Source organism: Actinomadura sp. NPDC000600 (assembly GCF_040492135.1).
In the GTDB taxonomy this organism is placed as follows: Bacteria; Actinomycetota; Actinomycetes; order Streptosporangiales; family Streptosporangiaceae; genus Spirillospora.
Genome location: NZ_JBEUPD010000006.1, coordinates 163485 through 218728 on the forward strand (window position 1 = coordinate 163485; position 55244 = coordinate 218728).

The following is a 55244-nucleotide window of genomic DNA, read 5'->3' on the forward strand; positions in this document are numbered from 1 at the left end:
CCGCGGTCGTAGGCGGCGCGGTAGGCGCGCTCGCCCAGCGTCTCGCGGAGGCGGCCCGCCACCCGCACCACGTCCGGGTTGAACGCGTCCGGCGCACCGCGCAGGACGGACGCGGCGCCGAGCGTCTCCGCCGCACGCTCCGGAGAGTCGCCCGCCGCGAGCCGGGCGACCGCGTACCCGGCCACGGCGGCGACCGGCATGTCGGGCGCGTCGGCGGCCAGGGCAAGCGCCTCGCGCAGGTGGCGGCGCGCCGCGTCCGGATCGTCCCGGCCGATCGCCAGGTGCGCCTTGCCCCCCTCCAGCAGCGACCGGAACTGGAAGTGGGGCGGCAGCCGGTCGAGCTCGCGCGCGGCGGCGGCGTACTGCTCGCGGGCCTCGTCCACCGCGCCGGCGTGGCGAGCGAGGTCGCCGAGCGCGAGCCGGGCGGACACCAGGTGGCGCGCGGGGGTCCCGGCCCCCGGGGCGGTCATCGCGGTCAGCTCGTCCCGGGCCCGCACGGCGTCGCCCGACCGGGCGCGGGCCACCGCGAGCATCACCCGCTGCATGCCGGCCGCGACGTCCTGCCCCAGCTCGCGCAGCAGCCCGATCGACTCCTCCAGCGCTTCGACCGCCTCGTCGAAGTGCCCGGCGACGGTGTCGACCTCGGCCGCGAAGACGAGCGCGAGGGCCAGGCCGCCCCGCTCCCCGGACTCACGGAACCCGGCCTGGGCGGCGGCGAGGTCGCGCCGGGCCTCCCCCATCTCGCCCCGGTTGCCGTTGAGCATCGCCCGCGTCAGGCGCAGCGCGGCCCCCGTCCACGGATCACCGCCGGGGAGACCGCGGTCGATCGCCGCCAGGCCGGCGGTGGTGTCGCCGGTCAGCAGTGCGGTGGCGGGCTCGATGAGCGCGGCCAGCGGATGGTCCGCGTTCTGCGGCCGCTCGCCGATCAGCGGGTCGTCGCGGGCGGCGCCGCCGGACAGGACGGTGTTGAACACGTAGCCGCCCAGCGCGGCGGCCTCTCCCGGGGCGGTCCCGCGCCGCGGCACGCTCAGCGCCTGCCGCAGCCTTCGGGCCGCCTCGGCGTGGTCACCCTGGAGCATCCAGAAGGAGGCCAGCGCGGCGCCCATCCGGACGGCGGTGTCCGCGTCGCCGGTGTCCACGGCGTGCTGGAGCGCGGCGTGGAGGTTGTCGCGCTCGGCCGCCAGCAGCGAGATCCATTCGAGCTGCCCGGGGCGGCGCAGCCCCGGTTCCGCCCGCTCGGCCAGCTCCAGGAAGCACCGGGCGTGCGCGGCCCGGACCGGTGCGGCCTCGGCGGCGAGGCGCTCCCGCCCGTACTCGCGGATCGTCTCCAGCATGCGGAACCGCTGCCCGGGACCGTCCACCACCTGGAGCAGCGAGCGGTCGTGGAGGTCTTCGAGCGCCTCCAGCGCGTCGGGACGGCCCGTCACCCGGGCCGCGCTCTCCGCCGTGATCGTCCCGGGGAACACCGACAGCCGCTCGGCGAAGCGGCGCTCCCGCTCGTCCAGCAGGTCCCAGCTCCAGGCGACGACGGCGCGCAGCGTCCGGTGCCGGGGCAGGGACGTCCTGCTCCCGCCGGCCAGCAGCCGGAACCGGTCGTCCAGCCGGGCCGCGAGCCGCTCGGGCGGCAGGGACCGCAGCCGGGCGGCCGCCAGCTCGATGGCCAGCGGCAGTCCGTCGAGGCGGCGGCAGATCTCGCCGACCACGGCGGCGTTGGACCCGTCCACCGCGAACCCGGGCCGGACGGCCGCCGCACGCTCGGCGAACAGCCGCACCGACGCCGACTCCAACCCGTCCTCGCCCGGCTCCGGCACGTCCAGCGGCGGCACCGGGCACAGCGCCTCGCCGTCCACGCCGAGGCGCTCGCGGCTCGTCGCGAGGACGCGCAGCCCGGGGCAGTCGCCGAGCAGGTCGTCCACCAGCCGGGCCGCCGCCTCCACCACGTGCTCGCAGTTGTCCAGGACGATCAGCGTGTCGTCGGCGGAGAGCGCCTCCACCAGCCGGCCCCCGCCGTCCCGCAGGCCGAGCGCCCCGGCGACCGCGCGCGGCACCTCGTCCGGATCGCCCGCGGCGGCCAGCTCCACCGCCCAGACGCCGCCCGGGAACCGCTCGGCCAGTTCCGCGCCGACCCTGGCCGCGAGGCGCGTCTTGCCCGCGCCGCCGGGGCCGACGAGGGTCACGAGGCGGCCCTCCCACAGGCGCCGCGCGATCCACGCGCGCTCGTCCTCCCGCCCGACGAAGCTGGTCGGCGGGACCCGCAGGTTGCCGCGCGTCCGCTCCCTCGGGGCCGTCCGCAGCACGGTGAGGTAGGCGTCCCGCAGCTCCCGGCCCGGGTCGGTGCCGAGCTCCTCGGCCAGGACGCCCCTGAACCGCTCGAACACCGCCAGGGCCTCGGCGGAGCGGCCCGCCCGGTGCAGGGCCTCGACCAGCAGCGCGCGGGGGCGCTCCCGCAGCGGATGCCGCGCCGCGAGCTCCTCCAGCTCCGCGGCCAGCCGCGCCGGGTCGGCTCCGGCGGCCAGCTCGGCGGCCAGCCGGTCCTCGGTCGCCGACACCCGCAGCGCCTCCAGCCGGACGGCCGCCGCGTCGGCGAACGGAGTCCCGGCCGCGTCGGCCAGAGCGTCACCGCGCCACAGGCCGAGGGCTTCGCGCAGGCGCGCGGCGGCGCGCTCGGCATCCCCCTCCCGCAGCGCCTTCGCGCCCTCCCGGGCGAGCCGCTCGAACTCGGGCGCGTCGACGGCCTCGGCGTCCAGGAGGTAGCCGCCGGGGACCGAGCGCAGCCGGCCTGCGGGCAGCCGGCGGCGGAGCCGCGAGACGAGGGCCTGCAACGCGTGCACGCGGTCCGATGGGCCGCCGTCCGGCCACAGCGCCCGGACGAGCGACTCGGCCGTCACGGTGCGCCCCGGTTCCAGCGCCAGCCGGACCAGCAGCGCGCGCGACCGCGCCCCACCGACGGCGACGTCCTGCCCCCGGTCGGTGACCGTCAGCGGCCCGAGGATCCCCACCTGCACGCCTCAACTCTGCCACCACGAGGCTCCGGCCCGCGCCTACCGGAGCATGGCGCCCGGCTACGGGGCCTCGACCGCAGAGATCACGTACCGCATGACCTCGGCACCGCGGATCTGCGCCGCCTGCTCGGGCTCAGGGCCCGCTCCCCGGAAGCGCTCCACGTCCTCGCCGGACTCCCAGCGCTCGTACACGTTGATCCGGTCCGGTTCCAGCATGTCGGCCGACAGCGCGTAGTCGAGGCAGCCGGGTGCCGTCCGGGCCATTTCGACGGCTTGACGACAGCGGGCGAGATAGGCGTCGCGGGCGCCGGCGTCCACGTAGAGCCTCCCCGAAATGATGATCATGTGAGGGTCCTCGCATCCCTGTCGCTTTCCGGTCACCGGTGCAGACCGCGCCGGCGCGGGAAAGTCGTCGCCGGGAGGACGGGCGAAAGCGACGAGCCACCGGCCCGAAGGACCGGTGGCTCGCTCTCAGGGTGACGCGGACCGTTCAGCAGTACTTCGAGGAACCCGTCCGACCCCACGAGCACTTGTCCGCCACCCGGCCATTGGGATACAGCAGGTACGCGGTGTCACCGGTGTTGTTCCACACGTACCACTTCCGGCCCCAGTAGCGGTGCGTCGCGGTATTGGAGCCCTTGCCGGTGTGGATGTAGACCGACTTGCGGCCCTTCAGGGTGAAGGAACCGAAGGTGTACGTGTAACCGGTCTTGTCGCGGACCTTGACCCCCTTCATGCTCTTCGACGACCTGGACGTGTTGAACAGCTGCACCCACTCGCCGTTCAGCGACTTGTTGGACCCCCGGTCGCTCCCGGGCGAGTCGTAGTACACCCGGTAGATCTGCACCGCGCCGGCGGCCTCCGCCGGCGGCGCCATCAGCACCCCGCTCGCCACCGCTGCGGCGGCGGCCCCCGTGACGAGAAGCTTCCTCACCCCTGGACATCCTTCCGATCGACGAAGCCCTAGATGTATCGGTATTCACCGTTCAGTGGGGACTTCTGACCACGTCCGGGCCGACCGCCAACCGGAGGCTTCGACCGCGCGTCCCACTATCGCGTTTTCCCAGGTGGTCCGGGGAAACACGGGGTCGGAGCACGGGGGTTCTCAGGCCTCCTCGGGATCGCGCCCGACCGCGTGCCGCCCGCCGTCCACGGGAAGCACGGCCCCGTTGACGAAGCTCGCCTCGTCCGAGAGCAGATAGGCGACGGCGGCGGCCACCTCGTCCGGCCGCCCCACCCGCCCGACCGGATGGAGAAGGCGCATCTCGTCCTCGATGCGCGCGGCCTCCGCGGGCTCCTGCCGCCGAAGGAACCCCTCGTACCGCTCGGTGGTGATCGACCCGAGCGCGACGACGTTCGTCCGGACGCCGTGGGGCCCGTAGTCGACGGCCAGCGCGCGGCTGAGCCCCTCGACGGCCGCCTTCGCCGTGGCGTAGGGCAGCGATCCGCGCACCGGACGCTGCGCCTGGTGCGACGAGACGTTGACGATGACGCCGCCCGTCCCCGCCTGCATGAAGCGCCGGACGGCGGTCACGGACCCCACCACCGCCGGGTCGAAGTTCAGCGCCACGAGCCCGAGCAGCTCCTTCGGGGACGGGTCGGCGACGTCCCGGAAGACGGCCGCGTTGTTGACCCACCCGGCGAGCGTCCCCGCCTCCTGCGCCGCGTCGGCGGCCCGCTCCGCGACCCGTTCGTCCGCCGCGCTCCCCACGACCGCGGTCACGTCCGCCCGGTCCCGCGCCCATTCGAGCGCCGCCGCGTCCAGCTCGATGACGACGACATGCCCGCCGTCCGCCGCGAGGCGCTCCACTATCGCTCGGCCGACCCCGCGCCCGCCCCCGGTCACCACATACGCCCGACTCACAGCACTCCCTCCCGTGGACCACGCCCATGATCACTCTCCCGTCGGCGGGTCCGCCATCGCGGACGGCCGCGCCGGGGCCCGATCCCGGCGGCGCCGGCCCGGCCTCCCCGGACGTTTCCGCTGATGCGCCGGACACCCCGCACTCTCCGCGATAGGTTCGCTACGTTCCGGATTGGATCGCAACAAACCGGGAGGGCCCATGCAGGCGCGAGACTCACTGGACCCGTCACGCTCGATGTGGCATTTCATCGCGGTGCACCTGCGCCGCTACCGCGAGGCGCACGGCATGTCGGGGCAGGCTCTCGGCGACGTCCTCGACTGCGACCGCTCGACCGTCTCCCGGTACGAGTCCGCGACGCTCCGGCTCAAGCCGGCCCACGCCGAGGCCGTCGACCGCCTCTGGAAGACGGACGGGATGTTCGCGCACCTGGTCGGCTTCGCCGGGACGGCCGACGAGGGCGACCGGCTCTCGTCGCTCACCGAGTTCGAACAGCGCGCGTCGCGGATCCGCATGTGGGAGGCGTCCGTGATCCCCGGGCTCTTCCAGACACCGGACTACGCACGAGCCACGCTGACGACCGGAACCGCGCACGACCTCGACACGGTCGTGGAGCAGCGGATGTCGCGCAAGGCGGCCGTACTCGACAGGGAGAACCCGCCGCGCGTGGCCGCCCTCCTGCACTGGTCGGCCTTGGAACAGGTGGTCGGTTCAACGGAGGTCATGCGGAACCAGCTCGCCCATCTGCTGGAACTGAGCGAGCACCCCCACATCAGCATCCGCGTCGTGGAGAACCAGGGAACCGGCCATCCGGGGATCGACGGCCCTTTCCGGATCCTCACGGTCGACGGCAGCGACCTCGCGTACACCGAAGCGGCCGGGCGAGGACGGTTCCTGATGGACCCGTCCGACGTCCAGGAGATGGCGGTCAGATACGACCTGATAAGCGACATAGCAACGCCGGTGGGCCCGTCCCGAGCCATTCTGAATGCCGCGCTGGAGAGGCACCGGCCGCCCGGCCCGGCGTCGGCCTCGTGACGACTCCGCGCCGGTCGCGACTCGGCGCTAGCCGAGTCGCGACTCGCAGATCTCGACGATCCGCTCGCAGGCTTCGGTGATGTCGATGATCGGGAGTGTGCCGGCCGCTCCGGAGGGGGCGCGCCAGCGGAACGCCGCCGGCTCGCACCGGACGGTCAGGCCGCGGCCGTCGGTGAGGACGGTCATGCCCTCGCCGTCCTCCTGTTCGAGGTGGTCGAGCCCGCGCTGGACGAGCAGGGTGCGCAGGTCCTTGGCGGCGTAGGGGCCGCCGACCCGCCAGGCGCGGCGGCGGCGGAGGGTGCGCGGGAGCGGCAGCGCGAACCAGGTCGCCTTGCCGCGGACCGCCGGCGTCCCCAGCCGCGACCGGGTCGGATGGTGCCCCCACCGGCCCTTCGTGAGGATGTCGACGACCTTCAGCCCGCGGCCGTGGTCGGGCCGGCCCGGGCCGCCGTCGCACGGCCGCCAGCCCCGGAGCGTGTCGAAGGCCTTGACGACCAGTTCGTCCCGGCCGTGGCCGTTGTCGCGCTGGTAGACCCAGAGCTCGGCGCCCGCGGGGGCGTCGTGGGGCATGCCGTGCTGCAGGGCGTTCGTGGCGAGTTCGCTGACCATGAGCTTGATGTCGTCGACGTCCTGGACGGACAGACCGAGCGCCGGGAGGAGTGCCGTGACGTGGGAGCGCGCGACGTGGGCGATGGAGTCGTCCGCGGGCAGGGGCAGGGCCGCGCAGCCGCCGTCCTCCAGCCTCCAGGGGATCCCGCACATCGTCGCGGACTTCGTCATGGCACCCACCTCGGGGTTCGCGGGGAGATTCGTGATTCCGACAATCGCGACATGAGCCTCAAGACTTAGCGAGTCGCTATGTGTGAATCACAGATACACTTTTGCACATCTTCCGCCGCAAGACCCCGCGGCGCGGCAAGAAAGTTGCGGGCACGAGTGAGACGTTCACCGATGTGCCCGAATGCCCCCATACCGCTCCCCATCGCCGCGTCCCATGCGTGTACCGGCGGGTACCGGGACGATTGGCCCCTTCCGCTGTAGCGTGGGCGGCGCCTGAGAGAGGGCCGCACACATGAAGGATCCCCCAGGGGTGCAGCCCTGGGGGATCCTGTGTGCGGCCCGGCTCAGCGGTCGTACCGGCCCGCCCGCACGTCCGCGAGGAACGCGGCGAGAACGGACCGGGAGACGACGTGCGCCCCGGCCTCGGGGGTCCTGCTGTCGCGCAGCGCCGCGGCCGTGTCGAGGTCGGCGACCTCGACACAGCCCCCGTTGCTGCTGGCGCTGGCGGTCGCCTTGACCCACCGTGCCTGAGAGAGGTCCATGTCGGTGCTACTCCAGGGTTGAGATCACTTTCCTCAGGTGCTCCGCGGTGTCGGCGGGAGCGAGCGCCGCCTGGCGGATCTGGTCGAAGAGCCGGTCATAGGCCTCCACGTCGTCGGGGGTGTCGATCTCCTGGACGTCCGCGTCGTTCTCCAGGAAGACCATGGGCGGCTCGCCGCCGGGGAACCGGAAGATGTTGACCAGCGTGGACATGCCCGGGTGCATCCCGTCGGCGAGGCGCAGCAGCCTCACTTCCACGTTCGGGCGCTGGGACATGCCGAGCAGGTGCGCGAACTGCGCGCGCCGGTCGCCCGGGTCGCCCCACTCGTACAGCAGGGACGCCTCGGTGATGACCGCGACCAGTTCCGGGGCCGTCCCGTCGTCCCGGTCGAGGATCTGCTGCCGGCGCAGCCGGGCCCGCATCGCGCGCTCGCGCCACTCCGGCGTCCTCGTGCCGGACGACAGCAGCGCCTGCATGTACGGGAGGGTCTGGAGGAGGCCCGGCAGCACCAGCGGCATGACCACCCGGATGCTCGACGCGTCGCTCTCGAAACCCGGGAACTCGTTGTCGAACACGTCCGGGTAGTCACGCCACCAGGCCCGCCGCCGCGCACGGCCGGCCAGCTCCTCCAGTTCGCCGAGGTCACTGCCCTCGTAGATGCGCGCCAGGTCGCGGATGTCGCTGAGCTCGGGCCGCACCCAGTTGTTGGCCTCGAACCGCCCGACCTTCCCCCGGCCCCAGTTCAGCCGGTCGCAGACCTGGTTGGCCGTGTATCCGGCCTCAACGCGCAGCTCCTTCAGGCGGCGCGCCAGCCCCCGCTTGGCGATGGTGGCCCCGTAGGCATCGCTCACCGGCGCCACCTCCCTCGACCTGCCACCGGCATCAGCATACGCCTCCGAATTTGTGATTCACAGATTTGGCCGGTTCAGGAAGCCCGGGTTCAGGAGGCCCGGGTTCAGGAGGCCCGGGTTCAGGAGGCCCGGGTTCAGGAAGCCGCGTGGTCGAACTCCCCGTTCCGCACCCCGTCGAGGAAGCAGGCCCACTCGTGCTCGTCGAACACCGAGACGAGCTCGCCGGACGTGCGCAGGAGCGTCCACTCGCCGGCGAAGGCGACCTCGATGCCGCCCTCGTCGGTCTGCGAGCGCCGCCATTCCAGGGCGTCGGGATCGATGCCCAGTTCCTCGACGGACGGCTTCCTCACCCGTTCCTCCTGGCCACGGCGCAGTACGCCCACCGCGAGCCGTCACTGTCGGCCGCCTCGGGGTCCTCAGCGCCCCACTCACCGATGTAGCAGACCTTCGCCGCCGCCCCCTCCCACGGCGGGACGATCTCCAGACCGGTGAAGAAGCGCTCGACCTCCGCGCGCGACCGCAGATGGACGCTCGCGGTGGACTTGGCGTACACGTCCCTGATCGTGCCGACCGCGCGGTCGGCCTGCCGGTCGCCGGTGCCGGCGGACAGCACCAGGTAGCTGCCGGGCGCCAGCCGCTCCATGTACCGCTGGACGATCCCCCACGGGTCGTCCCCGTCCGGGATGAAGTGGACCAGCGCCACGGCCAGCAGCGCGACCGGCTGCGACAGGTCGATCATCTTGCCCGTGACCTCGTGCCCGAGCACGCCTTCGGGGTCGCGGAAGTCGGCGGTGATGAACGCCGTCCCGGTGGACCCCGCCAGCAGCTTCTCGGCGTGCGCCCGGACCATCGGGTCGTTGTCGGCGTACAGCACGCACGCGTCGGGCGCGACCGCCTGCGCCGCGTCGTGCGTGTTGTTCATGGTCGGCAGGCCCGCGCCGACGTCGATGAACTGCCGGATCCCGTGCTGGGCCAGCCACCGCACCGAGCGCTGCAGGAAGCCGCGGTTCGCCCAGGCCGCGTCCCCCGCCTCCGGCATGTTCGCCAGCACCTTCTCGGCCGCCGCCCGGTCGACCTCGAAATTGTCGGTGCCGCCGAGGTAGAAGTCGTACATCCGGGCCGGGCTCGGGACGGTGGTGTCCACTCCGGGCGGAGCCTGCTCGGTCTCGCTCAACCTCGGCCTCCTATGCCGCAACTTGTGATGCACGAATTATGAAGCAAGGGTCGGCCCTTCCGTGCTGCTTCGCAAGGGTTGTCCGGCTTTGCCGTGGCCACTTCCGCAGGGTTCGCACGCCCTTTGGGGGGCATGACCGGCGCAAAGGGGGAAAAGCATGAAAACCGCACCGGATCTCGCGCTCCGCCAACTCACGATGCAGTTCATCGGCAACGCGACGACGCTGCTGCGCTGCGGGCCGTTCACCCTGCTGACCGACCCCAACTTCCTGCACCGCGGGCAGCGCGCCTATCTCGGCTTCGGGCTGACCACCCGGCGGCTCACCGAGCCCGCACTGCGACCCGCCGACCTCCCGCGCCTGGACGCCGTCGTCCTGTCCCACCTGCACGGCGACCACTGGGACCGGATCGCCCGCGCGAAACTCGACCGGGGCCTGCCCATCGTCACCACGCCGCACGCGGCCCGGCGCCTCCAGGGGTGGCACCGCTTCCGCCACGCGGTCGGCCTGCGCACCTGGGAGTCGCACACCCTCGTGAAGGGCGGCGCGCTGCTACGCATCACGTCCATGCCTGGCAGGCACGCCCCCGGCCCCTTCCGGAGGATGTTGCCTCCGGTCATGGGGAGCCTCCTCGAATTCGGCCCCGCGACCGGCGACGTGCAGTTCCGTCTCTACATCACCGGCGACACCCTGATGTTCGACGGCATCCACCAGATCGCCCGCCGCAACTCCGACATCGACCTCGCCGTCCTCCACCTGGGCGGCACCACGCTGCCCGGCGGGCTCGTGGTCACCATGGACGGCGCCCAGGGCGCGGACCTCGTCGAGACGCTCCGTCCGGCGACCGCGGTGCCCGTCCACTACAACGACTACAGCGTGTTCAAGTCGCCCCTGGACGACTTCAGGCGCGAGCTGGACCGCCGCGGCCTGTCCGACCGGGCCGCGTACGTCGCGCCGGGGGAGACCCACACCTTCCGGCACTCCTGACGCCCGGTACATTCGCTCTGAGCTGGGTAGATGCACAGGTGAACCTACGGTTGGACAGGACATGTTCGAGATCGAGGACATACGGCAATGGCGCGGCCGGAGCGTGATCGACGCGTCCGGAAGCAAGATCGGGCCGCTGGAGGCCGTCTACGTCGACACGCTCACCGACCAGCCCTCGTTCGCCACGGTGAAGATCGGCGTGCCGACCCGGCAGCGGCTGGTGTTCGTGCCGCTGGACGGCTCCACGGTGGGCCCCGACCACCTCCGTGTCGCGCACGACAAGAAGCGGGTCAAGGGCGCTCCGGCGATCGACACCAACGGCGAGCTCTTCGCCGACGCCGAACCCGAGGTCTTCGCCTACTACAGCCTTCCCTACCGCGCGGCCCCGGACGAGCGGCGCCTCGCCCGGCGCTGACCCGTCCTGGCGCTAGCGTCCGTCGAGCAGGGGACGGCGAGGGTCCCAGGACGTCCCGTCGCGGTCGTCGCGGCGGCGACGGGCGATGCCCGACAGCGCCTCCAGCACCACGCGGTTGGCCAGGGCCGAAGTGATGTCGGCGTGGTCGTAGGGCGGGGACACCTCCACGACGTCGACGCCGACGACCGGTAGCTCGTAGGTGACGCGCCGGACCGCGTCCAGGAGCTGGCGCGCGGTCAGCCCGCCGGGCTCGGGCGTGCCGGTGCCGGGGGCGTGGCCCGGGTCGCACACGTCGATGTCGACCGACAGGAAGACCCCGTCGCACTCGTCGGTGGCGATCTCGAACGCCTCGGTCATGCACTCGTCCAGCCCGCGGGCGACGATCTCGCTCATCTCGTAGGAGCGCATGCCCTGCGCGGCCATCCACGCCAGCGTCTCCGGGCCGGGCCAGTACCCGCGCAGGCCCAGCTGCAGGAACCGGTCGCCGCGCACCGCCCCGGACTCGATCAGCCGCCGCATCGGCTGCCCGTGCCCGATCAGCGAGCCGAAGGCCACGTCGCCGGTGTCGGCGTGCGCGTCGAAGTGGACCATCGAGACCCGTCCGGCGCCCAGGTGGTCGGCCACCCCGGCGGCGTCGGGCCACGCGATCGTATGGTCACCGCCGAGGACGAGCGGGATCGTCCCGGTACGGGCGATGGCGTACACCGCCGCCTGCAGCGACCGGACGGAGCGCTCGGCGTCCCCGGAGTACATCTCGACGTCGCCGGCGTCGTAGACCGTCAGGTCGCCGCGCAGGCCGTCCACCCGCAGGGCCAGGGACGGCCGCGAGCCGTACTGGGGCAGGTAGCAGGTCTGCCGGATGTACTGCGGACCGAACCGGGTCCCCGGCCGGTGGGACGTGCCGCCGTCGAACGGCGCTCCGAGGATGACCACGTCGGCGTCCTCGTACGTGGACGGGTCGGACCAGGTGCAGCGCGGCACCCCCAGGAACGTGATGTCGGGACCGAACTGCGGTCCGTACCTCTCGGCCATCTGCCACCTCCTCCCTCTCCCTTCCCGCGCCGGACGCGTCCGATGTGCGGACGGCCCCGTCCCGGACGGATCTCGGGACGGGGCCGCCGCTCGGCGGGGGTTCAGCCGCCGATGCCGGAGTCCTCCGCGGCGGCGATGATCGTCGCCGCGTCCTCGGGCAGCAGGTGGCCCGCGCCCACCGACGCCTGCGCGGCCGTCCGGACCTTGCCCACGTAGCCCGCGTGCGTCGGGTAGAGCAGGCTGAGCACCGGCTCCGGCGTCCACGGAAGGGACGGATCGGACGGGTCGCCCGAGTCATGCCGGTCCCAGGGGTCGCTGCTGCCGTTCCACGCGTCCCGAGCGCCGTACAGCACGCAGAAGACGCCGCTGCCACTGGTGTCGCGCATCCCGGTGAGCGTCCGGGTCGGCACCGCGACGTCCGGCAGCCGGATGCCGCCGGTCGCGAGCCCGGTGCGCGGGTCGCGCAGGACCGTGTCGAGCGGCGCCCCGGCCGGCGGCCGCGCCCCGCCGCGCGCCCACGCGGCCAGATGGCGCAGCGCCGCGTTCATCGAGTAGTGCCCCGGCCCGTCGTTGTAGGGGGCGGACCCGGCCGCGCAGTCGGGCTGCGGCGCTGCCGATCCCGCGGACTTCTTCACCGTCGGCCCGCCCAGGTCGTAGGCCCACTGGTCGCCGTGCGAGGTGCCGGCCAGCTCCCAGTGCACGACCCGGTCGGTGTCCGGCTGGCGCGCGGCCGCCGCGAGCGGGACGTCGGTCTCGGTCAGCACCACGAACGTGGGAACGGACAGGTCCGTCCGGATACGGGACGGGTTCGGCATCCACAGGGTGTCGGCCAGCTCACCGCTGATCGGGGCGCCGACCGCGCCGTTGCTGTGGATCATGAAGCCGTCGTAGACCCGCGAGACGGGCTGGACGGCGTTGGCGTAGGTGGTCATGAGGCCGGCGGACTGCGACTCCCCGTCGGCCAGCAGCGTCCGCACCGCCAGGCCGCCGAGCGGGTCCGGCCCGTCCGGGTCGCGGAGCGCCTGCCCGGCCTGGGAGAAGATGTCGTAGGAGAAGGCGTCCCCGGGATGGACGAGGCCGCCGTACCGGGCCGGGTCCCATCCCTTGAGCCCGCGGATCTCCCCCAGTCCCCCGTTGACGCCGACCGACTGCGCGGAGACGCCGACCCACGCGTACCCCTTGCGCAGCAGCTCGTCCCGCGCGAACCAGTAGTCGGGCGACAGTTCGAGCTGCCCGCTCACGTTGAGCCACTCGACCACGACGGTCCCGTTGAACGCCGCCGGGTCGGCGGGGCGCCGCACCAGGAGCCTCGTCTTGTACGGGGCCTGCCCGGACGCCCGCACGTCCCATCGGCCGTCCGATCCCCACCAGCCGGACTTGGCGTAGGAGGTGGCGGTGCCCGAGATGAAGTACTCGCTCTCGGTGTATCCGAACGATCCGAGGTCCTCGGCCGCCGCAAGGAAGGGGAAGCCGTGGCTCCCTTCCGGCGGGACGGTGACGACCGGACCGGGGGCGGCGGCCAGGGCGGGCGGCGACGCGTACAGCAGGGCGGCAAGCAGCCCGGCTCCCGTCGCCGCGGCGGCGACGCGCCGCCATGGGATCCGCAGGGAGAAGCGCACGATGACCTCCAGGTGTCGGGGGGCCACAGTGTCCGCCGCCTCCGCCGCCCTCCACATCGCGCGAATCACCGGTCGTGGAAACGGCGCCGCCCCGTCCAGAGCCTGGACGGGGCGGCGCCGTTCTATGTGCTACCAGCGGTACCAGCGGCCGCGGCGGCCGGACGGGCCCGTGCTGCGGACCACGAAGCCCAGCAGCCACAGGATCAGGACGATCGCGGCCAGGATCCACAGGACCTTCAGCGTGAAGCCGACACCGAACAGGATCAGCGCCAGCAGAAGCACCAGAATCATCAGCCAAGGCATTGGGGGTCCTCCTCTGGGGTCTGCCTCAGTTCTGTTCGGGGCGGTTCGTCCCCGGTAAATGAAGCTTGATGCGCGACAAAGGTCTCATTTCGGACACGCGGCGGTGTACGAGAGGGGACCCCGCCCTTGACGCTCCGTTCTCCGCTCGGACGGTTCCGAAGGTCAGGCGGGTCTCGGAACGGACGGGGCGTCGCCCGTGGCCGGAGTGGGTGCGCAAGCACCGCTGCTTTTGAAAGGCTCGCCCAGTTGTGCCAGGTAGCGCGACGGATAGCGGGGTTTGGCGGCCATGCCCAGGTCGTCCGAGGTGAACCGGCGGGTTGGGTCGTAGCTGTAGGTACCGAGCAAGTGGTCCCAGATAAGGGTGAACAGGCCGAAGTTGACGTCTCCGATCCCGGCCCATTTGAGGTGGTGGAAACGGTGGCCTTCGTTCAGGGCCAGGACGTGCTTCGCGGGGCCGATGCGGTAGTCGACGTTGGAGTGCTGCAACAGCAGTTGGACGGCGACGGCGAGCGCGAGCGCGGAGGCCACGTCCACGGGAAGCCCGATGACCAGGAGCGGGGTGACTCCGGCGGTCATCTCGACGGTCTGGTGCGCCGGGTGCTTCATCAGGCCGTTGAGCCCGTAGAAGCGCTTCACCGAATGGTGGACGGCGTGGAAGCGCCACAGCAGGCCGATCTTGTGGCTGGCGTAGTGCATCAGCGTGATCCCGGCATCGGCGACGAGGACCGCCAACAGGACCTGCGTCCACATCGGCCAGGCGTGCGGCCAGACATCGGCGACCGACACGACGGCCGCCAGCGCGGGGATCGCGGCGACGCTTCCCAGGATCAGGGCCTCGTTCACGAACGTGTGCGCGGCGTCGCGGCGCCCGTCGTCCAGCGGCCGGTTCCAGTCCCGGTCGTAGGGCAGCAGATGTTCGGCGGCGAAGGAGGCGGCGATGGCGACGGCCAGCAGTGCCATCAACCAGACCTTCCCGGCGCCGGCGCTCGTCAGCGCGATACCGGCGCCGTTGACACCCAGCAGCATCGTCGGCGCGTACCCGTAACGCACGGCCCCTCGCAGTGCGCGCCCAGTGGTGACGGTTGCAGTGCTCATGAACCGACCCTGACCCGCCGAGGGCCGTATGGCCTTGTACGGATCGGCTGCCGCTTGCCGGGGTGCTAGCCGGACTGCCGCGGGGGCCGCCACCCGGCGGCGCGGGCGGCCTGCGTGGGGGTGATGCCGAACATCGCGCGGAACACCCGGGTCAGGTGGGCGCTGTCGGTGAACCCGGCGGCGTGCGCGGCCTCGGTGAGGGTGGCGCCCTCGTGCACGGCGGCCATTGCGTGCTGGAGGCGGGCCCAGCGCCGCCAGGCGGTGTAGGGGAGGCCGAGCTGGTCGGAGAAGAGGTGCCCCAGCCGTGTGGACGAAAGCCCTGCCTCCGCCGCGGCCTCGGCCAGCGACTCGGGAACGTCCGGACCGCCCGCACGCCGCGTCCCCTGGGAAGCCCGCGCCACCAGGGCGGCCAACGCCGGGTGCAGCGGCCTGTCCGGCGCCGGTGCGAGCGGTGTGCCGGCGGCGGCGATCCAGGCACCGGCCGTCCTTCGATCACCGGCCGCCTCCACCCTGGCCGCGAGTGCGGCGGCGGTCCGTCCGGCCGGGTCCAGGTAGTACGTCGTCCCGCGCGCCGGCTCGGTGGCGTCGACGGCGTGCACCACCCCGGCGGGAATGATCGCCGCGGCCGCCCGCACCCGGTGGCCGTACCGGTCCTGGAAGACGACCGTGCCGCTGGTGAGGGCCACCACCTGCACCGCTGCGTGGGCGTGGGCAGCGGTGCCGCCCAGACGTCCGGTGAAAGTCAGAACGCCTGGCTCCAGGCGAGCCGTCCCCGCCCACCCGCTGTCAGAGGCAGCCATCGCCGCACGCACCCCGCAACCGTCTTCGACCGAAGCCGCCCTCCATCACGGTAAGGCGCGTTCAGTGGGACGGAGAATGCGGGGCGGCACCGCCGTTCCCTCGCAGCCGACCCGGCGTCAGCGCTCGCGGACGGCCTTGAGTTCGATATCGAGAGGGAGCGGCAGAGCAGCAATGATCCGGTCATGGTGCACACCGGTCGCGACGTATCCGCCGGTGGCATCGTCCAGTTCATAGGCATAGATCGCGAACGCCGGCGCGGTCTGGTCGGTCTCCACTCGCCAGTAGTGCCGGATGCGCGCGTCCGCGTACGAGGTCGGCTGTATCCGCCGATCCTTGCGCTTGGTGGATGGTGAGACCACCTCGACGACGAGAGCGACCAGGTCGGCGGGGATCGGACGAGGCCGGGGGATTACGACGAGTTCCCCGTGGATGAGGCTCACACGTACTGGGAGGTCTTCAGGCAGCGCCTCATAGTCTGCCCGAGTCCAGGTGTCACCGGACGGCAATGGGAGAGTCAGCGAGTGCATGGCCCGGGACGCCTCCGGTCGAGGTCGGTACGGGTACTTAGCAGAGTACCTTCAGCGCATTCTCCAGGCCGCTGGCCTCATGACAGGCCGATGCCGTGGAGGGGGCGTCCGCCTAGAAGGCGGTGAGGGGTTCAGCCTCGTAGGCCTGGTGGAGCAGGGCCAGGAAGCGGGGGGCCTCGGGGATGGGGGTCGGGCCGATCTGGTGGACGGCGACTCCCGGCGTCCAGGAGTTCATGACCACGGCTCCGGCCAGGGCCGGAAGGTCGGCGGGTGTGATCTGCTGGACGCGCTGGGGGACGCCTAGCCGGTCCAGTCGGCGGCGGACGATGCCCATCGTGGTCCCGAGCAGCATCTCGGCGTCAGGCCACACCACGGCGTCGCCGTCCCAGAAGGCCAGGTTCCAGATCGTCGCCTCACTGAGCCGGCCCCGGCGGTCGACGAAGGCGGCGTCATCGAAGCCGTCCTTCACGGCCTGACGCATGAGGTAGGTCTTGGCCACCTCACCCACATGCTTCAAAGCGGGCAGGAACCGGTCGTACTCGGCCGTCGCCAGCCTCAACGGCCCCGCGGGACCGGACGCGGGCGGACCCGTCCGGACTAGGACCTCTGGCTCAGCTTGCATCCCCGTCGCGCTGAACTCTCCCGGCGAGGAGTACATGGTGGCCGTCAAGGAGACGTCCGCAGGTCCCGCCTCAACTGCCGCCCGCAGAGAGGACCGCACCCGCTCGTCCGGCAGTGCGCTGCCGAACAGTTCCATCGAGGCGGAGCGCAGCCTTTCCAGATGAAGGTCGAGGCCCCGGGCCTTGCCGCCGCGCACCTGCATGGCGGTGAAGTGGGCATAGCCCGCGAACGCGAGCGGCGCCAGTTCGTCGGTGGTCGCCGCGCGGGCGTTGTGTCGGACGACGAGAGAGGTCATGCGGCGTCTCCAGCGGTGCGGAATGATCGCTTGGGAGACGACGTTAGGCATTCACACTGGTGAGAAGGTCAAACCGGAGCGGTGGCATGCTGATCGGTGAGTTGTCCCGGCGTACGGGGGTCAGCACGAGGCTCCTGCGGTACTACGAGGAGCAGGGGCTGCTCGACGCCGAGCGCGACGCGAACGGCTACCGCCGCTACGGCGACGACTCCGTGCTCACCGTGCGGAAGATCCGCGTCCTGCTGGACGCGGGGCTCTCCACGGAGGTGATCCGGCAGGTCCTCCCCTGCACCCGCAGCGACCAGCCCGAATTCGACTGGTGCGCCGGCATTCGCGACCTCCTGGACCGGGAGCTCATGGCCCTGGACGCCCGCATCGAGGGCCTCCAGCGCAACCAGGAGGCCCTCACCGGCTTCCTCGCCCTGCGTCCCCCGGACGAGTGACCACCGCTCAGGAGCGCGGTGTCACGAGGCTGACGTGCGCGCGAGCAGACGGCGTCCCCTCCGGCGGGCGCCTTCCTTGGCGACGTCGGTCTGGGCGCCCGGCGGCGGCACCCTGACCTCGATGCGGCCGTTCTGGATCCGCGCCTCGTAGGACGGTTGCGGCGTGCTGGCCGGGCCGCGCTCGATACCGCCGTCCTCCAGCCGGAACGTGCTGCCGTGCCACGGGCAGGTGACGCAGCCGTTCTCGATCGTCCCCTCGCCCAGCGGGCCGCCCATGTGGGTGCAGGTCGAGGCCACGGCGTGCACCTTCGCGGCCGTCCGGTAGAGCAGGACCCGCACGCCGTCCGCGTCGGCCGTCCGGTGCTCGCCCTCGCCCAGTTCGGACGCCGCCAGCACCGGCGTCCACTCCTCCGGGCCCTCCTGCCACGCGGTGCGGTTGACGTTGACGCCCTTGACGAAGCTCAGGTGACCGCCGAGGTAGGCGCCGGCCCCCATCACCGCGAACCCGGCGAACCGCAGGGCCTTGACCTTGCGGCGGTTCCCGCCGGCCCGCGCGACGAGAGACCCCGCATACAGCGCCAGCGCCACGGTGTTGAGGCCCGCGTGGACGAGCCCCACCCGGCGCTCCGGCCCGATCGTGTCGGCCCAGTCGTTGAACCCGCTGAGGGCGGTGGGCACGGCGGCGGCCACTCCGGCCGCCGTCAGCAGGTCCGCGGCCGGTTCGGCGTCGGACCCTCCGGCGACGTCCAGCAGCCCCGCGCTGAGCCACGCGCCGATCGCGGCGTCGGTCAGCGACGGATGCAGCGGATGCCCCAGATTCGTCCCGCTGAGCAGATCGCGGACGAACTTCGGCTGGACCGCTCGTTGCACCACGGAACTGACAGGTTCCGCGACCTTGTCCAAGGCCTCGGCGTTCTCCACCCGGTGAACCGCCCTGTGCGGCATGCTCATAAAACCCTCCCCCAGACACGACTACACCTTCGCTCCCTATCCCCCGAACACCCCCTGAAACCGTCCACCCGGCCGCCGAGGCGCGGTTGCCGGGCACCGAGTCCCTATGGACAGCGACTCCGGCACTTCTCTCAGAAGCCGGCGAGTCGGGCGCGGAGCGCGGCGGCGCCGCTCTCATTGAGCCAGTCGGTGAAGGTCCGCAGCCCGGGATGGATGACGCGCAGGGCCTCGATGTCCGCGTGCCAGCGGTCACCGTCCTGCCAGCGCTTCCTGGTGGCGGCGATCTCGGGGTTGATCGCGGCCGCCTCGCCGTCGGTCAGCTGCCGGTACCGGACCGGGACTCCGGTCGCCTCGCTGATCGCGGCGGCGGCCTCGACCGGCGTCGGTTCGTCGCCTGCCAGTTCCAGCGTCCGTCCGGCGAACCGGGCCGGGTCGGCGAACGCGAGCGCGGCGAACTCGGCGACGTCCTCCAGCGCGATGACCTGCATGGGCCGGTGCGGAGCGAAGATGTGCCGGTGCACGCCGTCCGAGATGCCGTCGATGCCCCATCCGACGCCGAGGTAGTTGGTCATGAACCGGACAGGGCGCAGCACGGTGGGCTGGGCGATGTGGTCGCGCAGGTACTTCTCGATCAGCGCCTTCCCCCTCGAATGCGGTGATTCGCTGGATGCCGAGGCGACGGTGCTGAACACGACCTGCCCGACTCCCGCCGCCGCGGCGGCGTCGATCAGCGTCCGGCCGCGGGCCGCTTCGCGCTCCGCCTCGGTTCCGGCCGGGCCGTAGGCCACGGGCGGTATGCCGAACACCGCGGCGGCGCCGTCGAGCGCGGGACGCAGGCTCGCCGGGTCATCGAAGTCGCCGCGCGCGAGTTCGGCGCCCGCCTCGGCCAGCGCGGCCGCGGCAGGCGCCTCCAGGTCGCGCACCAGGGCGCGGACCGGCCGTCCTTCGGCAAGCAGCCGGCGGACGGTGGCGCCGCCCTGCTTGCCGGTGGCACCGGTGACGAGGACGGGGGAGTCGGGGCCGGCCGTGGTGGCGGTGGTCATGGGTGCCCTTTCCAGAGAAGACGGGGAGGGAGATACTGAGCTGATCCGGAATGCTCCACCCGCTTCTGCGCCGCAGACAAGGATTCCGTGACATGACAGCAGCCCCGAACCCGGCGCCCGCCGGACGCGCTGACGCGCTTCGCAACCGGGAGATCGTGCTCCGCACGGCGACGCGCGTGCTCGCCGAAGAGGGCTTGGGAGTGTCACTCGGCCGGATCGCGCAGCGCGCGGGGGTCGGCGCCGGCACCGTCTACCGGCATTTCCCGAGCAAGGACGTCCTGGTGGAGGCGGTGCTCGCCCGCCACGTCGAGGGACTGGTGACCGCCGCCGACCGGTGGGCCGCCCGCGCGGCGCCCGGTGAGGCCCTGTCCGGCTTCCTGCTCGAAGTGATCGAGAAGTCGGCGGGACGTCGGCACTTCTGCGATGTGCTGACCGCCGATCGAAGCTGGCCGCGCGCCGTGCTGGCCACCGCGGCGCAGCGGTTCGGCAAGGCGCTGGAGCGCCTGTTGCGCGATGCGAAGCAGGCCGGTGCGGTACGTGCGGACGTCCGGGCCGACGATCTGTCGGCCTTGATCCTCGGCGGAGCCGCACTGCGTTCGGCGCACCGGGACCCGGCACGCGGTACGCGACTGGTGCGGCTCATGCTGGACGGCCTGCGTCCCGCGGCTGTCACGAAAGGCGACAATTTCCGTGACTCCGCTACCCCTCCCGGTCACGAAACGACCGGCCCGAGGTACTGCGCGGAGTGCGGCACGCAGTTGCATGTGCGTGCCACCGGGCGTCCGGCTCGCTACTGCGGCCCTACCTGCCGCCAGCGCGCACACCGGCGCCGCCTCGTCCACTAGCGAGGACGTGCGCCGGTGAACCGAGCCGAGCCGAGCCGCCGCCTCGCCGATCGGCTCGCTGTCGGTACCAGGTTGCACAATGAGAGCCATGTCCGCATTGCTCAGCGCCCTCGACGCGTTCGACGACCGCCCTCAGGCTCGTGAACTGCGGGAACGCACGTACGAAGGGCTGGGCGACAGCGTTGTCGACGTCGGCTGCGGGAGCGGGCGCGCCGTCGGCGAACTGGCCGCTCGCGGGAAGAGGGCCATCGGCGTCGATCTGGACCCCGCCATGATCGAGGTCGCGGCGGAGCGCTGGCCCGCAGGCGAGTTCCATGTCGCCGAGGCCACCGCGCTGCCCGTCGATGACGGCTCGGTCACCGGCTACCGCGCCGACAAGATCCTGCACGCGCTCCCCGAGCCCGAGCAGGCGGTCGTCGAGGCCCGGCGCGTCCTGGCCGCCAACGGCCGCGCGGTGCTCATCGGCCAGGACTGGGACACGTTCGTGCTCGACTCCGACGACCCCGGACTCACTCGCAGGCTCGTCCACGCCCGCGCGGACGGCGTGCCGAACCCGCGGGTCGCCCGCCGGTACCGGAACCTGCTGCTGGACAACGGGTTCGTCGACGTCACCGTCGAGGTCCACACGATCGTGTGGACGGACGCCGCGTGCCTGCCGACGCTCGCCGCCATGGGAGGAGAGGGCGCCTGGCTGGACGAGCAGACCGCCAGGGCGAGCAACGATCGCCTGTTCCTCGCCGTCCCGATCTTCGTCGCCTCCGGGACCCGGGCGGGTTGAGTACCGGGTGCGCCTTCGGCGGCCGTTCCGAGCCGCGCATGCGGCGATCAGCCCACGTGAGTCCCGTCCCGGCCAGGTGCGGCCGCCGACCGAGCTGAATTGATTCTCATAGTGGAAGCAATGTCCACTATATTAGAGATCAGTGAACGTGAGCCGCACCGTGCGGGAGACGCGGGAGACCTGAATGATGTTGCGCTTCCAGCTCGGTGACCTGGCCCGGCCGGAGATCCGTCGGCTGCTGGAGGAACACCTGGCCGACATGCACGCCACCTCTCCGCCCGAATCGATCCACGCGCTGGACCTCGAGGAGCTGCGCGACCCGGCGGTCGCGTTCTGGTCGGCCTGGGAAGGGCCGGAGCTGCGCGGCTGCGGCGCGCTCAAGGACCTGGGCGACGGCGATGTCGAACTCAAGTCCATGCGAACGGCGCGCACCGCGCGGGGACTGGGGATCGGATCGGCCATACTGCGCCACCTGCTGACCGTCGCCGCCGAGCGCGGTCACCGGCGGGTCCTGCTGGAGACCGGGAGCCAGGAGTTCTTCGCCCCGGCCCGGCGGCTCTACGAGCGCCACGGATTCAGCTTGTGCGAGCCGTTCGCCGACTACGTCCACGACCCCAACAGCGTCTTCATGGAACTGCGGCTCGACGGGGAGCCGGCTCCGAGGTGAGGGCATGTCCACTTTGATGGAGGGCGAGAACGTCCTGGGGCGGCGGGTCAAGGCGGAACGCAACCGGCGCGGCTGGTCTTTGGCACGGCTCGCCGATGCCTCGGGAGTGTCCCGGGCGATGATCAGCAAGATCGAGCGCGGTCAGAGCAGCCCGACCGCCGTCCTCCTCGGCAAGCTCTCGGCGGCCCTGGAGCTGAGCATGACCGAGCTGCTGTCACCGGCGGACGGCGCCGCCCCCGACCAGGTGCGGCGCGCGGCCGACACCCCCGACTGGACGGACCCCGACACCGGCTACCTGCGACGGCAGATATCGACGCCCGGTTTCCCCGTCGACGTCACCGAGATCGTGCTGCCCGCCGGCGCCCGGGTGCCGATGCCGGCGGCGTCCTACGCGTTCATCGCCCAGCTCATCTGGATGCTCGACGGCAGGCTGACCCTGGTCGAGGGGCCGACCACGCACGTCCTCACGGCTGGGGACACGTTCGAGCTCGGAAAGCCCCAGGCGCGCGAGTTCGTCAACGACGGCACCGAAGAATGCCGTTACGTCGTGGTCGTGACCCGGAAGCCCACGGCCTGACCCGGCCCCCTCGCCTGGTCGAGCGCGACGCACTCGGCGCTGGCCCAGATGGGCCGGCCGCCTCCCGCTCAGCCGGCTGGGGCGCCATTGCAGGGCCAGGCGAAACAGGGGTGATGTCCCATCCGCGCGGACATAGGATCGGCGGCATGGCGACACGGCTCGTTCAGATTGCGATGAAGGCCCGGGACGATTCCATGGTCGGCCGGTTCTGGGCGGAGGCACTCGGCTGGGGTCTCTCCAGCGAGGAGCCCGGAGTGACCAATGTGGAACCCCGGGACTTGGTCTATCCCGACCCCGCGGCCATTTATATCGACGTCCTCCGTGTCCCAGAGCCCAAAACGGTGAAGAACCGGGTGCACGTCGACCTCGCCACCACTTCTCCGGCCCATCAGGCGGAGCTGGTCGCGCGCCTCCAGGATCTCGGCGCGACGCCCGCCGACGTGGGCCAGGGCGACGTCCCGTGGACGGTCCTCGCCGACCCGGAGGGCAACGAGTTCTGCGTGCTGGAGCCTCGGGACGTCTACCGGGACACCGGCCCGATCGCCACGGTCGTGGTCGACTGCGTGGACCCGCGGGCCATGGCCCGGTTCTGGAGCCAGGCGACGGACTGGACGCTGCACGAAGTGACCGACGACCACGCGAGACTGCGCTCCGCCAAGGGCGTCGGGCCGTATCTCGAGTTCCTCCGCACGCCCGACGTGAAGACCGTTCGGAACCGCGTCCATCTGGACCTCCGGCCGTACCCCGGTGACGATCGAGCGGAGGAGGCGGACCGGTTGCGAGCTCTCGGCGCCACCGACATGGACATCGGCCAGGGCGACGTCCCGTGGACGGTCCTCGCCGACCCGGAGGGCAACGAGTTCTGCGTCCTCGCACCGCGCTGACACGACCCGCCACCTTGAGAGGCGGGCCACCCGTGCAGAGCTCAGCCCTCCGCCGGCGCGTCCTCGAAGCCCTCCCACGACGCTCTCGCACTCAGGGGAGCTGGGAGCGTTCGTCTATTCGGCGGGTCGGTGGGTGAATGAAGACTTCGGCCGAGTTCTTGCCGTAGGAGACGTTGAGGGTGTCGAGCCGGTAGTACCAGCCCTGCTCGGCTCTGAACCGGTGATTGATCTGCCAGCGCAGCGTCTGCCGGGGCCGCAAGGCCACCGCCGCCGGGCGCCAGGCGAGGTCGAGTCCGCTACTCGCCCATTCGGGAACGCGCTGGACGACGAGAAGCACCTTCAGCATCCCGTCGACCTCGGTCAGCTCCACTTCGGTGCGAGGTGGAAGGCCATCGACCACGGTCGAGCGAGGAACGAACCCGTCGCGTTCGGACATCCGGACTTCGTGCACGAAAGGCGGGACGGCCTCCGGAAGGGGAAAGGCTTCGGGCAACCTGCTGCGCCGGACGGCACCTCTCGCTCCGCGCGACCGGCTCGTCCAGTAGGTGCGCACCCACTGCACGGCCACGTCCACCGGCTCATGGTCACACGTCGTCGCGGACACGGCGACTTGTTTCTCTGCGCTCCACAAACTCCACGCCCAGTTCAGAATCGCCTTCCGGCCTGGGAGGCGGCGACGTGGTCGGGACAGATACGTGCTGGTGGGCGAGGCTGGGGGCCTCGCCCACCTTGTTCTCGGCTCGGTTGGCCCTGGGTCAGGGCTTGAGGCCGTAGGCGTGGACGAGGGTCTGGTCGACGGTGCGTCCGGCGGTGTCCTCGGCGTAGGCGCGCAGGGAAACGTATTTCCCGTTCGAGCCGGAAGGGTTCTGCACGGTGGCTTCCCAGCCGTGCTGTGTGTAACTGACCGGGGCGTTCGTCCAGGTGGTGCCGTCGTCGTAGGAGATCTGGAGGGTGAGTCGGCGGATCGTGGGGGCCGGTTCGTCCTGGTTGGTCCGCGGGCTGAGTGCGATCTGCTGTGTTGTGGTGGGCGCGCGGTTGTCGTCGTCGAGGCGGGTGCGGTACAGGACGGTGAGCAGGGGAAGCCCCGTCCAGTCGCCGCTGGGACGCGTCGCGGAGAACGTCCAGTCGATGTGCTGGCGGGTGGCCAGGTCCGACCAGGGGGCCTGTCGGTAGGCGTCGGTGGTGACCTTGTAGGCGGCTTCCCCGGATCCACGGCCGGGCTCGGGCAGGGTGAAATCGCCGTAGCCCGGCTGGTCGCTTGTGGCGATGACCTTGCCGTCTGCGGTCTGGAGCGTCGTCCGGCCGGTGACGCGGTCGTAGGGAGCGAGGCCGGAGGCGGCGCTCCAGGAACTGAACATCGGCACCCAGAACTGGACGGTGCCGTCGTTCAGCAAGGTGTTGAAGTCGGCGCCTGCGCCGAGCGGACCGGTCGTCCGCTCGCGGTCGTAAGCGCCCGCGCTCGGGAACAGTTCAGGGGTCCCGGTAACGCTGGCTTCCTCGAGGCGGCAGTCCGCGCCGAGCACGGTGTCGGTGTCCCAGTCGGCGCCGGGGCTGAAGTATTCGGTGCGGGTGGCGGGTAGTGACCCGATACCCACGTAGAACCCCGTGGTGTAACCGCCGCCTGGCCAGTGGGCCCCGGCGTGGGTGCCGGCGCAGGCGGGCCGGCCCTGGCGGCGGTAGCGGGTGTTCACGGTGGCCAGTTCGGCCGTGCGGACTCGGAGGGCGGGCTCGGCCGGGATGATGTCCTGATCCGAAACGCCGCCGGCGACGTTGTAGATGTAGGGGCTGCCGAGCGCGGCGCCGTCTTTGGTCAGTCGGCCTTGCAGCAGCAGCGAGAGCCCCGGGGCCGGCCCGCTGGGAGTGATGTAGGCGGGCTGACCGTCCAGGAAGATGCTCGCGGTGGTGGTGGTCTGGCCACCGATGGTCTGGACGACGCGCGCGTATCCCCCGCCCCCCTCTCCGCCGGTCAGCCGGGCATCGGGACGATCGACACCGATGGACATGGGGCGGCCCCTGCGGGCGTCCAGCACCACGGTGCGGTCCTTGTCGAGCACGAACCGCGAGACGTAGACGAGGGTGAAGGACTTCCCGCCGCTGGGCTCCGGCGTGTACACGCCGGTCTCGACCACGTACTCGCCGCGCGCCAACCGGCCGGTGACATGCCCGTTGTCCAGCTGCCCGTATTCGCTGGCCGCCCCGTCCAGCGACCGGAAGAGCACGTACTCGGCGTTCGCGGTCTGCGGGGCTTTTCCGTCGCGGTCCAGCACGTCGACCGTGACCGCGTGCGTTCCCGCCACAGCCGTTCGAGTGCTCGAAACCGGAAGACGCTTGGCGCCCTTGAGACCTCCCAGAACATCCCCGGGTCGGCTCTGGACGCCTGCTGAACCGCCATGGACGGCGATTCCGCGGAAACCCTGCGGAAAGGCGGTTCGGCTCGGTGCCGGGCGCGGCTTTTCGGCCGCGTGCGGGGCCGGCGTGGGGCCCGCGGTGACCAGCGCCGCAGCCACCAGCGTGGCAGCGAGCATGGTGGTCTGCTTCTTCACGAAAGTCCTTTCTCGGCCGCAGCGGAGCGGCGGCTGCGCGGCGCGAAATCGCCTGACGGCGGTGGTGGGGCCGATTCGGAGGTCAGGACTTCGACGGGACCGGCTTGGGCAGCTGGTTCACCGCCTTGGTTTCGAGCACGGTCCACACCTTGTCGACGACCGCCCCCTCCGGAATCGTCCGCCAGTCCGTGATGTGGGGCTTGGGGCCGTAGTAGATCTGCCTCATACCGAGGTGCCGATAGGTCTTGGGGTCGAAGATGATTTCTTTTCGGACGTTGTCCTCCGTCTTGGACACCGCGACCCCGGAGCGGCCAAGGCCGTCGGTGACGTGCTCCGTCACCGTGGTACCGGGAATCTCGGCCACGAAGTCGAAAACCTCGGCACGCAGTTCGGGCGGAAGGTAGTTCTCGCCCAGCAGGTCGGTGACGCCGGCCCACGCCTCACTACCGGCAGGAGCCGACGGATCCTTCGGATGGGCGATGCTGGCCCGCCATTCGCGAAGCTCCTTCGGCACGCTCCGCAGGTCCCGCTTGTAGTTGGGGTTCCTCAGGGAAGGCGGGGCGTCCTCACTGACCAGTGGGATGTCACAGGTACGGGCGGGATCGTCCGAGCACGGCTCACGGAGCAGCCCGGGCTTCCGTCCGTCGGCCGACTCCCACACCTCGCGCGTCTGCCTCCCCATCGACTTCCCGGGATGGAGGACTCCCGGCCCCCAGGCCAGCGTCGACTTGACGTAGAGGTACTGGTCGTCGCGCAGTCGGAGATCCTGTTCGGACCGGGCCGCCGCGGCCGCCCGGTGCAGAATCTCGACGGTGCTGACGTTCTTCACCTGCTGCGGACCGGCCGGACCGCCGTCACTCGTCTGCTGCACCGCGATGACACCGACGGCCAGGGCCCCGGCGAGCCCGGCCGGAGCCACGACCCGCCATCCCCGTCCCATCTGCGGGCGGCGCCGCTTTCGCGCGGCAGCCGGATCGGCGCGGTGCGCGACTGCGAGCAGGCGAAGGCGCCCCTCGGCCACGGCCTTCTCGTCCGGCGGCGCGACTTCCGCGCACATGCGCTCAAGCTCGTTCATGAAGGAACTCCTCACGTATCTCCCGCGGGTCGGCCCCGCCCAGCGCGTCGCCCGTCTTCTTCCGGGCCCGGCTCAGCCGCGAATGCACGGTCCCCTTGGCGATGCCGAGAGCCGATGCGATCTCCTCGGTGCTCAGTCCGCCGGCGGCGGTGAGCAGCAGCACGTCCCGCTGGCCGCGCGGCAGCCTGGCGATCACGGCCGCCAGCTCCCCGCGCAGGCCCTGCGCGCTCACCCGGTCGGCGACCTGGTCGCCGGGGAACTCCACGACGTGATCGACGCCGGTACGTGCGATGTGCCGCCAGAACCGGCTCTCCGTGCGGTGGTGCTGGCCGACCAGGTTCGTCGCGATGCCGTACAGCCACGGCCGGGCATCCGGACGCGCCAGGTCGAAGCGCTCCCGCCGCTGGAAGGCCACCAGGAACGTCTCGGCCATCAGGTCATCGGCCAGGTCCCGGCCCAGCCGCCGCGCGATGTACCGATGCACCACCTCGTGATGCCGGTCGTAGAGAACGGCGAACCGCTCCGGCTCGCGCAACGAGCGTCTTATGAGCTCTGCGTCGCTCTCACTGGGTGTCCCGTCCCTCACGGACGGCTCGTCTCTGTCATGCGACCCTCTCAAGTACGGGCGATGTCACCTGTTATCCGCATGCCGAGCCGACCCGCTTCCCCGTTTTCCCGATTGTCCGCTGAAGTGCGCGGGCCCATGGCCGGGACCTGCACGTCCATGCCGTCCGGCCGCGCCGCTGAACGGGCCGCCCGCTTCCTCGCCCGTGCCTGGGTCAGTAACATCTGCACACCGATTGCTGGGGAAGCATGAGTGCACGTCCTCGATGACCTCGCCGATTTCTCCGACCGGGCACAGGGTCTGCTGAGCCGCGCGGGACGGCGGGCGCCGAGCGATCCGGCCAGGACGCCGACCGACTTTCTGAACGTTCGTGACCGGGCTGGACGTGTGGTCCCCGCGCCAGCGGAGTTGGTGGTCAGGCGAGAGGGCTTCGAGGCCAGATACGGCGGCCTGCGCTATGAGGTGCGGCGCTCGGCGCTCATCGGGCGAGAACGTTTCGACGTGTCCCGCCGCTGGGACTTCTCATTGGACGAGGAGATATGGGCGGACGAGCGCGGCTGGTTCTTCTCGTGGACCGGTGAACGGGTGTCGAGCCCGGTCCGTTTCCTGATTCACACGGACGGAAGGGTCGGAGTCAGCGACGGCGGACCGTTCATCGAGGTCGCGGACTCCGTTCCCCACCTGATCGAAGGTCACGCCGTCATGGACATGGTGTCGTCATGGGACCCGTGGCCCGGCTCACTCGAAACGTGGGTGCCTGCGCAACTCGGAGCCGCAATGGCCGAACATGTCGATGGCCTCGCGCCGGTGGCCGAGGCCAGTGGACGTTACGACAGGTGGCATCTGTCCGAAGGCGTTGCCGTGCGCATCTTCTGGAGCTGGACCAGCCAAGGGCCGCGGACCCGGGGAGTTCAGATGTGGACATGCGGCGAGGAAGGGCGCAGACAACTGGAGTCAGCCGTCGGCAAGCGCTGAACCTTCGCCCTCTCCCGTGGGCCTCCTCGACCTCCTGTTACGAGCGGGATCGGCGGCGTTCGACGGCGTGTGGATCTAGCGTTCTGGGAGCGTGGGGTGGGGAGGTGTCGGGGCGATGTCGATCATGGTGTTGGTGATCGCCCATCGTTCGTGGTCTCGCCAGGCTCCATCGATGTACAGCAGTTCGGGCGAGTAGCCCTCCTGGCGGAAGCCCGCTCGTCGGACCAGCTTGAGGGAGGCGTGGTTCTCGGGCTGTATCTGGGCTTCGAGCCGGTGAAGCTGCAACTGCTCGAAGGCGTAGCGCACCACCGACGCGAGCCCTTCGGTCATGTAGCCCTGGCCGGCGGTAGGGGCGAAGGCGGCGTAGGCGACCGACCCGGACTGGAACCGTCCCCGAATGATACTGTTGATATTGACCAGCCCGGCGATGGCTCCACTGCCGCGCACGCAGATCAGCACCGACTCTTCGTCGGGCTGCGAGTAGCGCGCGAGGTAAGCCTGGAACTGCTCCGGCGTGGACGGCAGCGACATCCATGGGTGGTGCAGTTCCCTACTGGCGTTCACCAGGTCGAGAAACTCGTCTTGGTCACGGCTGGCGAGATGACGCAGAACCACCCGCCGGGAGGCGTCCGCTTGGCCGGCCCGGAAGACATCGATCGCCGCATCGTCCACGGACCTGACCGTACCCGGCGCATTGGAGATGCCACCGGGCGGCGACCGCAAGGCCACCGGCTCACGTTCGTCGACCTCGCCATCATCAGGAGAGCTATGCCCCGTGGAGGTGACCGTAGGTCAGATCGGCCCCCAGGGCCCTCCGTCATCATGCGGGACCTGGAGGTACTGAACGTCGATCGAGATCGCCATGACGTGGGAGTGCTCGCGCAGAATCCATGTCGACAGGTCCGCGATGTCGACACCGCGCAATTCGAGCTCTGCACCGCCGGGCCGGTGCGGTCGGGTGAACCGCTCCTCTTGCCGGCCCGTGGGGGCGAGCGGGTGAAGGCTGAAACGAATGTCGAGTCCCGCATACTCCGACCTGCCTCGTACCGAGCGAGACGACCACGGGAACTTCTCCGCGGCCCAGGCCTGGCAACTTCGGGGAAGCGGGCTCCAGCCCCGGCTCTGGAGCATGCGCAGCATGTCCGCGCACGACTTGCCGTCCGCGCCGTAGTAATGGATGACGGTACGGACACACCTAGTCGAGTCGTAGGCGGGGAGGATGAAACCCTCGTCCCGCGTGTGGCAACCGTCGCTGAGGGACGTGGCGAGTGCTGGGCCGACTTCCCTTTCGATGCGTTCGAATTCCGCGTCGATGGCCGGGACGGCCCGTGCCCGCGCGGCACCGGCCTGCCGCGAGGTGACGATCGCGGCGAGATCGGGGGCGTCGGGGATGACGGCCTCGCACCCCGCCACGATCCCGACCACCCCCATCAGCACGCCAAAGCAGCCCAGTTCGCCCCGCGTGAGTCGGAACATGCCCGAATCATCGCAACGGGCGGACGGCCGACGCAGCGCGGCAGCGCGTCCGGTGTCGTCCAAGATCGGCCACCGCGTAGCCACCGGCATCCAGCGCCGCTGTCAGCACTGGCCCACCGGCCCGGGGACGTGCGGGCCGGTCGGTCGTCAACCGAGTGCCAGGGCGAGTGCGAGGGCGAGGAGGAGGGAATCGAGTCTGTCGAGCAGGCCGCCGGCGCCCGCCAGCCATGAGGCGGAGTCCTTGGCCTCGACTCCCCGCTTGACCATCGACTCCACCAGGTCCCCCAGCGGTGCGCCGACCGCCACCGCGATGGCCCAGGCAGGGGTGAACGCGCCGAGCACGGCCAGTGTGCCCAGGCCCGTGACGGTCCCGGCCAGCAGGCCGCTCCAGTGCTTGTTCGGCGACAGCCGGGAGAGGGGCGGCCCGCCGAGCGACCGGCCGGAGAACGAGGCGGTGATGTCGGCGATCGACACCGCGGCGAACAGCGCCAGGACCTCCGGGCCGAGCAGGACCACGCCGGCCAACGAGGCGAACCAGATCACGCCCAGCACACCGGAACACAGCCTGGAGAGTCCGCCGTCCGCATCGCCGGCCAGCACCGGCACCATGGCGACGGCTGCGAGGGTGAGAGCGAGAACCCGGGGCAGATGGTCGGGCGCCAGCCAGGCCGTCACAGGCGCCACGGGCACGGCGAAGGCGAGCACCGCGCGGTCCAGCCGGGGGACGCCGGTCAGGCCTGCGTATTCAAGGGCGCACGCCGCTCCGGCCGAGGCGGCGAGGACGGCCGCCCCGCCGGGGCCCATGTTCAGGGCGACGACCACGACGGGCACGCCCACAGCCCAGGCGCACCACCGGAGTATGTACTCCCGCCGCCTGGACAACCCGACCGCGACGCCGCCGACGAGCAGGGCCCCGGCAAGGCAAGGGACCGGATCCGCGAACCCGGTCACGCCATACCGTGCGGGACGCGCAGGGCCTCGGAGACGGCGGCCGCCACCCGGGCGTTCGCCGCGGCGTCCCGTACTGCGATTCGGACCGTCCGGCCTTCGAACGCCGGAGACATCGGCGACAGGTCTCGCAGGAACACGCCCCGCTGCCGGCACCGCTCGACAAGCCCGGACGCCGTGAGCCCGACCTTGGGCAGCGTGAGCAGGACGAAGTTCGCCACCGACTCGCTGACGCGCAGGTTCTCGCCGGCCCCGGCGAGCGCGGCCGCCAGCTCGGCGCGCAGCGCCGCCGTCTGCGCCCACCGGGAGGCGTAGTACTCCGGGTCGCGCAGCGCGCTCACCGCGGCGATCTGGGCGGGCAGGCTCACCGACCACGGCGGGGTCCAGCGGCGCAGATCCGCCACGATCGCCGGAGGCCCGGTGAGGTAGGCCGCCCGCAGGCCCGACAGGGCGTACATCTTCGACAGCGATGTACAGACGGCGACATTGCCGGCCTCCGCCGCGTAGCGTTCCAGCGTCTGCCCGGCGCCGACGTAACCGGCGTACGTCTCATCGATCCAGAACCGGGTCTCGCCGGGCGCGCTCTCCAGCACCTTCCGCAGTCGGGACGTGTCGAGATGGACCCCCGTCGGGTTGTTGGGGTTGACGATGACCACCAGGTCGTAGCGCTTCCGCAGGGCGCGGGCGAGACGGTCAGGCTCTATCCGCCAGCCCTCCGCGCGGCGCAACGGGAACCGGTCGGCACGGCAGCCGATCACTCGCTCGACGACGTGCGCGTACTCGCCGTAAGTCGGGTCGATCAGGAGCACCCGGCTGGAGGCGTCCAGCCAGCCGCGGAACGCACGGAAGATCAGGTCGGAGGATCCCGCGCCGACGGCGACGGCGTCCTCGGGAAGGCCCCGGCGGCGCGCGATCTCCTCGATGAGGCCGTCCGCCCGCGCCGGCGGAGACGTGCGCGCGATCCAGTCCTGTCCGCGGGCCAGGGCGGCGACCGCGGCGGGAGTCGGCGGAAACCAGGCGTCGAGCACGTCGGCGGGGACCACGTCGCCGTTCGCGTCCAGGGTCTCGAACCCCCGCCCCAGCGCCTCGACGGATGCGCCGCCGTGTGCGCAGGACTCGTCCTCGGGCAGGAAGGGCACCTCCAGGCTCCACCGCACCGTCCGTGCCAGATCGCGCAGCAGCGGCCCGTGCCGTCGCAGCGTCCCGCCGGTGAGTTCGGCGACGTCGCCGGTGAGGAGCTCGAACTCGACGGCCCCCGAGCGCACCGCCGTGCCGGTGGACGCGAGCCCCAGCGACAGGTACATCGGCAGCAGCTCGACCCGGCCCAGGGCCACGATGCTCCGGCCCCCGTGCCCTGCCACCCAGCGAAGCGCCGCGTACATCAGCAGCTTGCCGATCATCTCGCCGCGCAGACTCGGATCGACGGTCAGGATCCGGATCTCGAACAGGCCGTCCTCGCTCAGCGCCGGATGCTCGTCCCTCCGCAGGTGCCTGTCGATCGAGTAGCGGCCCGCCCATGGGGGCGTCACACTGATGAACCCGGCCGGTTCGCCTTGACTGACCGCCACAACGTAGACGTTGCTCTCGTCGAGGTCATCGGTGAGCAGACCGGCGGCATTGGGGACGTGCTGGCCGAGCTCCCGCGCGTAGACCTCGTGCCGGAGCCGCCGGATCCACTCATGGTCCGCCTCGGACGACATCCGAAGCTCCAGCTCGCCGACGGCCGACGCGACGGGCGAACCGGCGGCGACCGGTCCCGGGGATTGCTGATCTGTTCTCATTCGGATCACCTCGGCCGCCACTCTGCCGAGGCGATCAAGCCACCACCTGAGTCCCCGTACTCAGCCCCCCGGGCACCCCGTACTCAACTCCGCCGCCGAACCTCCCAAGCCCACTCGCGGCCCCCTTCCGATGGTGGGAGGGCTGGCGCCGATGCCCCCCTCCGCGGCAGTGACGGTGGGCCGATCGGGCCTGGCATCCACTGACCCGTCGCCGCCCCAGTCGCTCGAACCGCCGTCGCTTGACCGGTGGGGTGCTACACGGCCGGGGGAAGCGGTGGCAGGGGGAGGGGCAGTCCTGGTAGGCCGTCGATGCTGGTGGCGACGTGCTCCTTCTTCTGGAAGTAAGCGTCGAGGGTCTCGTCGGTCTCGCGCGCGAAGCGCGATGCGTGCAGAGGGCGGTCCTGCTCGTAGGTCATGAACGGGACGGCGTACCCGCAGGTGTCGCGGATCTTCTCGGCGGTCACGACGATGATCGCTCGCAGGCCGTGCGGGGTCGGGTCGATGTCGGGGAAGTGGGCCATCAGCTCGGCCCAGCGCTCGTCGTCGCGGAAGACCGGCTCTCCGCGGCCGTGCACGCGCACGATGTTCGGCGGACCGTCGAAGGCGCACCACATCAGGGTGATGCGGCCGTTCTCGCGCAGATGGGCGATGGTCTCGGCGTTGCTGCCGGCGAAATCGAGGTAGGCCACGGTGAGTTCGTCGATCACGGCGAACGAGCCGTTGAGCCCCTTGGGCGAAAGATTGACGGTGCCGTCGCCGTCCAGCGGCGCGGTCGCGGTGAAGAAGATGTGCTGCGCCTCGATGAACTCGCGCAGCCTGCCGTCTATCCGCTCATAGCTCTTTCCCATGGATCAAGTATGACGACGAAGCGGGCGCTCCCACTCGGCGGCCGTCCGCCGACCTGTATCCGCCGGCATCCGGTGCGCGACCGTCGGCTCGTGCACACTGGATGCATGCGGTACGCCGACAGCCGGCCCTATGTCATTCCGGGGAGCCTGGCCGAACTCACCGGCCCGACCTCCGGAATGGTCGAGCTGCCAACGCACCTCGACTGGTCCGAGCAGCACGTCTACGACCTGAACGACCCGGCGCAGACCAGGCTCATGTATGAACGAGTCCTCCGGGAGGCGATTTCCCAGCGGGATCTCGCCCTCTACCTCAACGCAGAGGTACTCCGACGGCTCTGGGGCCGGCTGTTCCTTCCGGTGCGGGTGCGGCTTCTTTGGGAGAGCGCCTTTCCCGCGCTCGTCAGGGCGGTGTGATCCGGCGCATGGACCCCCTTCATGAGCACGCGGCACGCATCGGCCTAGCGGCGACCGCGAAGTACGGCTTCGCACTCGCCGGCAGCTATGCGATCCAAGCGCACGGTTTCCTCGACCGCATCTCCGAAGACGTCGACCTCTTCACTGTGAATGGTGAGCGGCACCAGTTCGGCGATGCCGTGACCGCGGCAATCGAGGCCTACCGTGACGCCGGCTTCGAGGTCGAAGTTCCACTGTCCAACGACGGGTTCGCGCGGCTCCTGCTCAGAGCGCCGGACGGTCGGCCTTTCAAAGTGGAATTGGGCATCAACTGGCGGGCACATCAACCCGTCCCGCTGGCCATAGGACCCGTGCTCCACCCTGACGACGCCGTCGGCGGCAAAGTCACTGCCCTCTATGGTCGAGCCGAAGTACGAGACTTCGTCGATTTGGACGCGGTCCTTCGCAGCGGCCGTTACAACACCGCCGATCTGATGCGACTGGCCTCGACCGCGGACCCGGGCTTCGCATCCGAGATGTTCGTGCATTCGTTGAACGCGCTCAATCGATTCCCCGACCAGGCATTCACCGTCCATGGGCTCTCACCGTCGGCGATCATCATGCTCCGCGATCGGTTCGCCGAGTGGGCGGCGGAGATCGGCCGCTGATGGCAGACGGCACGACATGGCGGCGGATCTACGCGATCGACTCGCTTCGGAACACCAGCGCCGAATATCTCGTGACCTGCCGAGCCGGAGGGCCGGCATGGAGTAGGCCGAGCCTACTTTCGAGGCTTTCTGGCAGATTCGTTGGATGGTCGCGGTTGCCCCACGCCGCGTATCCTTCGCCCGTGGAACTGCGCTTCGAGACGCGCCGGTCCGACTCGCCGTGGGTCGACACCGTCTGGACCTGCACGAGCGAGCAGGTCACGGCGATGACGTCCGTCGCAGGGACGTGCTGGGGCCTGGTCTTCTGGGAGCAGGACGGCCGGGCGTACACCACGATCACCGGTCCCGAGACCCGGACCGGCACGGCGCCCGTACCGGAAGGCGCCACCTTCACGGGCATCGATTTCGCCGTGGGCACCTCGTTGCGGGCCATGCCGACGCCGGCTCTGGTCGACAACGGCATCGTGCTCCCCGACACCACGCGCCGGACGTTCCGGCTGGACGGCGAACGCTGGGAGACGCCCGGGCCCGACGACGCGGAGGCCCTCGTCGAGCACCTCGTCCGGACGGGGACCGTGGTCCGTGACCCGCTCGTCGCCGACGTCCTGCGAGGGCACCGTCCGACCGTCTCGGGACGTACGGTCGAACGCCGCTTCCGCGCCGCGACCGGGCTGACGCGGGGCGGCGTCCGGCAGATCGAGCGGGCCCGCAGGGCGGCGGAACTGCTGGCGCTCGGCGAACCGGCCGCCGACGTCGTCACCAAGCTCGACTACTTCGACGAGTCGCACCTGGCCCGGGCGCTGCGTTCCTACATCGGACGCACGGCCGGGCAGTTGCGCGAGGGCTCCGGCGGCGCGATCGGCCTAGCCCTCGATCAGCGCCGTACGTCGTAGACGAGCTTCAGGATCCCGTTCGAGTAGCTCTCCGACTCCCGGAGCGCCAGCATCTGCTTGTCGCGGTCGGCCCGGCCGAACAGGCTCTTCCCGGCGCCGAGGAGCACGGGGAAGACGAGCAGGTTGTACTGGTCGATCAGGCCCTCGTCGGCCAGCCGCCGGGCCAGCTCCGCGCTCCCGTGAATGAAGATCGCGCCGCCGTCGCCCTCCTTGAGCGCGGCGACGTCCTCGGTCGAGCGCAGGATCGTCGTCGGCCCCCACCCGTCGACGAGGGCGTCCTCCGACAGCGTCGTCGACACCACGTACTTGGGCAGCTCCTTGTAGTCGGCGTGGTCCTCCGAACTGGGCCAGAGCGGCGAGAACGCCTCGTAGCTGCGGCGGCCGAACATCAGCGCCGTCGTGTCGGCGAGCTCCTCGCCCTTCAGGGACCAGGCCTCCGGGACGAACTCAAGGTCCTTGAACACCCAGCCGCCGCTGCGGTGCTCCTCCCCCGGCCCGCCCCCGGGCGAGTCCACGACGCCGTCGAGCGACATGAAACCGGTGTAGACCAGCTCACGCATTGTGCTGTCTCCTCATAATCGGACGAACCGCTGGGGCCACGCTAGATCGCAACCGCCCCACTCGTCTTGGACGGAAACGACAGCGGGCAGAGAAAATCTGCCGGGACCCCGCTACGGTCGGCCTCGCTCTCAGCACAGCCACTCCGCGTAGGGCCAGCGGGACGAGACGTAGCCGGGCCGGGCCCGTACCGCTGGATGGCCTGAATAGCGAAGGTCAGAACGAAAAAGAGTTGAGACCGCGGTACACGGCCACGGCATAAGAGATCGCAGCGATCACTACCAGGCCGAGCGCTCCGGAAAGGAAGCCCGCCGCGGTAGACGAGACCGGACGCCTGGCGGGGGTCCGCAACGGCCCCCATACCCAACCGAGCACAGCGCCGAACGGGGGGATCCCGAACACTGCGACGGCCCCCGACAGGATGCGCGACTTGGTTCTGTGGTTGCCGCGCCAGTCGGTGCCGCTGAGATGATGCGCGGCCGATGAGGCGAACTCGTACCACCCGATGATGACCACGACCCAGATGACCAGGCCGAGGACCAGAATCCCGATCACGTCCTTGCGCGGAGTGTCCATGGTCGACCCCTGATGTAGCGCGAAGTCGGCCACACCGTGCTCTGGTGGCGCGGCACACTGACCCACCTCGCCGCGAACCTCTCGCGCAATCCACGTCAACAATAGGAGATTCCGGACAGCAGCGGCACTGGCCGCGTCCAGCGATCGGGGCGGCCGAACGATATCGAGGCAGTAGAGCGCCCGGCCGGAAATGGGCGGGGCATGAGGCCCCGTGTGTCAGCGGGCCTGGATCGCGCGCGGGGGTCGCGTCGGGTGTCACAGATGGTGGGGTCGCTCTGTCCTTCCTGCAGAGAGTCTCTGTTCGGAGGAGTACATGAGCGCTGAGAACGCACACCTGCCACCCGGCGTCGAGGTGATCACGACCCTGCCCGAGGCGGCGGCCCGGATCCCGGACGGCGCCGAGGCGAGGACCATCCGGGTCACCCTGCCGCCCGGCGACCCCGGCGCGCCTCCGCACCGGCACCCGGGGCCGCTCTTCGGCTACGTGACCCAAGGCGAGATCCTCTTCGAGCTGGAGGGGGAGCCGCCCCGGGTGGTCAAGGCCGGTGAAGCCCTGTTCGAGCCGGGCGGCGACGTGATCCACATTCAGGGGGCCAACAACCTCGCGGACGCGCAGTCGCAGCTGGTGGTGACCATGTTCGCCCCGCCTGGAACCCCGGTCCTGACCCTGGTCGGCGAGGAGGAGCTGGCCGCACGGCGCCACCTTCGGGTTCCCCGGCCATGACGATCATCCGCCCCGGCCGAGCCGCCTGGGCCGATGACGCAACCCTTGGGGGTCGACCGGTCTCTGCCCAGGGACCCCGGCCGAGGTTTCTCTGACGCGACCGCGGTGCGTCCCGGCCAGAGCGTGCCGATGCGGCGGCGGGCCTCCGCAGGCAGGCCGAACGGAGGGGCGTCATGGCGGTCGGGGAGATGGCATCGAGGCGGTCCGGCGGCGCAAAGGCGCGCCGCCGGACCGCCGGCCGCCGCGGGGGCCGCCGAGCTCGGGGAGGACGACGGCCCCCGCGCGGGCACTGGCCGAATGCCTGGCCAGTCGGCACAGCGCCGCCGCACATGGCGGATCCCCGGCCCCCTTCGGGCCGCTGCCGGATGCGCTTAGGCACGCCCCGACACCGCTGCCGGACGCCACGGCCGTGCGCGCGGACGGCCTGCGGCCCTGGGCGCTGGAAAAGGTCAGGGATGGCCTGGCATGGCGCGCGGCGCAGGGGTCGCCGGCCATGCGCCTCAACGGCGTCCAGTGATGCGATCCGGTGACGCCGGCGGCGCTGCTGGACGGCCTTGCGGGCTCCCCGCCCTTGTGGTGCCGGCGGTGGGGCCGGAGATCACCCGCGTTCCGCGGGCGCCCGACGGCGCGGAGGAGGTGCCCGGCACGCTCTCGCGATCGCCGGGGGCACACGAGGTGGTCCTGATCGAAGCGCGCGACGCGGCCGGCCTCGTCGTCATGCCCCAGGTGAGCGGCGGCGGAGCCCAGACGATGAACCTCCACCAGGCTGTCGAAGACACCGCGTCCCTCTTCGCGGGCCTGTTCGATGGAGGCGAAGTCGTCACCGGCGAGAGGGCTGTTCGTCAAGCATTGCTCGACTTGACGGTGAAGAGCCCGGCTTCGAGGGTGAGTGCCTCGACTGGATCTTGATCGGGTCCTGACTGAAATGGAATCCTGTTGGGGCTCCCGCTAGCCGCCGACTTGGTCGCGCCGACGGATGGGCACCGAACGGGAGAAACAAGAGGCATGGGGACGCTATCTGGGGGCGCGCCGCTGCTGGATCGGCAGCGAGAGCGAGCCGAGCTGAACGGCCTGCTGGGGGATGTGCGCTCCGGACGCGGGCGAGCCCTGGTGCTGCGCGGAGAGGCGGGCGTGGGCAAGTCGGCCCTGCTGCGGCATGCGACAGGGCAGGCGGCCGATATGCGCGTGGTGCGCGCCGTCGGGGCGGAATCGGAGATGGAGCTGGCGTTCGCCGGCCTGCATCTGCTGGTCGCGCCGCTGCTGGACAGGATCGAGAAGCTCCCCGGCCCGCAGCGCGACGCGCTCGCGGTCGCGTTCGGGCTGCGTGAAGGGAACGTGCCCGACCGGTTCATGGTCGGGCTGGCGGTGCTGACTCTGCTGGCGGAGGCGGCGGAGGAACGCGCTCTGCTGTGTGTGATCGATGACGCGCAGTGGCTGGACCAGGCGTCCGCCCAGGTGCTGGCGTTCGTCGCCAGGCGGCTGCTGGCCGAGCCGGTAGGGCTGATCTTCGCGGCGCGCGAGCCGGGCAGGCAGTTCCACGGGCTGGTGGACCTGGAGGTGCGCGGCCTGCCCAAGCAGGAGGCGCAGGCGCTGCTGCGCTCGGTGGTCCGCTTCCCGCTGGACGACCAGATCAGGGACCGGATCCTGGCGGAGACGAACGGCAACCCGCTGGCCCTGCTGGAGCTTCCGCGCGGGCTGAGCCCGGCACAGCTGGCGGGCGGGTTCGGAATGGTGGAGGCCCAGGCGGTCCCGGCGCGGGTGGAAGAGGGCTTTCGTCGGCGGCTGGCGGAGCTGCCGGCCGAGACCCGGTCGCTGATGCTGGTCGCGGCGGCCGAGCCGACCGGCGACCCGGCGCTGATCTGGCGCGCGGCGGGGCATCTGGGGGTTCCGGCTTCGGCGGTGGAGCCCGCGCAGGCCGACGGGTTGCTGGAGATCGGAGCGTGGGCGCGGTTCCGGCATCCGCTGGTGCGGTCGGCGGTGTACTCGGCCGCGTCCCCGTCGGAGCGGCGGGCGGCGCACGGGGCGCTGGCCACGGCGACCGATCCCGCGTCCGACCCCGACCGCCGGGCCTGGCATCGCGCGCACGCGGCACTGGAATCCGACGAGTCCGTGGCCGGCGAGCTGGAGCGGCTGGCCGACCGGGCTCAGGCGCGCGGCGGCATCGCGGCGGCGGCGGCGTTTCTGCGGCGCGCGACCGAGCTGACGCCGGATCCGGCCAGACGCGGAGCAAGGGCGGTGGCCGCGGCGCAGGCCTCCTTCGAGGCCGGCGCCCCGGACATGGCGCTGGAGCTGCTCGGCTCCGCGGAGATGGGCCCGTTGACCGAGCTCCAGAGCGGACGGGTGGCCCGGCTGCGCGCCCAGATCCTCTTCGCGCGCAAGCGCGGCGGTGAGGCTCTGCGCCCGCTGCTGGACGCGGCCGGTCAGCTGTCCCGCGTCGACGCGGGGCAGGCACGCGAGGCCTACGTCGAAGCCATCGGATCAGCGGTCTTCGCCGGCAGGCTGGGCGAACCCGAACTCCTGCGGACGGTGGCCGAGACCGCCCGTACCGCGCCTGCGGGACCACTGCCGACACGGCCGATCGACGCACTCCTGGACGGGCTGGTGGCGCGGTTCGCCGAGGGCTACGCCGCGGCGGCACCGCGGTTGAAGCGCGTTCTGCAGGAGTTTCGGCAGGAAGCCCGACGCAACCCGGATGACAGCATGCGCCGGTTGGGGCTGGTCTACCTGGTCGCCGCGGACATGTGGGACGACCAGGCCTTGCAGGACCTGACCGAGTACGCGGTCCAGGCGGCCCGCGAGATCGGCGCGCTCCACTTCCTTCCCCAGGCCCTCACCTACCGCGCCACCGTGCACATCTACGCCGGCCAGTTCGACGCGGCCGCCACGCTGGTCGAGGAATCCGACGCGATCTTGAAGGTGACCGGCCACGCCCACTTCGGCTTCGCCTCCAACCTGCTCATGAGCTGGCGTGGCGGGGTCGAGGCACCGGCGAGGTTCGACGCCGCCGTCGAGCGGACGCTCGCTTGGGGTGAGGGGCGAGCGATCAGCGGGGGCCACTTCGGGAGCGCGTTGGTGTACAACGCCCTCGGCCGGTACCAGGACGCTCTGGCCCGTGCGGAACGGGCGTGCGAGCACGACGATCTGGGGCTCACCGGGTTCGCCCTCATGGAACTGGTCGAGGCGGCCGCATACGGCAACGCCCCCGAAACGGCCACAACCGCTTTGCGGCAGCTGGAGGAACGCACCACCGCCGCCGGCACCGACTGGGCCCTCGGCGTGCTCGCCCGCTCGAAGGCCCTGCTCTCCGACGGCGAGGCCGCCGACCTGCTGTACCGCGAGGCCATCGAGCACCTCGAGCGCAGCCGGGCCGCCGCGTACCTCGCCCGTACCCACCTGGTGTTCGGCGAGTGGCTGCGTCGCGAGAACCGGCGCCTCGACGCGCGCGAGCACCTGCGCACCGCCTACGAGATGCTGCAGGATTTCGGCGCCCAGGGCTTCGCCGACCGCGCCCGCCGCGAACTCCTGGCGACCGGCGAGACCGTCCGCAAGCGCACCGCGGGCACGCCCGACGGTCTCACGCCTCAGGAAAGTCAGATCGCCCGACTGGCGCGGAAGGGGCTGTCGAACCCGGAGATCGGCGCCCAGCTGTTCCTCAGCCCGCGCACCGTCGAATACCACCTGAGCAAGGTGTTCTCGAAGCTCGCCATCACCTCTCGCCGCCAGCTCGCACAGGCACTGCCCGACCACGGCCATGACGGTGCGTGAGCCGCCCGGCCCGCCCCGTCCGGTCCCTCGCGAAACGGAGTCTCACATGGCCGAACAACAGCCCTGGCATTGGGACGAGCAGACCTGGCGCGGCCACGTGGCGCGGGTCCGCGCCGGCCGCTCCCTGCACCCCGCCTCCTGGCCCGGCGGCGCCCGCGTCGCCGTCGCGCTCTCCTTCGACTCCGACCACGAGACGATCCACCTGCGCGGCGGCGAGACCAGTCCGGGCAGACTCGCCCAGGGGGAGTACGGCTCCCGCGTCGGCGCCCCCCGGGTGCTTCGCCTGCTGGACCGCTTCGGCATCCCGGCCTCGTTCTTCATGCCGGCGGTCTCGGCACTTCTGCACCCAGGAGAGGTCCGTGACTACGTCGCCGCGGGCCACGAGGTCGCCATGCACGGCTGGATCCACGAGAGCAACGCGCTGCTGGACCCCGCCGACGAGCGCGAGCTGGCCCTGCGCGCCGCCGACACCCTGGAGAAGCTCGCGGGCACCCGCCCCGTCGGCATCCGCACTCCGGCGTGGGACTTCTCCGACCACACCCTGGCCATAACGCGTGAGCTGGGCCTGCTCTACGACTCCTCCCTCATGGCCGACGACGAGCCCTACGAACTGCTGGCCGACGGCGAGCCGACCGGAGTCGTGGAGATCCCGGTCGAGTGGATCAGGGACGACGTGCCGTACCTGCTGCTGGAGCACGGCGGCATGCTGCGGGCCTGCCCGCCGCCGCGGGACGTGGCGGGGATCTGGCGCGACGAGTTCGACGCCGCGCTCGAGGAGGGCGGACTGTTCCAGCTCACCATGCACCCGCACGTCATCGGCCACCGCTCCCGCATGGCCGTACTACGCGAACTGCTGGAGCACATCGACGCGCAGCAGGGCGTCTGGTACGCCACCCACGCCCAGGTCGCCCAATACGTCCTGGAGCAGGCTTCATAAGCCCGGCGTGCGTCCGGTCGCGCCGTGCCGTCAGCCCGCCGGGGCGCCATCGGGCAGCGCGTTCCGGAGCTGCTGGCGGGAGGTGATCTCAAGCTTGCTGAACACCTTGCCCAGGTGGTACTCGACGGTCCGCGGGCTGAGGAACAGCTGGGCGGCGATCTCCGGATTGGACAGGCCGCCCCGGGCCAGCTGCGCGATCTGGGCCTCCTGGGGAGTGAGCTGGTCGCGCGTGGCGGCGGCGCGCCTGCGGACGGTCTCGCCGGTGGCCAGCAGCTCGCGGCGGGTCCGCTCGGCGAACGCCTCCATGCCGATCGCGGTGAACATGTCGTGCGCGGTGCGCAACCGCGCCCGCGCGTCGGCCCGCCGCCCCTCGCGCCGCAGCCATTCGCCGTAGAGCAGGTGCGCCCGGGCGAGTTCGGTGCGGAAGCCGGTGCGGCTCAGCCGATCGACCGCCTCGAGATGGCAGCGCTCGGCGTCCTCGCCGTCGCTCACCAGCGCCCGGGACCGCGCGTAGATCCCCTGCGCCCAATCGCCCTGGCTGATGCCGGTCGCCTCGGCGAGCCGGCTGAGCGCCTCCAGCGCCGGCCGGGGCTCCCCGGCCCTGCCGGCCGCCTCGATCAGCTCGACGAGCGCCCACACGGAGACATGCAGATCAGGTTGTCGAGCGGCGGCCTGCGCGTAGGCCATCGCCTTGTCGTAGTGGCCGAGCCCGTTGTACAGGATGGCGGACACCCACTGCGCATGCTGGACGCCCGTCCCCTGCCGCGCGGTCCGGGCCTCCACGATCACGCTCTCGATCAGCGGAACGGCCTCGGCCTCCACCCCCCGGTATCCGGCGAGCGACACCGCCCCGTAGGGCACCATCCGGGAGCCCGTCGCCGCCGCGATCGCCTCCCCCTCCGCGATCAGCGCAGCCGCCTCCGTGAGCTCGCCGCTCCAGACCATGACGGAGGTCTGCGCGTTCGCCCAGATCACCAGTTGGCCGAGCAGCCCCGCCTCGCGGGCGCCCCGGAAGCCGCGGCTTATGATCGTCCGCCAGTTCGCCTCGTCCCAGGCCAGTGCCGCGATGGCCGCGGCCATCGGGCTCCACCGCTGGTCCTCCGCGAAGCTGATCTTCTCGTCGCCGAAGGCCCGCAGGGCCCGGCTCAACCGGGGCGCCGCCTGAGCGCGCCCGTCGATGATCAGGGCGGTCACCCCGTCGAGCAGCAGATCGGACGGGCGGGGCTCGGCGGGCGGCGGCACCGACCGCGCGGCCAGGGAGATCCGTTCGAGATCGTCGGCGCCCGCGAACTCCCCGGCGAACATCGCCGCGTACCAAGCGTCCAGGTACGTCTCGCGCGCGAGCGCGGTGTCCAGCGGCTCGAGCCGCTGGGCCGCCTTCGCCAGGAGTGCCGGAGCTTCACCGCCCACATCGGAGGCGAACGCCATGTGCCCGCGCAGCAGGGCGGCCCGGGCCTGCTGGAGTTCGTCCAGCGGGCCCGCCGCCGCCATGGCGAGCAGCTCCGTCGCCGCCTCGAAAGCGCCTGCCTGGAGGTTCGCCTGCGCGGCCGCGAGCGCACGCTCGGACCTCGGCGCGGGCTCGCCCGTCAGCTCGGCCGCGCGCTGCAGGAACGCGGCCGAGGCCGCCATGCCGCCCCGGGCCTCCGCCCGGCCCGCGCAGCGTTCCAGCTCCGCGGCCACCTCGTCGTCGACTCCCGGCACCGCCGCCGCCAGGTGCCACGCGCGCCGGTCCAGGTCGCGGTCGCGATCGGTCACCTCGGCCAGCGCCCGGTGCGCGGCGCGTCGCTCCGACAGCGTCGCCGCCGAGTACACGGCGGACCGCACCAGCGGATGCCGGAACCGCACCCGCATCCCGATCTCGAGCAGGCCGTCGGTCTGCGCGGCCTCCGCGGCGGACGCGGGGAGCCCGAGCCGCTCGGCCGCACGCCACACCAGCGTCGGATCGCCCGCCGGCTCGGCCGCCGCCACCAGCATCAGCGACCGCGTGTCGGCGGGGAGCCGCTCCAGCCGGCGGCGGAAGCCGTCCTCGATCCGCGCCGGGACCGCCCGCACACCGACCAGCCCGAACCCGCCCGCCAGCTGGGCGGGGTCCAGCCCGCGCGGCAACTCGAGCAGCGCCAGCGGATTGCCGTTCGTCACGGCCAGGATGCGTTCCTGAACCGGCTCGTCGAGACGGAACCGGACCACCGACCGCAGCAGCATGCGGGCCTCCCGGTCGGGCAGTCCCCCAACCTCCAGGTCCGCCAGCCCCCGGAACTGCTCGCCCGGGTCGCGCGCGGCGAAGACCAGACCCACCGGCTCGGCCAGCAGCCGGCGCGCCGCGAACAGCAGCGCCTGCGCCGACGCCCGGTCCAGCCATTGCGCGTCATCGATCACGCAGAGGAGCGGCTGTTCCTCCGCCGCCTCCGACAGGAGGGTCAGCACCGCCAGTGCGACCATGAACCGGTCCGGTACGCCCCCTTCACGCAGCCCGAACGCGACCCCCAGGGCGTCGCGCTGAGGGCCCGGCAGGCCTTCCAGCCGGTCAAGGAGCGGCATGCACAGCTGATGGAGGCCGGCGAAAGCCAGCTCCATCTCCGATTCCACGCCACCCGCGCGGGCGACCCGCATGTCCGCCGCGGCCTCGACCAGGTATTGCAGCAGCGCCGACTTCCCCACGCCCGCCTCGCCGCGCACCACCAGCGCCCGCCCGCGGCCGGACCGCAGATCCTTCACCAGGCCGTCGAGCGCGGCGCGCTCCCGCTGCCGGTTCAACAGCTTGGACGCCCCAAACCCAGTCCTCATGCCCATCTCCGCCGCAATTCAGCACGAGCCACCCGGCCGCGACCACCCCGGACACCGGGCGCCGGCGGCGAGTTCAGAAGCCTGACGCACTGTTTCCTCGGCCGCCGGAAGTGACTCTGAGTGAACATCGAACATCCATCTGCGATCGTCAATAGAACGTTCCACGAAAGAACGTTCCATCGCGATTTATACCACGCCGACCCGGACTCATTTCGCTAGAACCGCGATCGGATCGAGCACCGCATGGCCCTGCGCAGCGGAGACGGCCCTGCCGCGACCTGCTCCCCCGCTCGCCCGTCCCGCCTCCACAGAAAGTCGAGAAAGCACGCGCCTGATCCAAATAGCGCAGGGACGCCGACCTGGTTGCCGCCCTCCTTCGGGGCAACCCGCGGAAGCCGTGCAGCGGCATCAAACCGCCACATCTGCAAAGCGGCCCTCGCCTCAAAAAGCATCACAACGCCCGTGAGTCAAATGGCTTCAGGAAGTCCGCTCCATACTCGTGCGGCAGGTATTCACACGGCCACCGTCTCCGCTCTCAATCACTTGGTCACGGTCTCGTAGGGTCAGGCTTCGAGCCCGGTAAGCAGGCGCGCGCCCTGCCCGGTCGCCTCCACTGCCGGCTCAGCAGCGCGGCAGACCGCCCCGATCTGCTCAGCGGTCAGCGGTCCATCGGGAACGTCCACACAGTGGTGCTCGACACCGCAGCTTGGACCGTGCCCCTCTCGCGTGTACAAGCTGATCGAACTCGTCACGCACGATGCCCGGTGGCCGGTTCCCCGGCGGATCACGGTAATAGTGGCCGCCCATCCACAGCAACGGCAGGATCTCGTTCCACGGCGGCCCCGCATCGGGCGCTCCTCTGCCCTTGGTGCGCATGGCTTCGCTCCCGCCGACGACGCCCGGACCACCGCGGGCCGGACAAGATCAACCAAGCACGCCCTCCCGGCACGACCAGTCCGCCGGATCAGACGGTGGGCGGGCGGCGGGCCCCTTCTGCCAGCCGGTCGGCGAGGCCGAGGACGAGGGCGCGGAGCTCGTCCGGGCGCTCGATGGCGAAGGGGCGGTCGAGCGAAGCGAGGAGCGCGGGCAGCCAGTCGAGCCGTTCGGCCCGCATCTCGACGCGGTGCCAGCGCTCGGCCGCCGGGTCGTCCGCGTCGGCGGGTCCGTCCACGGTCGCGATGGATGCGGGGAAGCGCGCGCGGATCTGCTCGACCGTCCCGTGGATGCGCAAGGTCACCTCGTGCCGGTAGGGCGCCGCGGCGAACCCGGACAGGACGCGTTCCGCCGGGCCCGGCCCGGCGGGCGTCTCGAACGAGCCGGGCAGGGTGCGGGCGTCCGTGATGCGGTCGAGGCGGAAGGTGCGGTTCTCGCCGACCCCGGTGTCCTCGCCGGTCACGTACCAGCGGCCCGAATGGCTGACGATTCCGTACGGGTGCAGGGTGCGGTCGGTGCGGCGGCCCTCCCGGTCGCCGTACCGGAACGAGACCGGACGGCGGTGGCGCACGGCGTCGGCGAGCGTGAGCAGGGTTCCGGTGTCCGGCGCGGCGGTCCGGTCGGACGGCCGGGTGAACGCGAGCGACTCCTGGACGGCGTCGAGCCGGCGGGCGAGGGCCGGGGGGAGCACCCGCCGGATCTTCGCCGCCGCCGTCTCGCTCGCGGTTCCGGCCGCGGCGCCGAGGCCCGCGCGCCGTCCGGCGACCAGGCCGAGCAGCACGGCGAGCGCCTCGTCGTCGTTGAGCATCAGCGGCGGCAGCCGGTGCCCGCGGGCGAGGCGGTACCCGCCGTAGCGGCCGCGCACCGCCTCGACGGGCACGCCGAGGTCGAGCAGCTGGTCGACGTACCGCCGGACGGTCCGGCCCTCGACGCCGAGCCGGTCGGCGAGCTCGGCGATCGTCCGGGTGCCGCCGGACTGGAGCAGTTCGAGGAGGGTGAGCACGCGGCCGGTCGGTCGGGACATGGTGCCGAGCCTATGGCGAATAGTGGACCGATTCTGTCCACTATCCCCTCTAACGTGCGAAGCACCACGGCACCGCGAACCCAGGAGGAACCGCCATGGACTTCGTTTCGATCCGCGTCATCACCGAGGACGTCGCCCGCCTCGTCGAGTTCTACGAGAAGGTCACCGGCGTGCGGGCGGACTGGGCCACCGAGGACTTCGCCGAGATCCGCACCCGCCACGCGACCCTGGCGATCGCGAGCACCCGCACCGTCCCGCTGTTCGCGCCGGGCTCGTCCCGGCCCGCCGACAACCACAGCGTGATCATCGAGTTCCTCGTCGACGACGTGGACCGGGTGCACGCGAACCTGACCGGGTACGTCGGCGAGTTCGTCACCGAGCCGACCACGATGCCGTGGGGCAACCGGGCGCTGCTGTTCCGCGACCCCGACGGCAACCTCGTCAACTTCTTCACCCCCGTAACCCCGGAAGCGATCGCCAAGTTCGGCCGCTGATCCGGGCCCACCAGGCGCACAGTCGTGCAAGCCCGAGCGATCGGGCACGTAGCGGGCACGGTGGCCGGGGAACGAAAGAGGCCCAGCGTCAGTGATGAGTCACTGGCCTGAGCCTTCGTGGTGGAGCGGGTGACGGGAATCGAACCCGCGCTGTCAGCTTGGGAAGCTGAAGTTCTACCATTGAACTACACCCGCGTCGGGCGGCCTTGACGGTGCCCGTGCCTTGGTTACTGTACCGGATCGCCGGTGGGGGCGTGGCGTGGGATAGCTTTCTGGGGTGCTGCTCTCCGATCGCGATATCAGGGCCGAGCTCGAGTCCGGGCGGGTCAAGATCGACCCGTACGAGCCGGTCATGGTCCAGCCGTCCAGTGTGGACGTTCGACTGGACCGGTACTTCCGGGTGTTCGAGAACCACCGGTATCCGCACATCGATCCCGCTGTGGAGCAGCCGGATCTGACGCGGCTGGTCGAGGTGGACGCCGAGGAGGCGTTCGTGCTGCATCCCGGGGAGTTCGTGCTGGCCTCGACGTACGAGGTGTTCGGGCTGCCCGAGGATCTCGCGGCGCGGCTGGAGGGGAAGAGCTCGCTCGGGCGGCTGGGGCTGCTCACGCACTCGACGGCGGGGTGGATCGATCCGGGGTTCAGCGGGCACGTGACGCTGGAGCTGTCGAACGTGGCGACGCTGCCGATCAAGTTGTGGCCGGGGATGAAGATCGGGCAGATGTGCCTGTTCCGGACGAGCTCGCCGGCGGAGTACCCCTACGGGTCGGCGAAGTACGGGTCGCGGTACCAGGACCAGCGGGGGCCGACGCCCTCGCGGTCGTACCAGAACTTTCACCGGACGAAAGTGTAGTCGCTTCGTTACCCGAACGTGACGCAAGTCACCAAAAGATGAAACATGTTCTCTGGACGGGTAGTTTCGGGCGACGCACAGGCATGGCGTTCGGTTGACACCCTCTTTACCTGAGGGCCGGGTGCCTGCACGGACGAGGCGACCCGTTTCCGCGCACCGGCGTGGGAACCCGGAAGGAGATCGTGTCAGTACTCCGCGCGGAAAGCGTCACCAAGCTCTTCGGCCGCAGGACGGCCGAGGCACAGCGGAAACTCAAGGCGGGCGCTGATCTGTCGGCGATCCGCGACCTCGGGGTCACACCGGCGGTGGTGGACGCCACGTTCGAGGTCCGGCAGGGCGAGATCTTCGTGGTCATGGGCCTGTCGGGGTCGGGGAAGTCGACCCTCATCCGGACGCTGAACGGACTGCTCGGGGTCACGTCCGGAAGTGTCGAGATCGACGGCCAGGACATCGCCGAGCTGCCGCCGAAGGCGCTGCGCGCGCTCCGGCAGCACAAGATCAGCATGGTCTTCCAGCACTTCGCGCTGTTCCCCCATCGGACGGTCCTGGCCAACGCGGCGTACGGGCTCGAGGTCCGCGGCGTTCCCAGGGAGGAACGAGAGAGGACCGCCCGGGAGTTCCTGGCGCTGGTGGGTCTCGAAGGCTGGGAGAGCAAGGTCCCCGGTGAGCTGTCGGGCGGGATGAAGCAGCGGGTGGGGCTCGCCCGCGCGCTCGCCTCGGGTACCGACATCATCCTGATGGACGAGGCGTTCAGCGCCCTGGACCCGCTGATCCGCCGGGAGGTCCAGGACCTGCTGCTCGATCTGCAGAGCCGGTTCGGCAAGACGATCGTCTTCATCACCCACGACCTGAACGAGGCCATGCGCATCGGCGACCGCATCGCGGTGATGCGGGAGGGGCGGATCGTGCAGATCGGGACGGCCGAGGAGATCCTCACCGACCCGGCCAACGACTACGTCGCCCAGTTCGTCGCGGATGTGGACCGTACCAGAGTGCTGACGGCGGCCTCGGTGATGGAGAAGCCGCTGGTCACGGTGCCGGCATCGACCGGACCGCGGACGGCCCTCAGGACGATGCGCGAGCACCAGACCTCGGCGGCGTTCGTGGTCGGGCGGGACCGCAAGCTCGTCGGACGGGTGCGGGCGACGGTCATCGCGGACGCGGTGCAGGAGAACGTCCAGACGCTCGACGGCCTGATCGACCCGGAGGACCCGGCGCCGGTCGCGCCGGACACCCCGGTCGCCGACCTGTTCGTGCGGGTCGCCGAGAGCGACCTGCCGGTGCCGGTGGCGGACGAGAAGGGGACGCTTCTCGGCGTGATCCCCCGGGTAACGCTGCTGGCGGCGCTCGGCGCGATCCACTCCCACGTGGAGGAGATGGTCGAGGAGGACGAGCCGGAACTGGCGCTGACGAAGGAGGGTGGCAGCGGTGACGACGACTGACGCGGCGGTGAAGCTGCCCCGGGTGCCGGTCGGCGAGTGGTTCGACGGCCTGGTGAGCTGGTGCACCGACAACCTGTCGTGGCTGTTCGACGGGATCGGCTCGGCGATCGAGGCGGCGGTGGACGGGCTGACGAGCGTCCTGACGGTCCTGCCGCCGCTGGGGCTGACGCTGGTGCTGGCACTGATCGCGCTGGTGGTGAGCGGCTGGAGGCTCGCCCTGTTCACGGTCCTCGGGTTCGCGCTGGTCGACAGCATGGAGCTGTGGGAGCCCGCGATGGACTCGCTGGCCCTGGTGCTCGTGTCGGCGCTGGTGTCGACGGTGGTGGCGATCCCGATCGGCATCGCGGCGGCGCGCAGCGACATGGTGAGCCGGATCGTCCGCCCGGTCCTCGACTTCATGCAGACGATGCCGGCGTTCGTGTACCTGATTCCGGCGATCTTCTTCTTCAGCATCGGCTCGGTGCCCGGCGTGGTGGCGACGGTGATCTTCGCGATGCCGCCGGGAGTGCGGCTGACCGAGCTCGGCATCCGCGGCGTGGACCCGGAGATGGTCGAGGCGGGCGAGGCGTTCGGCACGCCGCCGGGCCGGATCCTGACCCGGATCCAGATCCCGCTCGCGATGCCGTCGATCATGGCGGGCGTCAACCAGCTGATCATGCTGTCGCTGTCCATGGTCGTCATCGCGGGCATGGTCGGGGCGGGCGGCCTCGGCGGCGAGGTGCTGGAGGGCATCAACCGGGTGGACGTCGCCAAGGGCTTCGAGGGCGGGATCGCGGTCGTGGTCCTCGCCATCTACCTGGACCGCCTGACCGGGGCGCTGGGCGATGGCCCGAGCATGATGCGCGCGCTGTTCACCCGCCCCCGCGCCGGCGAGGCCGCGATGGCCGGCGTCGGCGGCAACTGACTTCCGCTCCCCCCACATAACCCCCTGTAAGCGAACGAAAGGATGGGCATGCGCTTCAAGTTGAAGGGCCTGACGGTCGCCGCGCTGACGCTGACGCTCGGTCTGAGCGCCACGGCGTGCGGTGATTCCGACTCCGGCGGGGGTGGGAAGGACAAGGAGATCACCATCGGCATGGTCGCGGGCTGGGCCGAGGGTGAGGCCGCCACGGCCCTGTGGAAGCGGCTCCTCACCGACAAGGGCTACAAGGTGGACGTCAAGACCCTCGACACCGGCCCGCTCTACGCGGGCATGGCGAAGGGCGACGTCGACCTCTTCGTGGACGCCTGGCTCCCGGGCACGCACGAGGACTACTGGAAGCAGTACGGCGACAAGCTGGAGAAGGTCGGCGCCTGGTACGACTCGGCGCCGCTGACGATCGCGGTCCCGAACTACTCCCCGCTGAAGACGCTCGACGACCTGAAGGGCAAGGGCGGCGCGTACGGCGGCAAGATCGTCGGCATCGAGAAGAGCTCCGGCCTGTACCGGGTGTCGCAGGAGAAGATGCTCCCCGCGTACGGCCTGAAGGACGAGTACAAGGTGACGACGTCCTCGACGGCGGCGATGCTGACCGAGCTCAAGAAGGCGATCGACGCGAAGAAGGACATCGTCGTCACGCTGTGGCGCCCGCACTGGGCGTACTCGAAGTACCCCATCCGCGACCTGCAGGACCCGAAGGGCGCGATGGGCAAGCCGGACGGCATCTACACCGTCGCCCGTGAGGACTTCGGCAAGGACCAGCCCGAGGTCACCGGCTGGCTGAAGAAGTTCAAGATGGACGACAAGCAGCTCGGCGCCCTCGAGGACCTGATGGAGAACCAGTACAAGGGCAAGCCGGACCAGGCGGTCGACGAGTGGCTCAAGACGAACCAGAGCTACGCCACCTCGCTGACCGGCTGACGCCGGGAACGTTCCCAGAGAGGGCCGTCCGGGTTTCCGGGCGGTCCTCTCTCAGCTCGCGAGCCCGACGCTGAACAGGACGGCGGCCAGCCCGAGCCCGGTGGCGGCCAGGGTCATGATCCGCGGATGGACGCTGTGCGCCTCGGGCAGGATCTCGGCGGCGGCCAGGTAGAGCAGGACTCCTGCGAAGACGCCGAGGTAGGGGCCGAGGACGGCGTCCGGGACGGTCGCCAGCATGCCGATGGCCGCCCCGGCGACCGGGGCGGCGGCGTCGGCGAGCAGCAGCAGGACGGCGGGGCGCCGGTCGCCGCGGTACAGCGAGGCGGCGGTGAAGGTGTTGAAGCCGTCCGCGAAGTCGTGGGTGACGACGGCGAGCGCCACGAAGACCCCCGTCTCGGTCCCGGTCTGGAAGCCGAAGCCGATGCTCAGGCCGTCCACCAGGCTGTGCACGACGAGCGCGAGCGCGGCGAGCAGCCCGCCGGAGCCGGAGCCGTGGACGTGCGCGTGCGGGGCGTACTCCTCCTCGTGGGCGCGGTGGATCGCCACCGCCTGCTCGACGACGTGCAGCAGCACGAACCCCGCCGCGAAGCCGATCATCGGGGCGGGGACGCCGAACGGGCGGTGCCGGGTCAGCTCCAGCGACTCGGGGATCAGGTCGAACGCGACGACGCCGAGCATCAGCCCGCCGGCCAGGCCGAGGACGAGGTGCCGGTGGTCGCGGACCCGCATCGCCGTGAGGCCGCCCGCGAGCGTCATCAGGAACGCGAGGACGGACACGAGCACGGCCATCCCTGGGTTTTACCAGCGCGCCGACCGCCCCAATCCCCCTCCGGGCGGCGGGGGCGGACCCGCCGGCGGGATGCCGCCGTCCGCTCGCCGGTCGCGCCCCGCCGCGCGATGCTCCGAGCGGACGGCGGGTCAGTTCAGCGCGTCGGCGTCGACGACGGTCTTCGCCGGCGGCCGCCGGACGTCCACCGGCTGGTCGTAGGCGAGGAAGTCGACCTGGTTCCCCGCGCCGCCGTCGAGCCGCAGCACGTAGGGCTCACCGCGCGTGGCCACGTGGATCTTGTCCCCGGTCGAGGCGACCAGCGCCACGGTGGGGATGCCGCCGACCGTCCCGGTCGTGCCCTTCTTCCAGCCGTCCAGCTCCTTCACGGCCTCGGTGAGCAGGGCCGACCGGTCCGTGAAGAGCGCGATCTCCTTGAACTCGCGGTTCTTGACGGTCGTCCTGAGGTGCTTGCCGGACAGCAGCTGCACCGCGGGCTTCCCGCCGATCGACTTCCAGAACGCGTCGTCGCCCTTGAAGTAGAGGTCCTTGCCGATCCTGGTGATCTGGATGTTCTGGGCCCCCATCCCGAACGATCCGGTCGCCTTCGCCTTCCCCGCGTAGCGGAAGTCGAGCGCGTACTTCTCGCCCTCCTCCTCGACCTGCCCCCGCATCCGCAGCGACTTCGCCGACGCTGTCGCCTTGCGTGCGCGGCTCAGGATCTCGGCCGGGTTCAGCTTCTCCACCCCGTTGGGGATCGCGGAGGCGGGCGTGGGAGGGCCGGAGCGCGCGGCCGGCGTGGACGCCGCCTTCGCCGTCTCCTTGTTCTCGGCCGGGCCGCAGCCCACGGCGAACGCCACCGTGAGCAGGAGCGCGGCCGACAGGCCCGGCGCGCGGCCGGCCCGCAGTCGGTGATGAGACACCCCGTAGTCCTTTCGCTATTTCTTCACGGGGCAATCGCCCCCGTTGTCCGAAAAGAGACTGCTTGATGCCGTTGTCGAACCGCTGTCGTTATGCTGCCGTCACTGCGCCCGGGCTGCGGAACGACTGCGCAGGCGCCGATGACGAGGAGCGGGGGTGGTCGCGCTGCCGGGCGAGGGGTCCGCTCTGCGCTTCGAGATCCTGGGCCGGCCGGCTGCGTGGCGGGACGGCCGGGAACTCGACCTGGGCCCGGGCAAGCAGCGTGCGGTGCTCGCCGTCCTGCTGCTGTCGCCCAACCGGGCGGTGTCGACGGCTTCGATCGTGGCGGCGGTCTGGGGCGACGAGCCTCCCGACAACGGCGCGAACGTCGTCCAGAAGTACGTGGCCGGTCTGCGCCGCGTGCTGGAGCCCGAGCGCTCGCCCCGTACTCCGGGGCGTCTGCTGAGGCTGACCGGTGCCGGCTACGCGTTGAACGTCCCGCCCGACGGTCTGGACGCCGAGGTGTTCCAGGACCAAGTGAAGGAGGCCCAGGCCGCGCGGGCCGCGGGCGACGCGGGGCGGGCCGAGGCCCTGCTGCACGAGGCGCTGGCCATGTGGCGCGGCCCGGCGCTGGCCGGGCTGAACGGCCAGTTCTTCGACGCGGCGCGGGACCGCCTGGAGGAGGAGCGGGCGGCGGCGCTGGAGGCGAGCGCCGAAGTCGGGCTCGACCTGGGGCGGCACGCGCAGCTGGTGCCCGAGCTGATCCGGCTGGTCGCCGAGTTCCCCCTCCGGGAGGGGCTGCGCTACCTGCTGATGCTCGCCCTCTACCGGTGCGGCAGGCAGGCGGAGGCCCTGGCCGCCTACCGGGACGCCCGCGCCTACTTCGCCGAGGAGTTCGGCGTCGAGCCGGGCGAACGGCTCCAGAGCCTGCATCTGGGCATCCTGCGTTCCGATCCGGCGCTGGCCTCACCGCCCGCGCGCGAGCCGGAGGGGGCGGGCGATCCCCCGCCCGAACCGCCGACCGACGATCTTCCCGCGCGCCCCGGAGACGACGACGTGTCACCGCCGGCCGCGCACGCCGTGCCCTCGTTCGCTCCGCCCGACTCGCCGGCCGTACCCGCCCGGGCCGAGGGGAGCGCCGCGCCGCTCCCGCCCCCCTTCCTCCCGGCGTCCGCCCCGGCCCATCCGCCCGTGTACGGCCCCCCGCCCGTCGGCGTCATACCGGCGGACCACGGTCGCCCCGCGCACGCCGCATGGGCGGCGCCCCGGAGACGGCGCTTCCCGTGGGGGCGGATCATCCTGGTGACCGTCCCGATGCTCAGCTTCGGAGCCGCCACCTGGGCCCTGATCGGGTACTTCGCTGGACGGCGCAGGAGCCTCGCGCTCGGGCTGATGGCGTTCGCCTACCTGGTGATGACGGTGGTCTTCTTCACCGGCGTCGAGATCACCGACCCGGACCACCCCGGATGGTGGGACCTCCCGCTGACCCTCTCGCTGCTGGGCACGACGTTCGGGGGCTCTCTCCAGCTGGCCCTCCTCACGGCCGAACCGGCGTCGTCCGGGCCCCACGGCGCGGGCCCGACCGCGCTCGACGTCGAGCTGATCGAGCGCAGGGTCCGCCGGGAGCAGGCCCGCTCGCTGGCGGCGCACCACCCGGCGGTCGCCCGGATGCTCGGCATCGGACGCCCCGACCTGCCCCGCGCGTTCGACGACGGGGGCCTGGTCGACGTGAACTCGGCGCCGGAGCACCTGCTGGCCACGCTGCCCGGCCTGGACCCCTACCACGCGAAGCTGGTCGTGCTGGCCCGGACGGCGCACGGCCCCCTGAGCACCGTCGACGACCTCGCCACCCGGCACATCCTCCCGTACCAGGCGGTGTACGCCCTGCGCGACGTGCTCGTCGCGCTCCCGCCGGCCGCGGCGGGGGAACCGGACGCGCCGGCGGACGGCGCGGCGCCCCCAGGCCCGCCTCCCGGCACCTGGACCCGGTGACGGAAAGACCCCCGGACCGTGAGGCCCGGGGGTCTGATCCGTTCCGCGCTATTCGGCGGCGACCGCTTCCTTCTCGGGCGCGGTGCCCTCGCCCTTGATGGAGCGGATCAGGAGCTGGGAGACGTCGACGACCTCCAGCGACTCCTTGGCGTCGCCCGCGTTCTTCTTCTCGTTGATGGCGTCGCCCAGCATGACCAGGCAGAACGGGCACGCGGTGGAGACGGTGTCGGGGTCGGTCTCCAGCGCCTCGTCCACGCGCTCGGTGTTGATCCGCTTGCCGATGCGCTCCTCCATCCACATCCGGGCGCCGCCGGCGCCGCAGCAGAAGCCGCGGTCCTTGTGCCGGTGCATCTCCTGCGTCT

Annotated in this window: 56 protein-coding genes, 1 tRNA gene and 1 pseudogene (2 of these 58 cut by a window edge); 23 read left to right on the plus strand and 35 right to left on the minus strand. The window is 71.4% G+C overall.

All coding sequences use genetic code 11. The features are described 5' to 3' along the window. The 4 genes from ABWI07_RS11545 to ABWI07_RS11560 all read right to left on the minus strand — a co-directional run. A protein-coding gene (locus tag ABWI07_RS11545; protein WP_353818493.1) for an ATP-binding protein crosses the window boundary here: on the minus strand, positions 1-3005 show its 5' portion. The gene continues 61 nt to the left of window position 1, outside the view; 3005 of the gene's 3066 nt are visible here — the first part of the coding sequence; its start codon is at positions 3003-3005; its stop codon lies beyond the left edge, outside the window. A gap of 57 nt (positions 3006-3062) precedes the next feature. Then, positions 3063-3347, minus strand: a complete 285-nt coding sequence (locus tag ABWI07_RS11550; RefSeq protein ID WP_353818494.1) for a putative quinol monooxygenase — start codon at positions 3345-3347, stop codon at positions 3063-3065. 145 nt (positions 3348-3492) lie between these two features. Next, a complete protein-coding gene (locus ABWI07_RS11555; protein ID WP_353818495.1) occupies positions 3493-3936 on the minus strand; it encodes a lamin tail domain-containing protein in 444 nt (147 codons plus the stop codon). Positions 3937-4107: 171 nt separating this feature from the next. Beyond that, entirely contained in the window at positions 4108-4866 is a 759-nt protein-coding gene (locus tag ABWI07_RS11560; RefSeq protein ID WP_149260429.1) for an SDR family NAD(P)-dependent oxidoreductase, read from the minus strand. A 199-nt stretch (positions 4867-5065) separates the two neighbouring features. Here ABWI07_RS11560 and ABWI07_RS11565 point away from each other — a divergent pair, with 199 nt between their 5' ends. Further along, positions 5066-5902 carry a helix-turn-helix domain-containing protein gene (locus ABWI07_RS11565; RefSeq protein WP_353818496.1) on the plus strand — a complete coding sequence of 279 codons (837 nt, stop codon included), beginning with the start codon at positions 5066-5068 and terminating at the stop codon, positions 5900-5902. Between the two features lie 27 nt (positions 5903-5929). Here the strand turns inward: ABWI07_RS11565 and ABWI07_RS11570 are convergent, their stop codons facing one another. From ABWI07_RS11570 to ABWI07_RS11590, 5 genes are all read right to left on the minus strand, one after another. Further along, complete coding sequence (locus ABWI07_RS11570) at positions 5930-6682, minus strand: ATP-binding protein (protein WP_353818497.1); 753 nt, start codon at positions 6680-6682, stop codon at positions 5930-5932. A gap of 344 nt (positions 6683-7026) precedes the next feature. After that, complete coding sequence (locus ABWI07_RS11575) at positions 7027-7224, minus strand: DUF397 domain-containing protein (protein ID WP_149260432.1); 198 nt, start codon at positions 7222-7224, stop codon at positions 7027-7029. A 7-nt stretch (positions 7225-7231) separates the two neighbouring features. Beyond that, entirely contained in the window at positions 7232-8074 is an 843-nt protein-coding gene (locus ABWI07_RS11580) for a helix-turn-helix domain-containing protein (protein WP_160160963.1), read from the minus strand. 134 nt (positions 8075-8208) lie between these two features. Next, a complete protein-coding gene (locus ABWI07_RS11585) occupies positions 8209-8424 on the minus strand; it encodes a DUF397 domain-containing protein (RefSeq protein ID WP_149260434.1) in 216 nt (71 codons plus the stop codon). Then, positions 8421-9248, minus strand: a complete 828-nt coding sequence (locus ABWI07_RS11590) for an SAM-dependent methyltransferase (RefSeq protein ID WP_149260435.1) — start codon at positions 9246-9248, stop codon at positions 8421-8423. Before ABWI07_RS11590 ends, ABWI07_RS11585 begins: the two co-directional genes overlap by 4 nt. Positions 9249-9405: 157 nt before the next feature. Here ABWI07_RS11590 and ABWI07_RS11595 point away from each other — a divergent pair, with 157 nt between their 5' ends. Continuing rightward, positions 9406-10233 (plus strand): MBL fold metallo-hydrolase, encoded by an 828-nt coding sequence (locus ABWI07_RS11595; RefSeq protein WP_149260436.1) that lies wholly within the window; start codon positions 9406-9408, stop codon positions 10231-10233. Between the two features lie 61 nt (positions 10234-10294). Then, positions 10295-10648: a PRC-barrel domain-containing protein gene (locus ABWI07_RS11600; RefSeq protein WP_149260437.1), complete on the plus strand. Its 354-nt coding sequence runs from the start codon at positions 10295-10297 to the stop codon at positions 10646-10648. 12 nt (positions 10649-10660) lie between these two features. Here the strand turns inward: ABWI07_RS11600 and speB are convergent, their stop codons facing one another. The 7 genes from speB to ABWI07_RS11635 all read right to left on the minus strand — a co-directional run bounded on the left by speB (position 10661) and on the right by ABWI07_RS11635 (position 16941). Continuing rightward, positions 10661-11680, minus strand: a complete 1020-nt coding sequence (gene speB / locus ABWI07_RS11605) for an agmatinase (protein ID WP_149260438.1) — start codon at positions 11678-11680, stop codon at positions 10661-10663. Positions 11681-11781: 101 nt separating this feature from the next. Next, positions 11782-13326, minus strand: coding sequence for an alpha/beta hydrolase domain-containing protein (locus ABWI07_RS11610; RefSeq protein ID WP_200841976.1), 1545 nt, complete (start codon positions 13324-13326; stop codon positions 11782-11784). Positions 13327-13428: 102 nt separating this feature from the next. After that, positions 13429-13602, minus strand: coding sequence for a hydrophobic protein (locus ABWI07_RS11615; protein WP_353818498.1), 174 nt, complete (start codon positions 13600-13602; stop codon positions 13429-13431). 162 nt (positions 13603-13764) lie between these two features. Beyond that, on the minus strand, positions 13765-14697 hold the full coding sequence (locus tag ABWI07_RS11620) for a sterol desaturase family protein (RefSeq protein WP_353818499.1): 933 nt from the start codon (positions 14695-14697) through the stop codon (positions 13765-13767). A 65-nt stretch (positions 14698-14762) separates the two neighbouring features. Then, positions 14763-15383 carry a helix-turn-helix domain-containing protein gene (locus ABWI07_RS11625; RefSeq protein WP_353818500.1) on the minus strand — a complete coding sequence of 207 codons (621 nt, stop codon included), beginning with the start codon at positions 15381-15383 and terminating at the stop codon, positions 14763-14765. 231 nt (positions 15384-15614) lie between these two features. Beyond that, positions 15615-16025, minus strand: a complete 411-nt coding sequence (locus ABWI07_RS11630) for a Uma2 family endonuclease (protein WP_353818501.1) — start codon at positions 16023-16025, stop codon at positions 15615-15617. Positions 16026-16137: 112 nt separating this feature from the next. Then, positions 16138-16941, minus strand: a complete 804-nt coding sequence (locus ABWI07_RS11635; protein ID WP_353818502.1) for an aminotransferase class IV family protein — start codon at positions 16939-16941, stop codon at positions 16138-16140. An 86-nt stretch (positions 16942-17027) separates the two neighbouring features. Between ABWI07_RS11635 and ABWI07_RS11640 the strand changes: the two genes are divergently transcribed. After that, positions 17028-17384 carry a MerR family transcriptional regulator gene (locus ABWI07_RS11640; protein ID WP_353818503.1) on the plus strand — a complete coding sequence of 119 codons (357 nt, stop codon included), beginning with the start codon at positions 17028-17030 and terminating at the stop codon, positions 17382-17384. A 21-nt stretch (positions 17385-17405) separates the two neighbouring features. Here the strand turns inward: ABWI07_RS11640 and ABWI07_RS11645 are convergent, their stop codons facing one another. Both ABWI07_RS11645 and ABWI07_RS11650 read right to left on the minus strand, forming a co-directional pair. Continuing rightward, positions 17406-18335 (minus strand): Rieske (2Fe-2S) protein, encoded by a 930-nt coding sequence (locus ABWI07_RS11645; RefSeq protein ID WP_353818504.1) that lies wholly within the window; start codon positions 18333-18335, stop codon positions 17406-17408. A gap of 131 nt (positions 18336-18466) precedes the next feature. Next, positions 18467-19378: an NmrA family NAD(P)-binding protein gene (locus ABWI07_RS11650; protein WP_353818505.1), complete on the minus strand. Its 912-nt coding sequence runs from the start codon at positions 19376-19378 to the stop codon at positions 18467-18469. 92 nt (positions 19379-19470) lie between these two features. On the opposite strand from ABWI07_RS11650, the gene ABWI07_RS11655 reads away from it, so the two are divergent. From ABWI07_RS11655 to ABWI07_RS11675, 5 genes are all read left to right on the plus strand, one after another. Continuing rightward, the gene (locus tag ABWI07_RS11655) at positions 19471-20223 is read left to right on the plus strand and encodes a TetR/AcrR family transcriptional regulator (protein ID WP_353818506.1); all 753 of its coding nucleotides are present in this window, start codon (positions 19471-19473) and stop codon (positions 20221-20223) included. A gap of 88 nt (positions 20224-20311) precedes the next feature. Beyond that, positions 20312-21001 (plus strand): methyltransferase domain-containing protein, encoded by a 690-nt coding sequence (locus ABWI07_RS11660; protein WP_353818507.1) that lies wholly within the window; start codon positions 20312-20314, stop codon positions 20999-21001. Between the two features lie 184 nt (positions 21002-21185). After that, complete coding sequence (locus ABWI07_RS11665) at positions 21186-21668, plus strand: GNAT family N-acetyltransferase (protein ID WP_235036925.1); 483 nt, start codon at positions 21186-21188, stop codon at positions 21666-21668. A 4-nt stretch (positions 21669-21672) separates the two neighbouring features. Continuing rightward, on the plus strand, positions 21673-22245 hold the full coding sequence (locus tag ABWI07_RS11670; protein ID WP_149260447.1) for a helix-turn-helix domain-containing protein: 573 nt from the start codon (positions 21673-21675) through the stop codon (positions 22243-22245). Positions 22246-22391: 146 nt separating this feature from the next. Beyond that, positions 22392-23129, plus strand: coding sequence for a VOC family protein (locus ABWI07_RS11675; protein WP_149260448.1), 738 nt, complete (start codon positions 22392-22394; stop codon positions 23127-23129). Positions 23130-23220: 91 nt separating this feature from the next. Here ABWI07_RS11675 and ABWI07_RS11680 read toward each other — a convergent pair whose 3' ends face one another. From ABWI07_RS11680 to ABWI07_RS11695, 4 genes are all read right to left on the minus strand, one after another. Beyond that, a complete protein-coding gene (locus tag ABWI07_RS11680; protein WP_149260449.1) occupies positions 23221-23703 on the minus strand; it encodes a hypothetical protein in 483 nt (160 codons plus the stop codon). A 181-nt stretch (positions 23704-23884) separates the two neighbouring features. Next, entirely contained in the window at positions 23885-25672 is a 1788-nt protein-coding gene (locus tag ABWI07_RS11685; RefSeq protein ID WP_353818508.1) for a hypothetical protein, read from the minus strand. 82 nt (positions 25673-25754) lie between these two features. Next, on the minus strand, positions 25755-26747 hold the full coding sequence (locus tag ABWI07_RS11690) for a CU044_5270 family protein (protein ID WP_353818509.1): 993 nt from the start codon (positions 26745-26747) through the stop codon (positions 25755-25757). Continuing rightward, positions 26734-27282 (minus strand): RNA polymerase sigma factor, encoded by a 549-nt coding sequence (locus tag ABWI07_RS11695; protein WP_353818510.1) that lies wholly within the window; start codon positions 27280-27282, stop codon positions 26734-26736. Before ABWI07_RS11695 ends, ABWI07_RS11690 begins: the two co-directional genes overlap by 14 nt. Positions 27283-27564: 282 nt before the next feature. Between ABWI07_RS11695 and ABWI07_RS11700 the strand changes: the two genes are divergently transcribed. Continuing rightward, on the plus strand, positions 27565-28287 hold the full coding sequence (locus ABWI07_RS11700; protein WP_353818511.1) for a hypothetical protein: 723 nt from the start codon (positions 27565-27567) through the stop codon (positions 28285-28287). Positions 28288-28362: 75 nt separating this feature from the next. On the opposite strand, the gene ABWI07_RS11705 is transcribed toward ABWI07_RS11700, so the two are convergent. The 5 genes from ABWI07_RS11705 to ABWI07_RS11725 form a co-directional block, all read right to left on the minus strand. Beyond that, positions 28363-28959, minus strand: a complete 597-nt coding sequence (locus ABWI07_RS11705; RefSeq protein ID WP_235036927.1) for a GNAT family N-acetyltransferase — start codon at positions 28957-28959, stop codon at positions 28363-28365. Positions 28960-29079: 120 nt separating this feature from the next. Next, the gene (locus ABWI07_RS11710; RefSeq protein ID WP_353818512.1) at positions 29080-29826 is read right to left on the minus strand and encodes a hypothetical protein; all 747 of its coding nucleotides are present in this window, start codon (positions 29824-29826) and stop codon (positions 29080-29082) included. Between the two features lie 84 nt (positions 29827-29910). After that, the gene (locus ABWI07_RS11715) at positions 29911-30714 is read right to left on the minus strand and encodes a phosphatidate cytidylyltransferase (RefSeq protein ID WP_353818513.1); all 804 of its coding nucleotides are present in this window, start codon (positions 30712-30714) and stop codon (positions 29911-29913) included. Next, positions 30711-32492 (minus strand): aminotransferase class I/II-fold pyridoxal phosphate-dependent enzyme, encoded by a 1782-nt coding sequence (locus tag ABWI07_RS11720; RefSeq protein WP_353818514.1) that lies wholly within the window; start codon positions 32490-32492, stop codon positions 30711-30713. Before ABWI07_RS11720 ends, ABWI07_RS11715 begins: the two co-directional genes overlap by 4 nt. Before the next feature lie 254 nt (positions 32493-32746). After that, entirely contained in the window at positions 32747-33340 is a 594-nt protein-coding gene (locus tag ABWI07_RS11725; protein WP_353818515.1) for a pyridoxamine 5'-phosphate oxidase family protein, read from the minus strand. 105 nt (positions 33341-33445) lie between these two features. On the opposite strand from ABWI07_RS11725, the gene ABWI07_RS11730 reads away from it, so the two are divergent. The 3 genes from ABWI07_RS11730 to ABWI07_RS11740 all read left to right on the plus strand — a co-directional run bounded on the left by ABWI07_RS11730 (position 33446) and on the right by ABWI07_RS11740 (position 35294). Then, entirely contained in the window at positions 33446-33754 is a 309-nt protein-coding gene (locus tag ABWI07_RS11730; RefSeq protein WP_149260458.1) for a hypothetical protein, read from the plus strand. 8 nt (positions 33755-33762) lie between these two features. After that, positions 33763-34401: a nucleotidyl transferase AbiEii/AbiGii toxin family protein gene (locus tag ABWI07_RS11735; protein ID WP_353818516.1), complete on the plus strand. Its 639-nt coding sequence runs from the start codon at positions 33763-33765 to the stop codon at positions 34399-34401. Between the two features lie 182 nt (positions 34402-34583). Then, complete coding sequence (locus tag ABWI07_RS11740; RefSeq protein WP_353818517.1) at positions 34584-35294, plus strand: helix-turn-helix domain-containing protein; 711 nt, start codon at positions 34584-34586, stop codon at positions 35292-35294. Here the strand turns inward: ABWI07_RS11740 and ABWI07_RS11745 are convergent. Beyond that, the gene (locus ABWI07_RS11745; protein ID WP_149260461.1) at positions 35276-35854 is read right to left on the minus strand and encodes a dihydrofolate reductase family protein; all 579 of its coding nucleotides are present in this window, start codon (positions 35852-35854) and stop codon (positions 35276-35278) included. The genes ABWI07_RS11740 and ABWI07_RS11745 overlap by 19 nt on opposite strands. A gap of 214 nt (positions 35855-36068) precedes the next feature. Further along, a complete protein-coding gene (locus tag ABWI07_RS11750; protein WP_149260462.1) occupies positions 36069-36428 on the minus strand; it encodes a hypothetical protein in 360 nt (119 codons plus the stop codon). A 313-nt stretch (positions 36429-36741) separates the two neighbouring features. On the opposite strand from ABWI07_RS11750, the gene ABWI07_RS11755 reads away from it, so the two are divergent. From ABWI07_RS11755 to ABWI07_RS11770, 4 genes are all read left to right on the plus strand, one after another. Further along, on the plus strand, positions 36742-37152 hold the full coding sequence (locus ABWI07_RS11755; RefSeq protein WP_149260463.1) for a cupin domain-containing protein: 411 nt from the start codon (positions 36742-36744) through the stop codon (positions 37150-37152). A gap of 585 nt (positions 37153-37737) precedes the next feature. Next, positions 37738-38061, plus strand: a complete 324-nt coding sequence (locus ABWI07_RS11760; RefSeq protein WP_353818518.1) for a hypothetical protein — start codon at positions 37738-37740, stop codon at positions 38059-38061. 96 nt (positions 38062-38157) lie between these two features. Beyond that, positions 38158-40917, plus strand: coding sequence for a helix-turn-helix transcriptional regulator (locus tag ABWI07_RS11765; RefSeq protein WP_353818519.1), 2760 nt, complete (start codon positions 38158-38160; stop codon positions 40915-40917). 46 nt (positions 40918-40963) lie between these two features. Then, positions 40964-41854, plus strand: coding sequence for a polysaccharide deacetylase family protein (locus ABWI07_RS11770; RefSeq protein ID WP_149260466.1), 891 nt, complete (start codon positions 40964-40966; stop codon positions 41852-41854). A 30-nt stretch (positions 41855-41884) separates the two neighbouring features. Here the strand turns inward: ABWI07_RS11770 and ABWI07_RS11775 are convergent, their stop codons facing one another. After that, on the minus strand, positions 41885-44638 hold the full coding sequence (locus tag ABWI07_RS11775) for a helix-turn-helix transcriptional regulator (protein ID WP_353818520.1): 2754 nt from the start codon (positions 44636-44638) through the stop codon (positions 41885-41887). Between the two features lie 964 nt (positions 44639-45602). Next, positions 45603-46595 (minus strand): helix-turn-helix transcriptional regulator, encoded by a 993-nt coding sequence (locus ABWI07_RS11780; RefSeq protein ID WP_353818521.1) that lies wholly within the window; start codon positions 46593-46595, stop codon positions 45603-45605. A 95-nt stretch (positions 46596-46690) separates the two neighbouring features. Between ABWI07_RS11780 and ABWI07_RS11785 the strand changes: the two genes are divergently transcribed. Beyond that, entirely contained in the window at positions 46691-47089 is a 399-nt protein-coding gene (locus ABWI07_RS11785) for a VOC family protein (protein WP_353818522.1), read from the plus strand. Between the two features lie 121 nt (positions 47090-47210). On the opposite strand, the gene ABWI07_RS11790 is transcribed toward ABWI07_RS11785, so the two are convergent. Beyond that, positions 47211-47284 (minus strand) — tRNA-Gly (locus tag ABWI07_RS11790). Between the two features lie 82 nt (positions 47285-47366). Here ABWI07_RS11790 and dcd point away from each other — a divergent pair. The 4 genes and pseudogenes from dcd (at position 47367) to ABWI07_RS11810 (ending at position 51224) form a co-directional block, all read left to right on the plus strand. Next, positions 47367-47942 (plus strand): dCTP deaminase, encoded by a 576-nt coding sequence (gene dcd / locus ABWI07_RS11795; RefSeq protein ID WP_141579376.1) that lies wholly within the window; start codon positions 47367-47369, stop codon positions 47940-47942. 182 nt (positions 47943-48124) lie between these two features. Next, entirely contained in the window at positions 48125-49384 is a 1260-nt protein-coding gene (locus tag ABWI07_RS11800; protein ID WP_353818523.1) for a quaternary amine ABC transporter ATP-binding protein, read from the plus strand. 163 nt (positions 49385-49547) lie between these two features. After that, positions 49548-50288 (plus strand): annotated as a pseudogene (locus ABWI07_RS11805) (ABC transporter permease); the annotation flags it as partial. Positions 50289-50336: 48 nt separating this feature from the next. Then, positions 50337-51224 carry a glycine betaine ABC transporter substrate-binding protein gene (locus tag ABWI07_RS11810; RefSeq protein ID WP_353818525.1) on the plus strand — a complete coding sequence of 296 codons (888 nt, stop codon included), beginning with the start codon at positions 50337-50339 and terminating at the stop codon, positions 51222-51224. A 51-nt stretch (positions 51225-51275) separates the two neighbouring features. Here ABWI07_RS11810 and ABWI07_RS11815 read toward each other — a convergent pair whose 3' ends face one another. Further along, positions 51276-52013, minus strand: coding sequence for a ZIP family metal transporter (locus ABWI07_RS11815; protein WP_149260476.1), 738 nt, complete (start codon positions 52011-52013; stop codon positions 51276-51278). Between the two features lie 129 nt (positions 52014-52142). Beyond that, positions 52143-52913, minus strand: coding sequence for a hypothetical protein (locus ABWI07_RS11820; RefSeq protein ID WP_353818526.1), 771 nt, complete (start codon positions 52911-52913; stop codon positions 52143-52145). 154 nt (positions 52914-53067) lie between these two features. On the opposite strand from ABWI07_RS11820, the gene ABWI07_RS11825 reads away from it, so the two are divergent. Further along, positions 53068-54882: a BTAD domain-containing putative transcriptional regulator gene (locus ABWI07_RS11825; RefSeq protein WP_353818527.1), complete on the plus strand. Its 1815-nt coding sequence runs from the start codon at positions 53068-53070 to the stop codon at positions 54880-54882. Between the two features lie 48 nt (positions 54883-54930). Here ABWI07_RS11825 and ABWI07_RS11830 read toward each other — a convergent pair whose 3' ends face one another. Beyond that, on the minus strand, positions 54931-55244 hold the final stretch of the coding sequence (locus ABWI07_RS11830; RefSeq protein ID WP_353818528.1) for a (Fe-S)-binding protein. 1834 nt of this gene lie beyond the right edge of the window; only the last 314 of its 2148 coding nucleotides appear in the window; its start codon lies off the right edge, out of view — the gene reads right to left on this strand; the stop codon is at positions 54931-54933.

What these genes read in the sequence shown, in the direction of transcription:
- ABWI07_RS11550 (WP_353818494.1), bottom strand. Translation starts at nt 3,347, where the DNA reads ATGATCATCATTTCGGGGAGGCTCTACGTGGACGCCGGCGCCCGCGAC.
- ABWI07_RS11565 (WP_353818496.1), top strand. Translation starts at nt 5,066, where the DNA reads ATGCAGGCGCGAGACTCACTGGACCCGTCACGCTCGATGTGGCATTTC.
- ABWI07_RS11570 (WP_353818497.1), bottom strand. Translation starts at nt 6,682, where the DNA reads ATGACGAAGTCCGCGACGATGTGCGGGATCCCCTGGAGGCTGGAGGAC.
- ABWI07_RS11575 (WP_149260432.1), bottom strand. Translation starts at nt 7,224, where the DNA reads ATGGACCTCTCTCAGGCACGGTGGGTCAAGGCGACCGCCAGCGCCAGC.
- ABWI07_RS11595 (WP_149260436.1), top strand. Translation starts at nt 9,406, where the DNA reads ATGAAAACCGCACCGGATCTCGCGCTCCGCCAACTCACGATGCAGTTC.
- ABWI07_RS11600 (WP_149260437.1), top strand. Translation starts at nt 10,295, where the DNA reads ATGTTCGAGATCGAGGACATACGGCAATGGCGCGGCCGGAGCGTGATC.
- speB (WP_149260438.1), bottom strand. Translation starts at nt 11,680, where the DNA reads ATGGCCGAGAGGTACGGACCGCAGTTCGGTCCCGACATCACGTTCCTG.
- ABWI07_RS11615 (WP_353818498.1), bottom strand. Translation starts at nt 13,602, where the DNA reads ATGCCTTGGCTGATGATTCTGGTGCTTCTGCTGGCGCTGATCCTGTTC.
- ABWI07_RS11620 (WP_353818499.1), bottom strand. Translation starts at nt 14,697, where the DNA reads ATGAGCACTGCAACCGTCACCACTGGGCGCGCACTGCGAGGGGCCGTG.
- ABWI07_RS11630 (WP_353818501.1), bottom strand. Translation starts at nt 16,025, where the DNA reads ATGCACTCGCTGACTCTCCCATTGCCGTCCGGTGACACCTGGACTCGG.
- ABWI07_RS11635 (WP_353818502.1), bottom strand. Translation starts at nt 16,941, where the DNA reads ATGACCTCTCTCGTCGTCCGACACAACGCCCGCGCGGCGACCACCGAC.
- ABWI07_RS11640 (WP_353818503.1), top strand. Translation starts at nt 17,028, where the DNA reads ATGCTGATCGGTGAGTTGTCCCGGCGTACGGGGGTCAGCACGAGGCTC.
- ABWI07_RS11645 (WP_353818504.1), bottom strand. Translation starts at nt 18,335, where the DNA reads ATGAGCATGCCGCACAGGGCGGTTCACCGGGTGGAGAACGCCGAGGCC.
- ABWI07_RS11650 (WP_353818505.1), bottom strand. Translation starts at nt 19,378, where the DNA reads ATGACCACCGCCACCACGGCCGGCCCCGACTCCCCCGTCCTCGTCACC.
- ABWI07_RS11655 (WP_353818506.1), top strand. Translation starts at nt 19,471, where the DNA reads ATGACAGCAGCCCCGAACCCGGCGCCCGCCGGACGCGCTGACGCGCTT.
- ABWI07_RS11660 (WP_353818507.1), top strand. Translation starts at nt 20,312, where the DNA reads ATGTCCGCATTGCTCAGCGCCCTCGACGCGTTCGACGACCGCCCTCAG.
- ABWI07_RS11665 (WP_235036925.1), top strand. Translation starts at nt 21,186, where the DNA reads ATGATGTTGCGCTTCCAGCTCGGTGACCTGGCCCGGCCGGAGATCCGT.
- ABWI07_RS11670 (WP_149260447.1), top strand. Translation starts at nt 21,673, where the DNA reads ATGTCCACTTTGATGGAGGGCGAGAACGTCCTGGGGCGGCGGGTCAAG.
- ABWI07_RS11675 (WP_149260448.1), top strand. Translation starts at nt 22,392, where the DNA reads ATGGCGACACGGCTCGTTCAGATTGCGATGAAGGCCCGGGACGATTCC.
- ABWI07_RS11690 (WP_353818509.1), bottom strand. Translation starts at nt 26,747, where the DNA reads ATGAACGAGCTTGAGCGCATGTGCGCGGAAGTCGCGCCGCCGGACGAG.
- ABWI07_RS11720 (WP_353818514.1), bottom strand. Translation starts at nt 32,492, where the DNA reads ATGAGAACAGATCAGCAATCCCCGGGACCGGTCGCCGCCGGTTCGCCC.
- ABWI07_RS11725 (WP_353818515.1), bottom strand. Translation starts at nt 33,340, where the DNA reads ATGGGAAAGAGCTATGAGCGGATAGACGGCAGGCTGCGCGAGTTCATC.
- ABWI07_RS11730 (WP_149260458.1), top strand. Translation starts at nt 33,446, where the DNA reads ATGCGGTACGCCGACAGCCGGCCCTATGTCATTCCGGGGAGCCTGGCC.
- ABWI07_RS11735 (WP_353818516.1), top strand. Translation starts at nt 33,763, where the DNA reads ATGGACCCCCTTCATGAGCACGCGGCACGCATCGGCCTAGCGGCGACC.
- ABWI07_RS11745 (WP_149260461.1), bottom strand. Translation starts at nt 35,854, where the DNA reads ATGCGTGAGCTGGTCTACACCGGTTTCATGTCGCTCGACGGCGTCGTG.
- ABWI07_RS11750 (WP_149260462.1), bottom strand. Translation starts at nt 36,428, where the DNA reads ATGGACACTCCGCGCAAGGACGTGATCGGGATTCTGGTCCTCGGCCTG.
- ABWI07_RS11755 (WP_149260463.1), top strand. Translation starts at nt 36,742, where the DNA reads ATGAGCGCTGAGAACGCACACCTGCCACCCGGCGTCGAGGTGATCACG.
- ABWI07_RS11765 (WP_353818519.1), top strand. Translation starts at nt 38,158, where the DNA reads ATGGGGACGCTATCTGGGGGCGCGCCGCTGCTGGATCGGCAGCGAGAG.
- ABWI07_RS11770 (WP_149260466.1), top strand. Translation starts at nt 40,964, where the DNA reads ATGGCCGAACAACAGCCCTGGCATTGGGACGAGCAGACCTGGCGCGGC.
- ABWI07_RS11775 (WP_353818520.1), bottom strand. Translation starts at nt 44,638, where the DNA reads ATGAGGACTGGGTTTGGGGCGTCCAAGCTGTTGAACCGGCAGCGGGAG.
- ABWI07_RS11780 (WP_353818521.1), bottom strand. Translation starts at nt 46,595, where the DNA reads ATGTCCCGACCGACCGGCCGCGTGCTCACCCTCCTCGAACTGCTCCAG.
- ABWI07_RS11785 (WP_353818522.1), top strand. Translation starts at nt 46,691, where the DNA reads ATGGACTTCGTTTCGATCCGCGTCATCACCGAGGACGTCGCCCGCCTC.
- ABWI07_RS11810 (WP_353818525.1), top strand. Translation starts at nt 50,337, where the DNA reads ATGCGCTTCAAGTTGAAGGGCCTGACGGTCGCCGCGCTGACGCTGACG.
- ABWI07_RS11815 (WP_149260476.1), bottom strand. Translation starts at nt 52,013, where the DNA reads ATGGCCGTGCTCGTGTCCGTCCTCGCGTTCCTGATGACGCTCGCGGGC.